This window comes from Pseudomonas sp. NFPP07, assembly GCF_900115645.1.
GTDB classification, from domain to species: Bacteria; Pseudomonadota; Gammaproteobacteria; order Pseudomonadales; family Pseudomonadaceae; genus Aquipseudomonas; species Aquipseudomonas chlororaphis.
On the sequence record NZ_FOXG01000004.1, the window covers coordinates 187772 to 245442 of the forward strand.

General features: G+C 60.9%; 49 protein-coding genes and 1 pseudogene. 34 read left to right on the plus strand and 16 right to left on the minus strand.

The features are described 5' to 3' along the window. Positions 1 to 106: 106 nt before the first annotated feature. On the minus strand, positions 107 to 1429 hold the full coding sequence (locus BM019_RS12035) for a sigma-54 interaction domain-containing protein (RefSeq protein WP_092418363.1): 1323 nt from the start codon (positions 1427 to 1429) through the stop codon (positions 107 to 109). 240 nt (positions 1430 to 1669) lie between these two features. Here BM019_RS12035 and BM019_RS12040 point away from each other — a divergent pair, with 240 nt between their 5' ends. From BM019_RS12040 to BM019_RS12090, 11 genes are all read left to right on the plus strand, one after another. Beyond that, positions 1670 to 2554: an MBL fold metallo-hydrolase gene (locus tag BM019_RS12040; protein ID WP_053260713.1), complete on the plus strand. Its 885-nt coding sequence runs from the start codon at positions 1670 to 1672 to the stop codon at positions 2552 to 2554. A gap of 34 nt (positions 2555 to 2588) precedes the next feature. Then, complete coding sequence (locus tag BM019_RS12045; RefSeq protein ID WP_092418364.1) at positions 2589 to 3866, plus strand: NAD(P)/FAD-dependent oxidoreductase; 1278 nt, start codon at positions 2589 to 2591, stop codon at positions 3864 to 3866. Continuing rightward, positions 3863 to 4687: a sulfite exporter TauE/SafE family protein gene (locus tag BM019_RS12050; RefSeq protein WP_009043357.1), complete on the plus strand. Its 825-nt coding sequence runs from the start codon at positions 3863 to 3865 to the stop codon at positions 4685 to 4687. The genes BM019_RS12045 and BM019_RS12050 overlap by 4 nt, the downstream gene beginning before the upstream one ends. Positions 4688 to 4885: 198 nt before the next feature. After that, positions 4886 to 6460, plus strand: coding sequence for a phospholipase effector Tle1 domain-containing protein (locus tag BM019_RS12055; protein ID WP_092418365.1), 1575 nt, complete (start codon positions 4886 to 4888; stop codon positions 6458 to 6460). Next, the gene (locus tag BM019_RS12060; protein ID WP_092418366.1) at positions 6460 to 7113 is read left to right on the plus strand and encodes a DUF2931 family protein; all 654 of its coding nucleotides are present in this window, start codon (positions 6460 to 6462) and stop codon (positions 7111 to 7113) included. Before BM019_RS12055 ends, BM019_RS12060 begins: the two co-directional genes overlap by 1 nt. A 76-nt stretch (positions 7114 to 7189) precedes the next feature. Beyond that, positions 7190 to 7843 (plus strand): DUF2931 family protein, encoded by a 654-nt coding sequence (locus BM019_RS12065; protein ID WP_092418367.1) that lies wholly within the window; start codon positions 7190 to 7192, stop codon positions 7841 to 7843. 75 nt (positions 7844 to 7918) lie between these two features. Further along, positions 7919 to 8575 carry a DUF2931 family protein gene (locus BM019_RS12070; RefSeq protein ID WP_092418368.1) on the plus strand — a complete coding sequence of 219 codons (657 nt, stop codon included), beginning with the start codon at positions 7919 to 7921 and terminating at the stop codon, positions 8573 to 8575. 75 nt (positions 8576 to 8650) lie between these two features. Beyond that, positions 8651 to 9304 (plus strand): DUF2931 family protein, encoded by a 654-nt coding sequence (locus BM019_RS12075; protein ID WP_092418369.1) that lies wholly within the window; start codon positions 8651 to 8653, stop codon positions 9302 to 9304. A gap of 209 nt (positions 9305 to 9513) precedes the next feature. Beyond that, positions 9514 to 9948 carry a YeeE/YedE family protein gene (locus tag BM019_RS12080; protein ID WP_092418370.1) on the plus strand — a complete coding sequence of 145 codons (435 nt, stop codon included), beginning with the start codon at positions 9514 to 9516 and terminating at the stop codon, positions 9946 to 9948. A gap of 17 nt (positions 9949 to 9965) precedes the next feature. Next, positions 9966 to 10385 (plus strand): DUF6691 family protein, encoded by a 420-nt coding sequence (locus tag BM019_RS12085; RefSeq protein WP_053260708.1) that lies wholly within the window; start codon positions 9966 to 9968, stop codon positions 10383 to 10385. A gap of 65 nt (positions 10386 to 10450) precedes the next feature. Continuing rightward, complete coding sequence (locus BM019_RS12090) at positions 10451 to 10921, plus strand: GNAT family N-acetyltransferase (RefSeq protein ID WP_092418371.1); 471 nt, start codon at positions 10451 to 10453, stop codon at positions 10919 to 10921. A gap of 120 nt (positions 10922 to 11041) precedes the next feature. On the opposite strand, the gene BM019_RS12095 is transcribed toward BM019_RS12090, so the two are convergent. Both BM019_RS12095 and BM019_RS12100 read right to left on the minus strand, forming a co-directional pair. Next, positions 11042 to 11728, minus strand: a complete 687-nt coding sequence (locus tag BM019_RS12095; protein WP_092418372.1) for a hypothetical protein — start codon at positions 11726 to 11728, stop codon at positions 11042 to 11044. Next, positions 11728 to 12702, minus strand: a complete 975-nt coding sequence (locus BM019_RS12100) for a hypothetical protein (protein ID WP_092418373.1) — start codon at positions 12700 to 12702, stop codon at positions 11728 to 11730. Before BM019_RS12100 ends, BM019_RS12095 begins: the two co-directional genes overlap by 1 nt. A gap of 391 nt (positions 12703 to 13093) precedes the next feature. Between BM019_RS12100 and BM019_RS12105 the strand changes: the two genes are divergently transcribed. The 9 genes from BM019_RS12105 to BM019_RS12145 all read left to right on the plus strand — a co-directional run bounded on the left by BM019_RS12105 (position 13094) and on the right by BM019_RS12145 (position 25510). Beyond that, entirely contained in the window at positions 13094 to 13375 is a 282-nt protein-coding gene (locus BM019_RS12105; RefSeq protein ID WP_092418374.1) for a fructose-bisphosphate aldolase, read from the plus strand. A gap of 376 nt (positions 13376 to 13751) precedes the next feature. Beyond that, complete coding sequence (locus tag BM019_RS12110; RefSeq protein ID WP_092418375.1) at positions 13752 to 13934, plus strand: methylation-associated defense system helix-turn-helix domain-containing protein MAD1; 183 nt, start codon at positions 13752 to 13754, stop codon at positions 13932 to 13934. Positions 13935 to 14027: 93 nt separating this feature from the next. Further along, on the plus strand, positions 14028 to 15554 hold the full coding sequence (locus BM019_RS12115) for a DNA cytosine methyltransferase (protein WP_092418376.1): 1527 nt from the start codon (positions 14028 to 14030) through the stop codon (positions 15552 to 15554). A 20-nt stretch (positions 15555 to 15574) separates the two neighbouring features. Beyond that, entirely contained in the window at positions 15575 to 16006 is a 432-nt protein-coding gene (locus tag BM019_RS12120; RefSeq protein ID WP_092418377.1) for a very short patch repair endonuclease, read from the plus strand. A gap of 22 nt (positions 16007 to 16028) precedes the next feature. Beyond that, positions 16029 to 17498: an ATP-binding protein gene (locus BM019_RS12125; protein ID WP_092418378.1), complete on the plus strand. Its 1470-nt coding sequence runs from the start codon at positions 16029 to 16031 to the stop codon at positions 17496 to 17498. Then, positions 17499 to 20261, plus strand: coding sequence for a Z1 domain-containing protein (locus BM019_RS12130; RefSeq protein ID WP_092418379.1), 2763 nt, complete (start codon positions 17499 to 17501; stop codon positions 20259 to 20261). Further along, positions 20254 to 21267 (plus strand): PD-(D/E)XK motif protein, encoded by a 1014-nt coding sequence (locus BM019_RS12135; RefSeq protein ID WP_175510636.1) that lies wholly within the window; start codon positions 20254 to 20256, stop codon positions 21265 to 21267. Before BM019_RS12130 ends, BM019_RS12135 begins: the two co-directional genes overlap by 8 nt. Beyond that, entirely contained in the window at positions 21267 to 23330 is a 2064-nt protein-coding gene (locus BM019_RS12140; protein ID WP_092418381.1) for an AIPR family protein, read from the plus strand. Before BM019_RS12135 ends, BM019_RS12140 begins: the two co-directional genes overlap by 1 nt. 494 nt (positions 23331 to 23824) lie before the next feature. Next, positions 23825 to 25510, plus strand: a complete 1686-nt coding sequence (locus tag BM019_RS12145) for a hypothetical protein (RefSeq protein ID WP_139217371.1) — start codon at positions 23825 to 23827, stop codon at positions 25508 to 25510. Between the two features lie 205 nt (positions 25511 to 25715). On the opposite strand, the gene sigJ is transcribed toward BM019_RS12145, so the two are convergent. Then, positions 25716 to 26603: an RNA polymerase sigma factor SigJ gene (gene sigJ, locus BM019_RS12150; RefSeq protein ID WP_092418383.1), complete on the minus strand. Its 888-nt coding sequence runs from the start codon at positions 26601 to 26603 to the stop codon at positions 25716 to 25718. A gap of 2 nt (positions 26604 to 26605) precedes the next feature. Then, positions 26606 to 27046: a carboxymuconolactone decarboxylase family protein gene (locus BM019_RS12155; RefSeq protein WP_092418384.1), complete on the minus strand. Its 441-nt coding sequence runs from the start codon at positions 27044 to 27046 to the stop codon at positions 26606 to 26608. A gap of 207 nt (positions 27047 to 27253) precedes the next feature. On the opposite strand from BM019_RS12155, the pseudogene BM019_RS12160 reads away from it, so the two are divergent. From BM019_RS12160 to BM019_RS12170, 3 genes and pseudogenes are all read left to right on the plus strand, one after another. Further along, positions 27254 to 27800: pseudogene (locus BM019_RS12160) on the plus strand (PAAR domain-containing protein). A 10-nt stretch (positions 27801 to 27810) separates the two neighbouring features. Beyond that, positions 27811 to 28593: a hypothetical protein gene (locus BM019_RS12165; protein ID WP_092418385.1), complete on the plus strand. Its 783-nt coding sequence runs from the start codon at positions 27811 to 27813 to the stop codon at positions 28591 to 28593. Next, positions 28578 to 28958 carry a DUF7079 family protein gene (locus BM019_RS12170; RefSeq protein ID WP_239691067.1) on the plus strand — a complete coding sequence of 127 codons (381 nt, stop codon included), beginning with the start codon at positions 28578 to 28580 and terminating at the stop codon, positions 28956 to 28958. The genes BM019_RS12165 and BM019_RS12170 overlap by 16 nt, the downstream gene beginning before the upstream one ends. On the opposite strand, the gene BM019_RS12175 is transcribed toward BM019_RS12170, so the two are convergent. Beyond that, positions 28955 to 30040: a PDDEXK nuclease domain-containing protein gene (locus BM019_RS12175; protein WP_092418387.1), complete on the minus strand. Its 1086-nt coding sequence runs from the start codon at positions 30038 to 30040 to the stop codon at positions 28955 to 28957. The genes BM019_RS12170 and BM019_RS12175 overlap by 4 nt on opposite strands. Positions 30041 to 30162: 122 nt before the next feature. Further along, on the minus strand, positions 30163 to 30573 hold the full coding sequence (locus tag BM019_RS12180) for a PA0061/PA0062 family lipoprotein (RefSeq protein WP_092418388.1): 411 nt from the start codon (positions 30571 to 30573) through the stop codon (positions 30163 to 30165). Between the two features lie 221 nt (positions 30574 to 30794). Between BM019_RS12180 and BM019_RS12185 the strand changes: the two genes are divergently transcribed. Genes BM019_RS12185 through BM019_RS12195 form a run of 3 tightly spaced genes read left to right on the plus strand, consistent with a single transcriptional unit; the run spans position 30795 to position 36574 of the window. Beyond that, positions 30795 to 34016: an efflux RND transporter permease subunit gene (locus BM019_RS12185; RefSeq protein ID WP_092418389.1), complete on the plus strand. Its 3222-nt coding sequence runs from the start codon at positions 30795 to 30797 to the stop codon at positions 34014 to 34016. Beyond that, positions 34006 to 35172, plus strand: a complete 1167-nt coding sequence (locus BM019_RS12190) for an efflux RND transporter periplasmic adaptor subunit (protein ID WP_092418390.1) — start codon at positions 34006 to 34008, stop codon at positions 35170 to 35172. Before BM019_RS12185 ends, BM019_RS12190 begins: the two co-directional genes overlap by 11 nt. Continuing rightward, positions 35156 to 36574 (plus strand): efflux transporter outer membrane subunit, encoded by a 1419-nt coding sequence (locus tag BM019_RS12195; protein ID WP_092418391.1) that lies wholly within the window; start codon positions 35156 to 35158, stop codon positions 36572 to 36574. The genes BM019_RS12190 and BM019_RS12195 overlap by 17 nt, the downstream gene beginning before the upstream one ends. A 998-nt stretch (positions 36575 to 37572) precedes the next feature. Here the strand turns inward: BM019_RS12195 and msrA are convergent. The 6 genes from msrA to BM019_RS12240 form a co-directional block, all read right to left on the minus strand. Then, the gene (gene msrA, locus BM019_RS12215; RefSeq protein ID WP_092418394.1) at positions 37573 to 38022 is read right to left on the minus strand and encodes a peptide-methionine (S)-S-oxide reductase MsrA; all 450 of its coding nucleotides are present in this window, start codon (positions 38020 to 38022) and stop codon (positions 37573 to 37575) included. 17 nt (positions 38023 to 38039) lie between these two features. Further along, positions 38040 to 39095: an ABC transporter substrate-binding protein gene (locus BM019_RS12220; protein ID WP_092418395.1), complete on the minus strand. Its 1056-nt coding sequence runs from the start codon at positions 39093 to 39095 to the stop codon at positions 38040 to 38042. Continuing rightward, complete coding sequence (locus BM019_RS12225; protein WP_092418396.1) at positions 39092 to 41158, minus strand: ATP-binding cassette domain-containing protein; 2067 nt, start codon at positions 41156 to 41158, stop codon at positions 39092 to 39094. The genes BM019_RS12220 and BM019_RS12225 overlap by 4 nt, the downstream gene beginning before the upstream one ends. A 125-nt stretch (positions 41159 to 41283) precedes the next feature. After that, a complete protein-coding gene (locus tag BM019_RS12230) occupies positions 41284 to 42252 on the minus strand; it encodes an aliphatic sulfonate ABC transporter substrate-binding protein (protein ID WP_092418397.1) in 969 nt (322 codons plus the stop codon). Positions 42253 to 42677: 425 nt separating this feature from the next. Continuing rightward, on the minus strand, positions 42678 to 43961 hold the full coding sequence (locus BM019_RS12235; RefSeq protein ID WP_092418398.1) for a Zn-dependent hydrolase: 1284 nt from the start codon (positions 43959 to 43961) through the stop codon (positions 42678 to 42680). 222 nt (positions 43962 to 44183) lie between these two features. Further along, the gene (locus BM019_RS12240; protein WP_092418399.1) at positions 44184 to 45671 is read right to left on the minus strand and encodes an NCS1 family nucleobase:cation symporter-1; all 1488 of its coding nucleotides are present in this window, start codon (positions 45669 to 45671) and stop codon (positions 44184 to 44186) included. Between the two features lie 624 nt (positions 45672 to 46295). Here BM019_RS12240 and hydA point away from each other — a divergent pair. The 3 genes from hydA (at position 46296) to preA (ending at position 50533) form a co-directional block, all read left to right on the plus strand. Next, positions 46296 to 47735, plus strand: a complete 1440-nt coding sequence (gene hydA / locus BM019_RS12245; protein WP_092418400.1) for a dihydropyrimidinase — start codon at positions 46296 to 46298, stop codon at positions 47733 to 47735. A 155-nt stretch (positions 47736 to 47890) separates the two neighbouring features. Further along, complete coding sequence (locus tag BM019_RS12250; protein WP_092418401.1) at positions 47891 to 49258, plus strand: NAD(P)-dependent oxidoreductase; 1368 nt, start codon at positions 47891 to 47893, stop codon at positions 49256 to 49258. Continuing rightward, positions 49259 to 50533, plus strand: a complete 1275-nt coding sequence (gene preA / locus BM019_RS12255) for an NAD-dependent dihydropyrimidine dehydrogenase subunit PreA (RefSeq protein WP_085531451.1) — start codon at positions 49259 to 49261, stop codon at positions 50531 to 50533. 222 nt (positions 50534 to 50755) lie between these two features. Here preA and BM019_RS12260 read toward each other — a convergent pair whose 3' ends face one another. Then, positions 50756 to 51376, minus strand: a complete 621-nt coding sequence (locus BM019_RS12260) for a TetR/AcrR family transcriptional regulator (protein ID WP_007922198.1) — start codon at positions 51374 to 51376, stop codon at positions 50756 to 50758. Positions 51377 to 51615: 239 nt separating this feature from the next. Here BM019_RS12260 and BM019_RS12265 point away from each other — a divergent pair, with 239 nt between their 5' ends. The 3 genes from BM019_RS12265 to copD all read left to right on the plus strand — a co-directional run bounded on the left by BM019_RS12265 (position 51616) and on the right by copD (position 53376). Next, on the plus strand, positions 51616 to 52056 hold the full coding sequence (locus BM019_RS12265; protein ID WP_092418402.1) for an acetyltransferase: 441 nt from the start codon (positions 51616 to 51618) through the stop codon (positions 52054 to 52056). Between the two features lie 93 nt (positions 52057 to 52149). Then, positions 52150 to 52512 (plus strand): copper homeostasis periplasmic binding protein CopC, encoded by a 363-nt coding sequence (copC, locus tag BM019_RS12270; RefSeq protein WP_092418403.1) that lies wholly within the window; start codon positions 52150 to 52152, stop codon positions 52510 to 52512. Between the two features lie 3 nt (positions 52513 to 52515). Then, a complete protein-coding gene (gene copD, locus BM019_RS12275) occupies positions 52516 to 53376 on the plus strand; it encodes a copper homeostasis membrane protein CopD (RefSeq protein ID WP_092418404.1) in 861 nt (286 codons plus the stop codon). Between the two features lie 122 nt (positions 53377 to 53498). Here the strand turns inward: copD and BM019_RS12280 are convergent, their stop codons facing one another. Together BM019_RS12280 and BM019_RS12285 are read right to left on the minus strand one after the other, a co-directional pair. Beyond that, the gene (locus tag BM019_RS12280) at positions 53499 to 54644 is read right to left on the minus strand and encodes an HlyD family secretion protein (RefSeq protein WP_092418405.1); all 1146 of its coding nucleotides are present in this window, start codon (positions 54642 to 54644) and stop codon (positions 53499 to 53501) included. After that, positions 54641 to 56308: an MFS transporter gene (locus tag BM019_RS12285; RefSeq protein ID WP_062825453.1), complete on the minus strand. Its 1668-nt coding sequence runs from the start codon at positions 56306 to 56308 to the stop codon at positions 54641 to 54643. Before BM019_RS12285 ends, BM019_RS12280 begins: the two co-directional genes overlap by 4 nt. A gap of 273 nt (positions 56309 to 56581) precedes the next feature. Here BM019_RS12285 and dapF point away from each other — a divergent pair, with 273 nt between their 5' ends. Both dapF and BM019_RS30475 read left to right on the plus strand, forming a co-directional pair. Beyond that, positions 56582 to 57382: a diaminopimelate epimerase gene (gene dapF / locus BM019_RS12290; RefSeq protein WP_092418406.1), complete on the plus strand. Its 801-nt coding sequence runs from the start codon at positions 56582 to 56584 to the stop codon at positions 57380 to 57382. 93 nt (positions 57383 to 57475) lie between these two features. Beyond that, the gene (locus tag BM019_RS30475; protein ID WP_256596237.1) at positions 57476 to 57661 is read left to right on the plus strand and encodes a hypothetical protein; all 186 of its coding nucleotides are present in this window, start codon (positions 57476 to 57478) and stop codon (positions 57659 to 57661) included. Positions 57662 to 57671 lie beyond the last annotated feature (10 nt).

A 57671-nucleotide genomic window follows, 5' to 3' on the forward strand; every position in this document is an offset into this window, starting at 1 on the left:
GCGCCAGCAAGATCGCCGCGAGCGTGCCGCTCGATCGCAGCCTTCGGCAGCGGCTACACAGGCATTGCGCGGGGCCGGAATATCGCGGGGGGCGATATGGCGTGGCTCAGGAAATGCCCAGGGCCTTCAGGCGTCGGTACAGGGTGCGCTCGCTCAGGCCCAAGGCCTTGGCCAGTTCGCTGCGCGAGCCTTCGAACACTTCCAGGGCGTGGGCCAGTTGTTCCAGGTCCTTGCCCGCGCGGCGCCGGCTCGGCGGCGTTGTGGCGGCGCCGCTGCCGGCGCGCAATTCCTCGGGTAGGTCCTCGACGCGGATCACCCCGTCGTCGCTGAACAGCCGCGCCCGTTCGAGGATATTGCGCAGCTCGCGGATATTGCCCGGGTAGGCATACAGGCCCAGGCGCTCCAGGGCCTCTGGCGCGACCCGCGGCACCGCGCCCGGCGCCAGGCGTTGCAGCAGGCTGTCAATCAGCAGCGGCAGGTCGTCGCCGCGCTCGCGCAGGGCCGGCAGGCGGATCGGGAAGGCGCTGATGCGGTAGTACAGGTCCTGGCGGAAGGTGCCGGCGGCGACCATTTCCTTGAGCGGCTTGTGAGTCGCCGAGACCAGGCGGAAGTCCGAATGCACGGTGCGCAGGCTGCCCACCGGGCGAAAGCTGCCGGACTCGATCAGCCGCAGCAGCTTGACCTGCATCGCCAGCGGCACTTCACCGATCTCGTCGAGAAACAGGGTGCCGCCATGGGCCGCTTCGGCCAGGCCGATCTTGCGTTGCAGGGCGCCGGTGAAGGCGCCCTTCTCGTAACCGAACAGTTCGCTCTCCAGCAGCGACTCGGTCAGGCCGGTGCAATCGACCACCACCAACGGCCCGCCGGCACGTGGGCTGCCGTCATGCAGGGCGCGGGCGAACAGCTCCTTGCCGGTGCCGGACTCGCCCTGGAGCAGCACCGGGATCTGCGACGGCGCCGCCCGCTGCAGGGCACTCAAGGCCGCATTGAAGGCCGGCGAACGCCCCACCAGGCCCTTCTGCTGCGGCTGCACCGAGGCCACCGCCACCGAACTCAGGCGCTCGACATAGGCCACCACCTGCCCCGTGTCGCCGAGGATCGGCCGCAACTCGACGTCCACATGCTCCGGCCCGCGCGGGGTGTGATGGATATGCAGCAGGCGCTCCGGCAGGCGGGTCTCGAAGGCCTTGCGCATCGGGCAATGCTCGCCGGCCTGGTCGCAAGGCACCGCGAACTGGTGGGACACCCGGTAGCACTTGGCGCCGACATGGGGCTTGCCCTCGACGCCGAACTGGCGCTGGTAGGCGGTATTGGCGGCGAGGATGTTGTAGTCGGTGTCCAGCAGGATCGTCGGCTGCGCGTCATGTTCCAGATAGGACATCAGGGCTAACATTTCAGGATTGGCGAGGGCATTCGGGGACTGGGGCATGGCAACTCCTGGGCGTTGCGCGGCAGCTTAAACCATGGGCCCGGCTTCTGCCATTTTCTGCCAGAAACTGCCAATCGACTGCCACCTACAATTGACAGTGACAGCCAGAACGCCCGTTCCAAGCCTTTGAATTCAATGAATGGGCAGTAAAAGCAGCGCGCGCCGGTTGGCACGCTTATTGACAGTCCAAGGGACGACTGCCCGCCTTGGCCGGCGTCACCCTATTGCTCGGAGAACCCCATGATCATCGGCGCATCGCTGTGCGTAGAAGCCTTTTTTGACAGCCAGACGTGGACCATCAGCTACCTGGTGATGGACCTCGACACCCGGCGCTGCGCGCTGATCGATAGCGTGCTGGACTACGACCCCAAGTCCGGCCGCACCCGCACCGAGTCCGCCGACAAACTGATTGCCCGGGTACGGGAACTGGACGCCCAGGTCGACTGGATCCTCGAGACCCACGTGCACGCCGATCACCTGTCCGCCGCGGCCTACCTCAAGGCCCAGCTCGGCGCCCGGGTGGCGATCGGCAACCAGATCACCGTGGTGCAGCAGGTGTTCGGCCGGCTGTTCAACGAAGGCCAGGGCTTTGCCCGCGACGGCAGCCAGTTCGACGTGCTGCTCGAAGACGACAGCCGCTTCGCCATCGGCAACCTCCAGGCCCGCGCCCTGCACACCCCCGGCCATACCCCGGCGTGCATGACCTACCTGGTACAGGTCGGTGAAGAGACCGTGGCCTTTGTCGGCGACACCCTGTTCATGCCCGACTACGGCACCGCCCGCTGCGACTTCCCCGGCGCCGACGCGCGCACCCTGTACCGCTCCATCGGCAAGATCCTCGCCCTGCCAGCGCAGACCCGGCTGTTCATGTGCCATGACTACCTGCCCAACGGCCGCGAGCTGCAATACATGACCACGGTCGCCGAACAGCGCGCCCACAATATCCATATCCATGAAGGGATCGACGAAGACGCCTTTGTGCGCATGCGCGAAGCCCGCGACGCCACCCTGGAAATGCCGGTGCTGATCCTGCCGTCGGTGCAGGTCAACATGCGCAGCGGCCAGTTCCCCGAGCCCGACGACAACGGCGTGAGCTACCTGAAGATCCCGCTGAACGCCCTTTAAAACCTATAACGCCACTCCACCAGGAGACGCTGCCATGCGCCCCATTTCCCCCATCCCACGAGCCGTCAACGGCAGCCACCAGGTGCTGATCGTCGGTGGCGGCGCGGCCGGCATTGCCACCGCATCCAGCCTGATCAGCCGCGAACCGCACCTGGACGTCGCCATCATCGACCCGGCCGACACCCACTATTACCAGCCCGGCTGGACCCTGGTCGGCGCCGGGGTGTTCCGCGCCGAAGACACCGCCCGCAGCATGGCCTCGCTGATCCCCAAGGGGGTGAAGTGGATCCGGGCGGCGGTGAGCAGCTTCGAGCCGGAGCACAACGCCCTGCTGCTCAACGACGGTCATGTGCTGGGTTATGACCAGTTGGTGGTCTGCCCGGGCCTCAAGCTCGACTGGAACGCCATCGACGGCCTGAACGAAACCCTGGGCAAGCACGGCGTGACCTCCAACTACCGCTACGATCTGGCGCCCTACACCTGGCAGCTGGCGCAGAACCTCAAGCAGGGCCAGGCGCTGTTCAGCCAGCCGCCGATGCCGATCAAATGCGCCGGCGCGCCGCAGAAGGCCATGTACCTGTCCTGCGATCACTGGCTGCGCAACGGCCGGCTGGGGCAGATCAACACGCGTTTCTTGAATGCCGGCGGCGTGTTGTTCGGCGTGCCGGACTATGTGCCGGCGCTGATGGAGTATGTGAAGAAATACGACATCGCCCTGGATTTCGGCCACAACCTGGTAGCGGTGGACGGCCCCGGTAAGCGGGCGACCTTCGTCCGCAACGGTGCCGATGGCCAGCAGGAACGCGTCGAGCTGCCCTTCGACATGCTGCACGTGGTGCCGCCGCAGACCGCCCCGGACTTTATCCGCAACAGCCCGCTGGCCGACGCCGCCGGCTGGATCGACGTCGACCCGCACAGCCTGCGGCACAAGCGCTACAGCAACATCCATGGCCTCGGCGACGGGACCAATACCAGCAACGCGAAAACCGCCGCGGCGGCGCGCAAGCAAGCGCCGGTGGTGGCCACCAACGTGCTGGTGAACCTCAAGCGCCTGCCGACCCGGGCGCAGTACGACGGCTACGGCTCCTGCCCGCTGACCGTGGAGCGCGGCAAGATCGTCCTCGCCGAATTCACCTACGGCGGCAAAGTCGCGCCGAGCTTTCCGGCCTGGCTGCTCGACGGTCGCCAGCCGACCCGCCGCGCCTGGTGGCTGAAGGAACGCATCCTGCCACCGCTGTACTGGCGCGGCATGCTCAAGGGCCATGAGTGGCTGGCGCGGCCGAGCCTGGTGACGGACCTGCCGGAATCATGAGTGAGTACAGCTTGCTGGGCGCCGGCCTCGGCGCACTGATCGGAGCGATCCTGGCGTTGACCGGGGCCGGCGGCGGGATTCTCGCGGTGCCGCTGCTGGTGTTCGGCCTGGGCCTGAGCATGGTCGAGGCCGCGCCCATCGGCCTGCTCGCGGTGGGCCTGGCGGCCGCCGTGGGCGCGGTGCTGGGGCTGCGCGAAGGCATCGTGCGTTACCGCGCCGCCGGCTTCGTCGCCGCCATCGGCATCCTCATGGCGCCCGTGGGGCTGTGGCTGGCCCACCGCCTGCCGAACCTGCCGCTGGCCCTGCTGTTTTCCGCGGTACTGCTGTACGCCTGCGGGCGCATCCTGCTCAAGGCCACCCGCGAACTGCGCCACGGCCAGCCAGCGCCCCGCGCGGCCTTCCAACCCTGCGTACTCAACCCCTTGCAGGGCCGGCTGCGCTGGACCCTGCCCTGCGCCCGCGCGCTGACCGTCACCGGCCTGCTCTCGGGGCTACTCTCCGGGCTGCTCGGGGTCGGCGGCGGCTTCGTGATCATCCCGGCGCTGACCCGCTACACCAACCTGGACAGCAAAAGCATCGTCGCCACCTCCCTGGCGGTGATCGCCCTGGTGTCCGCCGGCAGCGTGATCACCGCCAGCCTCAGCGGTGTGATGCACTGGGCGGTGGGCGCGCCCTTCGCCATTGGCGCGGTGCTGGGGCTGATCGCCGGCCGGCAGGTCGCCCGCTATCTGGCGGGGCCGCGGTTGCAGCAGCTGTTTGCCTTGGTGGGGATGCTGGCGGCGGTGATGCTTAGCCTCGGCGCACTCGGCGCCTGGCACTAAGCTCATGAACTCGCTCCCACTGTAGGAGCGAGCTTGCTCGCGATAGCGTCCACTCAAACGACAAAAACACCCCGGCAATAAATCGTTCCTACAACCAAATCAGCCACTGCGTCGCCGCTTGCAGAATCCTCCTAAATCCCTGCCCCAGCATTCCCGGTACGGTTTCCAGCGACCCTTTCGCTTGAACCAGGACCCGCCATGGCCAGCAACGGACCCGGGCCGATGCCCAGACTTTTACGGCCCGCCAATCCCAACCAGCGCCCCGCCGAACGCGCCGCTGAAACCGAAGAGCCCAGCTACGGCGAACAGCTCTGGGCGCAGTACGAGAAGTACGCCAAAGAGCCTGCGCCACCGCCCGACAAGGTCCAGGTGGCGCTGCGTATCGGTGTGTTCTTTGATGGCACCGGCAACAACGCCAGCAACTCGGCCATGGGCCAGATTTGCGGGGCGCAGCATGCCATTGAAGCCAGGGATATCGATGGCAGCTGCAAGCCGTATATGAGGGATCCGGAGAGTAGTTATGGAAATGATGTGAGCAATGTTAAGCGGTTGAGTGATTTGTACTATTCCACTCAGACGCCTGAGGGTGAAGGTCTGCAAAAACGTGCCTTTCACTCCATTTATATCGAAGGTATCGGAACGCGGACTGGCGAAAAGGACAGTCTGATTACCTCGGGAACAGGGCGCGGCGATACGGGAATATCAGGATGTGTGCAGAAGGCATTTATTGCGATTAAGCAACGTATTGGTCTTTCCTTCGAGCAGAACCCGGACAGCGAAATCTTATCCCTGACCTTTGACACTTTCGGCTTTAGCCGAGGCGCCGCAGCGGCTCGGCACTTTGCCAATGAAGTCGTGCGCTGGCTGGGGCCGCTTGAACTGATTCTGCACGACCACTCCAATGCCTTCAGCCCCCGTTTCAACCGGCAGTACGGCCACGATGTTGATATGGGTTTTATCGGCCTGTTCGATACGGTGCCGTCGGTTGCCGGCGTGAGTAATCTGGGTAACGTGCGCAGCGCCATTGCTCCGGGTATCAAGCTGCACCTCGACCGCCGCTACTTTCGCTCAGTCGTCCAGTTGGTCGCCCGGGATGAGCATCGATCCAACTTCGCCCTGAGCCGAGTCAAACCCGACCATATGGAGATCACCCTGCCCGGTGCGCATTCGGATATCGGCGGCGGTTATCTCGATGAAATGCAGGAATGTGTACTGGTCAGTCCGATGCAGGCGCTGGAGGTGCCACTCAATACTGACGTGACCCAGACCTCGATTTACCGGGACGCAACCCAGATCAGAAAACGCTGGTTGGCCAAAGGCTGGCCCGCACAATGGCTGGAGATCGTCACACCGGAGCCGATGGTTCTGCCGCAGAATTCACAGGATCGCCTCGGCTTACAAAAGCGGGTGTATGTCGGTGTACAGCTCAAGAGGCCCATGAGCAACAAGCTGGCGAAGGTGTATCTGCGCGTCATGTATGGACTGGCCAAGGAGAATGGCGTGCGCTTCAAAGCCATCGACGAACAGGACCCGGACTACGCCATCCCGCAAGAGCTGCAAGCCCTTTGTGACAGATTTGTCGCTGGTGACTACAGTACGACTCCAGCCGAGGAGACCCTGCTCAAGCTGCGCTATATCCATCTCTCTGCTCACTGGAACCACCCACTAGGCAAACAGGATGGCGGCAGCCTTAAAGTCGTCTATATCAATGCCCCCACGGTGGATGCCGTGCGTGTGCAACACCCTCACGTGCCTGACTGGACGCTTTGGTAATGAGAATATTCACCGCCCTGCTGGGCGCACTACTGCTAACTGGCTGCCTGGCCAGCGATCCGCTTTCCGCAAAAAATGATCCCAAAAGCCCCTGGTGGGAACTTGGCTTTACCGAACCCTATTACATGGAAGTCTGGGTTGAAGACAGCGCGGTAGAAGACATCAACGGAAAACTGTTTCGCCGCACTGGCCGTGGGACTGCAGCAGGTGGCAACCATGGTTATAAAAAGGAATGGGCCAGAGGCTGGGATGGGGTTGGTATCGATGGCAAATCCGTGGTGGGTGCCGACCTGCCCAAACGCATTTTCGTGCGTTGGCAATCGGTGGTTGAACCGCAAACCTATCGGGTATGGATCGACATCCCGGAAGAGGCCCGGCAGATCATGCGCAAGACCACCGCCCGTCGTTGCCCGGAAACGCCAAAACAAACCGCCAGCTATATGGCCTCGGTCAATCTGGGGCTCGCTCCTGGCGGAATTGTTCAGGTATGGGTAAGAGATGAATGTCATCACCCGATCAAAGTCGCCCGCGTCCAAGCCGAGGTCGAACCGCTGGGACCGCACCTGGGTAAATCAAATGGGCACTATTACCCCCAGTCCGAGAACTCCAAGCGGTACATAGAGAAATATGGCATTCCCTATGGCAGTTGGTAGGCAGAGCCCTTCTGGTATCGAAAGCGCGCTGTTCAATAATCACGTCCACTCACATACCTGACTGGACGCTTTGGTAATGAGAGCATTCATCGCCCTGCTGGGCACACTGCTGTTAAGTGGCTGCCAAGCCGCAGACCCACTTTCCGGAAAAAATGATCCCAAGGCCCCCTGGTGGGATCTCGGATTTACCGAGCCCTACTACATGAAAGTCTGGGTAGAAGAAAGCGCAGTAGAGGATATCCGAGGAAAACTAGTTCGTCGTATAGGAGGGGGGACTGCAGCAGGCGGCGATCCTGGTTTCAAAAAAGAATGGGCCAGAGGCTGGGATGGCGTGGGAGGTGATGGCTATCCCGCAGTAGGCGCCGACCTACCCAAACGCATTTTCGTGCGCTGGCAGTCGGTCGTAGAACCACAAACCTATCGGGTATGGATCGATATCCCGGAAGAGGCCCGACAGCTGATGCGCACTGCAACCAACCGACGTTGCCCGGCGACTCCAAAGCGAACCGCAAGCTATATGGCCTCAGTTAATCTGGGGCTGGCCCCGGGAGGCATTGTTCAGGTTTGGGTCAGAGACGAATGCCGTCATCCGATCAAAATCGCCCGTGCCCAGGCGGAGGTTGAGCCACTGGGGCCGCACCTGGGTAAATCAAATGGGCACTATTACCCCCTGTCCGAAAACTCCAAACGCTACATAGAGAAATATGGCATTCCCTACGGCAGTTGGTAGGCAGGTCCCTTCTGATATCGAAGCGCGCTGCTCAACAATCACGTCCCCTCACGTACCTGACTGGACGCTTTGGTAATGAGAGCATTCATCGCCCTGCTGGGCGCACTACTGTTGACTGGCTGTCAGACCGACCCACTATCCGGAAAAAACGACCCCAAAGATCCCTGGTGGGAGCTTGGCTTCATCGAGCCGTACTACATGAAGGTCTGGGTCGAGGACAGCGCCGTTGAGGACATCAACGGCAAACTATTCACTCGTACTGGTGGCGGCTCCGCTGCGGGTGGCGACATGGGTTACGACAAAGAGTGGGCCAGAGGATGGAGTGGTGGAGTTGGAGGCAACGGTAAATCGGTAGTTGGCGCAGACCTTCCCAAGCGAATTTACGTGCGCTGGCAATCCATCGTAGAGCCACAGACTTATCGCGCCTGGGTCGATATCCCGGAAGAAGCCCGAAAAATCATGTGGACCTCGACTAACCGACGCTGCCCGGAGACTCCGCATCAGACTGCACGCTATATGGCATCGGTCTATTTAGGCCTGGCCCCTGGCGGCATCGTTCAGGTGTGGGTAAGGGATGAATGCCGTCACCCTGTCAAAGTAGCCCGGGCCCAAGCAGAAGTTGAGCCATTGGGACCGGACCAAGGAAAAAACAATGGGCGTTACGCCTATAAGGTCAGCGAGAAGTCCAAACGCTACATAGAGAAATATGACATTCCCTACGGCAGTTGGTAGGCAGGTCCCTTCTGATATCGAAGCGCGCTGCTCAACAATCACGTCCCCTCACGTACCTGACTGGACGCTTTGGTAATGAGAGCATTCATCGCCCTGCTGGGCGCACTACTGCTAACTGGCTGCCTGGCCAACGATCCGCTTTCCGCAAAAAACGATCCCAAAAGCCCCTGGTGGGAACTTGGCTTTACCGAACCCTACTACATGGAAGTCTGGGTTGAAGACAGCGCGGTAGAAGACATCAACGGAAAACTGTTTCGCCGCATTGGCCGTGGGACTGCAGCAGGTGGCGACCATGGTTATAAAAAGGAATGGGCCAGAGGCTGGGATGGGGTTGGTATCGATGGCAAGTCCGTGGTGGGTGCCGACCTGCCAAAACGCATTTTCGTGCGCTGGCAATCGGTGGTTGAACCGCAAACCTATCGGGTATGGATCGACATCCCGGAAGAGGCCCGACAGATCATGCGCAAGACCACGGCCCGGCGTTGCCCGGAAACACCACAGCAAACCGCCAGCTATATGGCCTCGGTCAATCTGGGGCTCGCGCCAGGTGGAATTGTTCAGGTTTGGGTTAGAGACGAATGTCATCACCCGATCAAAGTCGCCCGCGTCCAAGCTGAGATTGAACCGCTGGGACCGCACCTCGGTAAATCAAACGGGCACTATTATCCGCTACCCGAGAACTCCAAGCGCTACATAGAGAAATACGGAATTCCCTATGGCAGTTGGTAAACAACTCCCCCTCACACACCTGACTGGACGCCTTGGTAATGAGAGTACTCATCGCCCAGTTGACGCGCTGATGCTCTGCGGCATACCGCAACTCTCACAGGCAACTCCCCAACTGACAGCCCCCCTCCTCTAACCACCTCAGACATATCGCACCACCACCCCAAAGACTAAACTCCACTCACCCTTCCCTCGCACAAGGTGCCCCTCCCATGAACATCGACTGGCTGCACTTCACGCCTTGGAGCGCCCTCGCCGGTGGCGCGCTGATTGGTCTGGCCGCCGGTCTGTTTGTCATGGCCAACGGGCGTATCGCCGGGATCAGCGGTTTGCTGGGCAGCCTGTTGCAACCGGGCAGCGAAGGCTGGAGCGAGAAGGCCCTGTTCCTGTCGGGCCTGCTGCTGGCGCCGTTGTTCTGGGGGCTGTTCCAGGTGTTGCCGACAATCGAATTCCAAAGCGGCATAGCCGGCCTGATCGGCGCCGGGCTGTTGGTGGGCCTGGGTACGCGCTACAGCGCGGGCTGCACCAGTGGTCATGGGATCTGTGGCATCTCCCGATGGTCGCCGCGCTCATTGGTCGCCACCCTGAGTTTTATGCTGACCGGCTTTATCACTGTCTGGCTGCTGCGCCACGGGATGGGGCTATGAACGGGAAGTTTGTGAAAATGCGCAAGGTCACGGCTTTTATCGCCGGCCTGGTGTTTGGCCTCGGCCTGCTGCTGTCGGGCATGGCCAACCCGACCAAGGTCCTGGGCTTTCTCGACCTGGCGGGCCAGTGGGACCCGTCCCTGGCCCTGGTGATGCTCGGCGCCATCGGCGCTGCCTGGTGGCCGTTCCACTGGGCCATCAAACAGCCCAATGCCTTGCTCGGCGCGAGCATGCAATTGCCCACCCGCCGCGACATCGACCGCCGCCTGATCGGTGGCAGCCTGCTGTTCGGCGTCGGCTGGGGCATCGCCGGCATCTGCCCGGGGCCGGGGCTGACCCTGCTGCTCACGCCCCATTGGCAGGCCTGGGTATTTGTCCTGGCCATGCTGGCGGGCATGCTGCTGTTTCAGTGGCTGGAAGCGCGCCGCACGCACTAAGCCCTTGGCGAACCAGACCCACCAAGGCTAGTGTCCAGACCTGCCCCTTCAAAGGACTCCTCCACATGGACTGTGAAATCCGCCCCGCCCACACGCAGGACGCCGACGCCATCAGCCGCCTGATCATCGCCGCCCTGCAGACCAGCAACGCCCGGGACTACCCCGCCGCGGTGATTGCCCAGGTGCAGGAAAACTTCAGCCCGCACGCCGTGCGCCAGCTATTGAGCAAACGCCAGGTCTGGGTGGCACAGATGGCCGGCGAAATCGTCGGCACCGCCAGTCTCGACGGCCATGTAGTGCGCTCGGTCTTCGTCGCCCCCGCACGGCAAGGCCAGGGCGTCGGTCGCCAGCTGATGGCCGAGCTCGAACGCCAGGCCCTGGGCGCCGGCCTTACCCAGCTGACCGTGCCCGCCTCGATCACCGCCGAAGGCTTCTACGCCAACCTGGGCTTTCGCACCCTGCGCGAACAACACCACGGCGAAGAACGCACCCTGATCATGCAACGCGAGCTGGGTCAGACAACGCACACCCTGTAGCCGCTGCCGAGCCCGCGAGGCTGCGACGACCGATCCGCGCTCGGGCAAAGCAGTCGCCAAACCTGCAAGCACGGCCTACCTGACTAAACACCAAGACCAACCTACAAAACCGAGCCCGGCTCAGGGCAAAGCCTCAAACCGCCCACTCCCCTCATTCCACTGAAACCCCGGCAACTTGCAGTCGCTCAAACTGAGCCGCAGGCTCTCCCCCTCGGCCTGCACCTGCAACATATCCACCCCTTGATACAGACAACCCGGCGCCGCCAGCGTCAGGGTCTGCAGCGGTTTGCCGCTGGCCTTGTCCACCACCTCGATCGCCGTTATCCGCTGGTCATTGCCCTGCATCGGCACCTGGAAATACCAGCGTTTGGTGGATGCGCTCTGCAACAGCGTGGTGTTCGGCTGTGGCCACGAACGGTCCGAGTCCACCAGCGCCACCAGCTTCAGGCTGATGGGCAAGGTCTTGCCGGTGCGATAACTGGTCCAACTGCCGCGCACCTGCTCGCTCTGGCGGCTGACCATCAGGTCGTTGAACTGCAAGCGCGCCACCGGCAGGCCCTGCTCGTCCAGCTCGTCCATGGCCAGCACCTTGTTGCTGAAACTGAAGGTCGACTTGAGGCGGATCGGCGTGCGATAGCGCTGGTAGGCATAGGTCCCCTGGTACAGCGCATTCTGGCTGCCCAGCGTCAGCACAATGGCCTGCTTGCCCAAGGTGCCCTGATACACCCCATGGGCCGCCTGCGCCGGCACTAGCCACGACACCAGCAACACCGCCGCCAACCCACGAAAAACATTAACCCGCCGCATCAGAAACGCCCCTCAAGAGACTGAATGAATTCCAGCCGGTCAGGGCTGATCACGCGGTAATAGTCCCTACGCTGGGTGCCCGCACTGAAGTTGATAAAGTCCTGCTTGCTGAACTCCATCTGCCCGCCGGCAAAGCGCACAGTGCCCTCGACGGCCAACTGCTCCAACTGCGGATGGCGCAGATACGCCTGGGTCTGTGGGTGGTACAGGTAATACTGGGTCGGCGCGCACAGCACACTGCCGTACGGGCCGTTCAAGCTGTAGCCCTGCACCTGGAAATCAAGGGTGGAATCGGCATCGAAATGCTCGAAGGTCAGGGTGCGGGTCCCGGTCGGAGCCAGGCACCACTGCCCGCCCACCTCCTGCACCACCTCGCCGGTGGCCCGGCTCAGCACCCGGATGTTGTCCACCCGCCCCGTGTCCTCCCCGGCATTGCGCACGGCATGCACACTGAAATAGAACTGCTGGTCGGCCGCCGGCTGCAACAACTCACCGTCAAAGGCCTCGCGCTGACTCCCGCCAAAACGCATCACCCGCTGCAACCGCAACGGCTGCTGCACCCCCGTGCGCAAATCGACCAAGGCCCCCTGCAACGCCTCGACCCCCTCGGCAAAGGGCTGCAACGACACAGCCGCCGCCGGCAAGGTCGGGTTATCCATGATATTGATCAGCAGCCCCCTGTCCGGACGATACGGCGTGAGCTCCAAAGGCATCGGCAAGCGCTCGGCCCCGCTAAACCAATAGCCGGACATCCCGCCGCCATATTGCGAGTCATACACCAGCGCCAGCTCCACCGGCGTATCGCCGAGCGTGCCGCGGTAAGTGGTGACCGGGTTGGCGCTGGCCGTGGGCACACTCAGCGCCAAACCCACCAACAGCGCCGGCGCCAACCGAAATAGAAAATGCCCCAGGCGAGACACACCACCCCGCGTCCCTGCCCCTACTCGCCTCCCGCCACCAACGGACTGGGTCATGCCTGCGCTCCTTGCAATGGGTAAAAGGCGCGCAGGATAGCAAAGTCTTACGCCCTGTAGCCGCTGCCGAGCCCGCGAGGCTGCGATGGGGCGCGCAGCGCCCCCAAACCGGCACACCCCAATTATCCAGCTACACCTCAACGACTGAATGGCGCCACGGCCTGGACCTGCGGTAACCGCTACGGAGCGTTAGCAACCATTCTGCCTGCGGCAAGGATCAACGACTCAGCCTCGCCCTACCCACAATCGAGACCTTTCCTACAGCCCTGCCGTTGTTCCTAATCCGCCCCACACCTATAGTTTTCACGTCTGCTGATTTCGATCAGCACAGGGGTTCGCAGCCTTAACGAGAGGACATCCAATCGGCATATTTTTTCGACAAGGAACAGCGATGAACACCCAAACCCCATCCGAACGCTTTATTCCCCTGACCCCAATTGCCAGCGATAGCCCAGTGCTATTTATTGACAGCCACGCGCCTCTATCAGATCTGCATGCCTGCGCTAGCGAGCGTTTGCATACCACCCTCGACTATCTGAATCTGATGGCCTGCACTAGCTTGCGCGATTCCAGCGACAAGGACATCGATACCGTGGCTAATACCGCCAGATTGTTGCTGCAGGATGTGCGGGATGTGTTGGCGGTGATTGAGACTCGGGCTTTTAGCGTTTGATTTAGAGCGATGAAAGCCGGCTACTACACCGGCTTTTCAATCTCTTCTAAATGGTGAGATTTGAAATTTGCAGCCCCATCACTTTCCATCACAGTGCTCCAAAGTCTGTAAAAAGCTTCCGAACGAGGGTCAGGCAAAACGACAGTTGTTGAGAAAACGGGAGATGAAACTGTACATAGGCATTCCGAACTGATTTTTAAAGAAAAATTAACCGAGCCGAGCGCAGGTACCTTTCGTAAAGAGCCTAGGAATAACACTCAGTCACCATGCCATAGGGAATCACCAAGCTTCGCTTTAGAAGCGGAGGCTCTGATACTCATTGGCCCTTCCTCAATTTTCCTCTATTCTCTCAAACGTCAAAATAGGGGCGCATGTGATGCCTGAAGAGATTATGACCCTTAAAGAAGTCGCCGAGTACCTTAAGCTGGCGGAGAAAACAGCTTATCGGCTGGTCGCTGAAGGGAAGATCCCAGGCTTCAAGGTAGGGGGTAGCTGGCGATTCAAGAAAGAGGCTATAGAGAGCTGGATCGACCGGCAGACTGGAAGCAGACGGGGCTGACCCAAAATGCTCATCAGGCACCCCGGTAAGACAGACGGCAAGCAGTTTGCACTAGTGATCGAATGAAATTAAAAAGATTTTTATGGAAAAAGAGTGACTAAGACTTCTTACCCAATAGTAGATCTCTTTGCAGGCCCCGGCGGTCTGGGAGAAGGCTTCTCCGCCCTGCATAACGGGAAAGGATCATCGTCCTTTCACAGTATTGTATCTATAGAGCACAATGAGTTTGCTCACAAGACGCTTACCCTCCGGCATTTTTTCCGATCTTTTGGACGCAGCAGAGCCCCAAAAGAATATTATCAATATATCAGCGGAGAAATAACCAAAGAGGAGCTAATAAAAAAACACACTGAACAATGGAAGAAGGCGGAAGCAACAGCTCTTCGAATTTCTCTGGGCACAGAGAACCATAATATTGTCAAAAATATTATTGACACCCGCCTTGGAAATACAAAAAAGTGGGCGCTCATTGGCGGGCCTCCTTGCCAAGCATACTCTCTCGTTGGGCGCTCAAGAATGAGCGGCGATCCTGACTTTGAGGATGATGAGAGACACTTCCTATACCGAGAATACTTGAAAATTATTGTCGACCACAAACCGCCTGTTTTTGTGATGGAAAATGTCAAAGGTCTGCTTTCGGCAAAAGTAAAGGGTGAGCCTGTAATTCAGAAAATCCTTCGGGACCTAAAGCATCCTAGATCAGCTGTAGGTGAAGGCGACAACGGGCTGGAGTATCGCCTTTACTCTCTCAGTGAGAAGGGTGAATTCAGCATAGGTGCCGATCCTGCGTCATTTCTTGTCAGAGCAGAAGAATACGGTATCCCTCAGGCAAGACACCGAATTTTTATCATCGGTATTCGGAGCGATATAAAGATCGAGCCCAATACACTGAGTAGGCACTCTCCCCCAAGCGTGAGAGACATTATTGGAGGTCTCCCCCGTTTGAGAAGCGGGGTTACAAAGGATGTAGACAGTTCGGAGCGCTGGCAACAAATCATTCGATCTGCGAGCGCAACACCATGGTATAGAATGGCTACCGGCTCAGACTACGCTGTATCCGAGATATTGGATAAATATGTCTCTCCGGCATATCGCCTTCCTTCTCAAAAATACTCGACACGGTATTCACTGCCAGAAACGATGGCGGGTTGGTATGGCGACAAACAACTAACGAGTCTAACTCATCATGACTCACGCGCTCATATGAAAGAGGACCTTTACCGATATCTTTTCGCTGCATCCTATGCAAAAAGGTTCGGAATATCTCCCGTTCTTGCCGATTTTCCAACTCTTCTCCTGCCCAAGCATAAGAATGTAAAAATCGGGGTTAGCGGGAAGATGTTTAGTGACCGCTTCAGGGTTCAACTGGCAGAAAAGCCATCGACAACTGTAACCTCTCACATATCAAAGGACGGACACTACTTCATACACTACGACCCTGCCCAGTGTCGCAGCTTGACCGTTCGAGAGGCCGCTCGACTGCAAACTTTTCCAGACAACTATTTCTTTGAAGGCCCCAGAACAGAGCAATACCATCAAGTTGGAAATGCTGTCCCAGCATATTTAGCATTAAAAATTGCAATTATAGTAAGAGATGTACTAAAAAAGATTAAGGAATAACAAAGCATTGAGGATCAACAATGACAGATAGGCTTACCAGCCAGAAGCGGAGCTGGAACATGTCCCGTATCAAATCACGAGACACAGTTCCTGAGCTTACGGTGCGGAAAGTTCTGTATCGAATGGGATATCGATACAGACTGCACAGCGCAACTGTACCGGGAAAGCCTGACATTGTATTAAAACGGCTCAAAGCTGCTATTTTTGTTCATGGTTGTTTCTGGCACAGACACCCCGGTTGTAAATTTGCCTATACACCGAAATCCAGAGAGGAATTCTGGATGAAAAAATTTGAAGCAAATATTCGTCGCGACGAAGCAGTAAAAAAGCAACTTTCAGATCTGGGATGGAGATTCCTCACCATCTGGGAGTGCGAAACAAGAAACAGTGAAATGATTGAGAACCTGCTGAGAGGGTTTCTGGGTGAAAATGGAACGAGCTCCCATAACTGAACTATCACCGGATGATTACGATGTGGCCCAACCTGAGCCCTCAGCTCTCATCGAGTCATTAAGGGCTTTCGGATACAGCCTGCGAACTGCTGTTGCTGATCTTGTTGATAACAGCATTTCTGCAGCAGCCAAGAATGTCTGGATCAGGTTTGAATGGGATGGGGCCCATTCCTTCATATCCATTAGAGACGATGGTAGTGGAATGACTGACACCGAGCTGGTGGCGGCCATGAGACCGGGCTCAAGAAGCCCTCTGGAGGACCGCGAGCCAGGGGACCTAGGCAGATTTGGACTGGGGCTCAAGACTGCGTCTTTCTCACAGTGCAGGCGTCTTTCTGTTATCACTAGGACGAAGGATTCTGCCTGTGTAGCCCGCTGCTGGGATCTTGATTACATCAACACTGCCGGAGAGTGGCGTCTCCTCAAAAAGGTCAATCAGAACCGACTCACAGAGGCAGGGGAAGAGATAGCCCAGCAGGGGACGATTGTCCTCTGGGAGGAAATGGATCGAGTTACCGGGTCTGCACGCACTGACGACAAGAACGCCTACAACCGTTTCCTCGAAGCCATTGAAGAGGCCAAAGAGCACCTCGCAATGGTATTTCACCGCTACCTGGAAAAGCGGGGCGGCATCAATATCTTCATCAATGGCCGCCAGATAGAGGCCTGGGACCCGTTTCTGCGGGGAGAGAGGGCAACGCAGGAGCTCCCCTCGGAAAAGCTATTCTGCAAAGGCGCTCATCTCACCGTTACGCCTTATGTGCTTCCACATCAGTCAAAACTGGACCAGGGCAGGCATCGGGCAGCGGCAGGCCCTCAGGGCTGGAATGCTCAGCAGGGTTTCTACATCTATCGGAATGAACGCCTGCTCGTTCCTGGCGACTGGCTGGGACTCGGTTTTCAGAAGGAAGAACACCACAAATTAGCAAGAATCCAGATCGACCTGCCTAACAACATGGACGATGAGTGGCAGATCGACGTAAAGAAATCCCGGGCCAGACCTCCGGGCTACCTTCGCGCTGATCTGAAAAGAATCGCCAAACTGACACGAGAGCAGGCGGTCCAGATATATCGCCACAGAGGAAAGGTCATTGCCAGAAAGTCCTCCCAGGACCATGTCTTTCTCTGGCAACAGAAAACCAGACACGGAAAGTATTTCTACGAGATAAATCGTGAACATCCTCTTATTCAGTCTTCCCTCCGCGAAATAGGGACCGACAAAATTGAGCCCATTCTGCGCCTGCTGGAAGAGACCATTCCTGCGTCTCACATCATCATCAGCAGTTCTGAAGAACCAGACAGGATGAGCAGCCCACTGGAGGGCGCAAAATACGCAGAGGTCAGGCCTCTCCTGCAAAAGATTTACAGTTCATTCCAGAAAAATGGCTTCAGCCGGGACGAAATATTTAACCGTCTCGTAACGATGGAGCCATTCAGCCAGAGTCCTGAGTTTATAGAAGCCTTTAGAGAAGAGCCCGAAGGAGATATTTAGATGGATCAGTACGGATACGATGACGTTAAGGCAATGGTCATGAAAAGGCTTCGTAAAGAAGAAACCGTCACCTCTGAAAAAATTTTGAATGAAATGAATGCACTCCTCGACGCTTTTGAAGCGGCGGAAATGGTTGAGGAAGTCGATCGTGACCTACTGTTCCGGGATATTTCCAGCCAAGTCAGCGTATGGCAGCCTGATCCATCGGTATTGCGCGACAGAAAACACAAGAACTGGCTTCCTGAACGCAAAACCGAGATCAACTGGGGATTTTGGAAGCGTTATCGCCAGTATCTGGAAGAAGAGAAGAGCTGGTCTCCTGTTGTCACCGGAAAACTGGACCAAGTCACAGATGCGATCCTGGGTGACATCGGAAATCCTGCACAGTCAGGTGCATGGGACCGGCGAGGAATGGTTGTCGGTGATGTGCAGTCAGGCAAAACAGCAAACTACACAGGACTTATCTGCAAGGCCGTAGATGCTGGGTACAAACTCGTCATTGTACTGGCCGGCATGACAAACGATCTGCGCAGTCAGACACAGTCCCGTCTTGACGCCGAGTTTCTTGGTTTCGAAAGTGAACTTGACAGACAGCATGAGAGCGGAAGCCGTATTGGCGTAGGGAAGCTTGAAGATCACGGTCAACTAATTGTTCAGCCTCTGACCTACAGCGCGCATGGTGGAGATTTCCGTGCCAGAAACGGCGCGAATGCGCAGCTTGGGGGGAACCCTCTTCTCCTAGTCGTCAAGAAAAACACCTCGGTTCTCAAGCGGATACTTGCATGGGTCGAGGGGCAGGGACAAACCAATCCTGAAACGGGTGAGAGGATCGTTAACGGTATTCCTGTTCTGCTGCTTGATGACGAAGCCGATAACGCCTCCGTAAATACAAAAGATCCTGAAGAAGATCCCACTGCCATCAACCGGGCTATCAGGAAAATACTCAAGACGTTTTCCCAGAGCTCATATATCGGGTATACAGCCACGCCTTTTGCAAACATCTTCATTCTGCCGCCTGATGAGGAGAGTGAAAAGTCAAAATATGGCGAGGACTTGTTCCCGCGAAACTTTATCTACTATATCAATCCGCCGGATAATTACATCGGGGCTACGAAGGTTTTCGGGCTTTCAGAAAGCATTGACGGCCTGGCTCCTGTAGATAAGAGTCTTCCTCTCATCAGGCACGCCGAAGATGCCGAGCAGTATTTCCCTGCCAAACATAAAAAGCATCTTCCGGTAGATCGCCTTCCTGACACGATGATCGAGGCAATCCAGACGTTTGTTCTGTCCTGCGCAGCCCGCCGCGTCAGGGGACAGAAGAATGTTCACAATACAATGCTGATTCATGTGACCAGATTCAACGATGTCCAAGAACGGGTTATTGGTCTGGTCAAAGATGAGCTTGTCAACATTCAAAGAACCCTTGAATTCAACACAGGACCGCAATGGAAGGAGCTTCTGGAAGAGCTGAAGAAGCTCTGGGAGAAAGATTTTGTTGTAAAAACCGCCTCTATTATAGAGCTGACAGGTGATCCGCTCATTACTCCGATCCAGTGGAGTGAGGTATCCCGAGAGCTGACAGAAGCTGCACTGAAAATCCAGGTAAGAGGTATTAATGGTCTGGCTGAAGGTGTTCTTGACTATGCGGAGCATCCCAAAGGACTGAATGTTATCGCGGTCGGAGGTGACAAGCTTTCCCGCGGTCTTACTCTTGACGGGTTGAGTGTAAGTTACTATACCCGCCCGTCCAAAAACTATGACACTCTGCTTCAAATGGGACGCTGGTTTGGATACAGAGCAGGGTATCTCGATCTGTGTCGCCTTTATACTACAGAAGAAATTGAAGGCTGGTATCAGCATATCGCAGTAGCAACTGAAGAGCTGAAGCGCGAATTCAAGCTTATGGAACTAAGTAATCTTGATCCTGAGGCTTATGGCCTTAAAGTCAGAACACATGCCAATGGACTGAGCATCACTGCCGCCAACAAGATCAGAAGCGGCAAAAAAATGCAGGTCACATTCGCCGACAGCCTGGCTCAGACGATAGTTTTTGATAAAAATCAAAACATACAGGAAAAAAACTTCAGACACATTGATGAATGGATTGGCGGTCTTGGTTCGTTCAGCGCTCAGAAGAAGAATAATTACCTATGGGACGAGGTCAAGCCAGATCAAGTTCACGACCTCCTAACTGGTTTTAAGATCCATCCGTTTTCGCGTGGTGCCGACCCTGAACTCATCAGCAAGTACATTGAGAAAGTCAATGATATTGGAGAGCTCACTTCATGGACGGTTGTTCTGATATCCAGCGGCACTGCCAACACCAAGCTTCCAATTGGCGGACACCAGACCGGACTGGTTGAACGTCAAGACGTCCAGCCGGATAAAGACCTGTACTGGCTGCAAAAGGCAAACATCATCAGCCCCGAGGATCAGTACATAGACCTTGACAGCTCTCAGCAGGCCTCAGCGCTTGCAGCCACGGTTGATGCCTGGGCAAACGGTGAAACACGACATAAGATGCAGCCTACTTCGCCAAGCGGCCCCTTTATTCGCCGGACAAGAAGTCCTCAGCGAGGCCTCCTGCTGATTTACCCGCTGGACTCCAGCAATGTGTTTCTGAACGGGGAGCGGTTCACAGAGATGCCCATCATTGGCATGGCCATGAGCTTCCCCGCCAGCCGTAACAAAACTACCGTCGAATATCAGGTCAATACCAAGTACTGGCTTGATCGCTATGGGGACGACGAAGACGATGTTTAAGGATCTATGGACTGACCTTGAAGCATCTGCGAGCCACAAGACCGGACTAGGCACTGCCAAGCGCCTGGTCGGCCTGGATGCCATATGCCCCATGTTTATCGGGGTGAAGGCTCCCACAATGCTGCGTACCTTCATTCTTGAAGTTCCAAGGGACAGCACACCGCTGCCCGATATCATCCCTGTATCGCGAGGGCTGCATTTCACGGTTCAGATTACGGGAGATGAAATACTTCCGGACCACGCGAGCCTGGTAATTTCCTCTTCAGCTGTCGGTTATAACGAGATATTTGCCTCTATCACAGAACACCTTTACAGCAAACTTCATCTTCTTACCAAGAGGAAAGAGGTAATTGCAGGTTTCCTCACTCGTGTCCGACTCTGGCAGGTTTTCTTTGAAAAGCAGGGAGATGACGGTCTCTCAGAGGAAGCGCAGCGCGGTCTGTACGGCGAGCTGCGATTCCTCAAAGACCATGTTCTGCCTTCTGCAGCCAGCCCGGAGAAAGCGGTGCTTGCGTGGACCGGCCCCAGAAGCAGGCAGCACGACTTTCAGTTTGGGGACGCAGCTGTAGAGGTAAAAACCAGTGCTTCAAAACAACATCAGAAGCTCCAGATTTCAAGTGAGCAGCAGCTTGACGAGACAACCGTAGGAAAGCTCTACCTTTATTATCTTTCGGTTGCTCTCATCGAAAGCGGGGCTGATACGTTACCGGCCCTTGTTGATGACATCAGAGCCAGCCTCTCACTCCAATCAGGAGCCCTCTCAGAGTTTGATAATCTGCTGATCGAAGCTGGATTTGTGGACTCGCACAGAGCGAAATATGATCCCACCGGATACTCGATCAGAGAATCTGCAGTTTTCTTGGTGGAGAACGATTTCCCGAGAATTCGTGAAAGTGATATTCGCTCGGGCGTAGGCGATGTGAAGTACTCGATCTCAGTTGCACAATGCAGAAGCCATGAAGTTCCCTTTTCAGAGCTTTCTGTAAAAATCGGGGAGGCCTACTGATGAACGAAAAGGACGGACTTAATTCATTCTGCGAAGACCTGCTACAGGAGGTTCTCGCAGGGGCCGGTGATGCGGAGGACGGTGGGTTCAAGGTTGACCAGTTCACACGAATGGTCGCGGATTATCTTATCGAAGCCGGTGAGGTCGAAGACGTAAACGTCTGCTTCTACAAGTCCCGGGGAATGCAGCTCAACGGCTACAACGTAAATCAGGACGAGGATTGCTTAGACATCTTTGTATCTGTGTTTAATCAGCAGACACCCCCTGTCACTGTCACAAAGGCTCAGTGCGAAACAGCTTTCAGGCAGGCGGAAACCTGCCTGCGCAAAGGGCTTACGGGGTTTCACAGCACACTCGAAGAGTCGTCGGAAAGCTACGATGCCTTTCAGAGAATCCACGAGCTCAAGGACAGCCTTGTCAGTTGCAGAATCTTCCTACTGACGGATGGGATCGTTAATCAGGACGCCTTCCACCCGGAAGAAGGCGGAGATATCTCGGTCACGCTGCATGTATGGGATGCTGCACGGCTATACCGCCTTGCCAGCTCCGGGAGGAAATACGAGCCGATTGAAATAAATTTCCCTGAAGAATTTGGCCAGAACATCCCCTGTCTTTCGCTGGCTGATCCCAAATCAGACTACAAAGGCTATCTTGCTGTCATTCCCGGAGAAATTCTTGCTGGAATCTACGACAAGTATGGGCCACGTTTGCTGGAGCGAAACGTAAGATCGTTCCTGCAGGCCAGAGGCAACGTTAACAAAGGGATCAGAAAGACTATTCTTGAGGAGCCTCATCGATTCTTTGCCTACAACAACGGTGTTTCGGCAACCGCTGATGCTATCGAATTCGATGAAGAGAACGGGTATTCAATTTCAAAGATTCGCAACCTACAGATTGTGAACGGCGGGCAGACCACCGCCTCTCTTTACTATACGACTAGGAAAGACAAAGCTGACCTGCAGGGGATTTTTGTTCAGGCAAAAATATCTGTAATCCCTGAAGAACATCTTGAGCATATCGTTCCACTCATCTCACGATTTGCCAACAGCCAGAACAAGGTTAACGATGCCGATTTCTACGCCAATGACCCATTCCATGTAGAAATCGAAGGTCTCTCCCGGACGGTCTGGGCCCCTGCAGTTGATGGCACCAACAGGCAGTCCAAGTGGTTTTACGAGCGGGCAAGAGGCCAGTATCTCGACGCGAAGGCCAGAGAAGGCACACCAGCCAGAAAACGGCAGTTTGATGCAATGTTCCCCACGCGTCAAAAGTTCACAAAGACCGACTTGGCGAAATACGAAAATACCTGGATACAGCTCCCGCACATTGTCAGTCTTGGAGCACAGAAAAACTTTAATGACTTCGCAATAAGGCTGAAGGAGCGCGGACGCGTTGATATCGATGCTCGATACTTCGAACACCTGATCGCCAAAGCCATTATTTTCAGCAGGGCTGACCGCATTGTGCACGATCAGAATTTTGGTGGATACAAAGCTAACATTGTTACATATACAATCGCTTGGATATCCAACCACACATCTCAGCGAATTGATCTGAACAGTATCTGGAAGAGCCAGGATATATCAGTAGCGCTCCGAAATACAATTCGTGATGTCTCAATAGCTGTTCACCGCGTCATTGTCAGCCCTCCAAACGGCAAGAACGTTACAGAATGGTGTAAGCGCAAAGAGTGCTGGGAAAAAATTAAAGACTTGGAGATCAGTATCGATCCTGCGCTGGAGCATGAGCTCATTGACATATTCCGGAGGGTAAGTCAGGCGAAGGGGAATCAGGGCATAAGTGCTCCAAACCAGCATGAGCAAAGCTTGATCGATCAGGTTACAACAGTGCCTGCGGATATATGGTTCCAAATCTCCAAATGGTCAAAAGAAACTGGCAACCTTCAGCCATGGCAACGAAGCCTCGCTTTTTCGATTGGAAAACTGGTGAGCCGATCCGACAATGTAAGTATCAAGCAAGCAAAGCATGGCGCAACCATTTTAGAAGAAGTACAACGCCTTGGATTCAGGGAATACAGAAACACTGATATTGACGGAATCTAGAGAGAGGTCGAATTGCTCAATAAGTTGGAGGGCGCTTAGCCCTCCGGTATGCACATGATCGAATCAATCGTCCCAAGGACTCTCTAAACAATTCAATACAGGCCCTCGAACCTATATTGAAATAGCCATTCCTTCCATCACAATCCCATGAACCAAGTGGGCATTTCCCATTTCGATATGCACCGCCGATAAATTCCCCAACCGGATGAAGCAAGCGGTTCGCTGGAATGCTCTCGTCGTGCTGATCGAGTTGTATTACCCAAAGGCTGTCAGAAACCGGAAGCAATATCCACAGAAAACCATGCTATATATCGATTGCAAAAAATTGATTTCGCTGAGCGGTCCGACCAAGACAGAGGTACCTCATGAGACCACCTCAATGCACCAACTCATCCGGTTCTCTGAGTGCGCAGATATTTGAAACGAGTACCCTCTCATCTAAATGATTATCCGGTTTCAGTAGGCTGCTAATTCACCGATCGCGAGACTGCTAAATGAACCATAAGTACCTAACTGACGCAGAACATGCTATTACCCAACAACTAATGGATTTCCAAGCAAAAGCAGCCAAGATGTGGTGCGGCTATGAAAAAGAAGCTGTCATTGCCTTAGTCCGTGCCCTTGATACATCTGCTGTGATGCGCCTGCAAGGAGCCGATACTCAGAAAGGGGGCGCTGCAGCGGGACAACTTGACCATCGTTTCATTTCCCTAGGCGCAGCGGCGGCATTGCGTCCATTTCTCTCAAAGCTTGAGAATCAACCAAGCGGCGTTCCGTGGGGACCGATACAGCCCAATATCTCCCAGTTTGCATATTCGTACCTTAGTTGTTGCGGACAACTTACCCACTTATCTCGAATGGCAGCACTGGAGCGCCAAGGACTGGCCACGACATCATTTGTAAACGCCAATCACATAATCATTCAGGTTCCCTATAGCGTCCCCGAGCTATCCCTGCAATATGCACTCAAGGCTAGGAGTAGCCGTGCATTGTCCAACGCTCCCGAGGACAGCCTGGACGAACTTGGGTGGCAGAAACTACACAATCGCATGAAGTCCTATGTCGATGCTCCTGATGGATGGTTCATTAGCTACAACAACGATCAGGAGATCGTGTCTGCCTACCTAGAAAGAGCCAAGCGCTATGGAAGGCGCTACCTAGAGTCAGAGGCCCTCCCGGACGACGTCAAGATCGGTGACAGGAGCTTCGGAGAGTGGATCCACGCCTGCGACCAAGCTCTGGGACGCATCCTGTGCCACATTGACTTCGTCAGCCTGCTGCAGCAGAAAAGGCCAAGAGTCGCTGCGAGCAATGTCCTGACCTTGTTCGCCAGGAGGGATGATATCGACGAGGTGTGGCGGGAAGCAGGACTACCGGCAGACCGCGCTCCTCCAACCATGCAAGCACTTACACTTGAGAGCAGCAACCTAGACGACTGGGAAAAGGCATATGAGGTCCCCTGTGCCTTCTACGTCGACCTTGGCAAAGAGCATGTACTACTTCCGTGCTTCGGCGCCTTAACCAACCCCTACTTCGCTCTCTTTCGCCATCTACGTAATACCTACAAGCCCGACTGGGACCGAGGTGTCGATCGGAGGGAGGCGATATTCCGCACCGACTTGGCGAAGGCATTCCCTGACCCCGACTTCCTAGTGCCTCCGCATGGCTTCCAATTGCGGCGCCCTAATGGATCGAAGCTGACAGACGTGGACGCCATAGTCCTCGACAGGCGCCATGGCACGCTGGTATTGGTCCAGCTGAAGTGGCACGACGTCTTCGGGTTTTCCCTGTCCGAGCGAGAAAGCCGCAGACGAAACATTGCAAAGGCTAACGAGTGGACGGAACGAGTCATCTCGTGGATCGACGGACGGACTTCCGCCGAACTAGCTAAGGCAATGGGACTAGACGCCAAGGCCGCCGATGCGCCGCCTATCCTCTATGTTGTTGCACGGTATGCGGCACGCTTTACAGGGGAGCAAAGCCAGGATCCTCGGGCCTCGTGGCTCGGATGGCCAGAGATCCAGAATGTACTCGACAAGGATCCCGCAGGAGACGTGCTGTCGCTGATCCCACAGCTAGTTCTGGACCAGCAGGCCCGATTCGCGGAGTTGGAGGAACGGCGCTTTGAGTTTCGCTTCCCGAGCCTAGCAGTCGATCTTCACATTACACAGGAGCCATGAGCAGCATCAGCCTCCCCGCTTTGAGGGCCACGCCGCCGTCCAGAACTTGCAGCCGTCGGACTACTTAGTCGCTTACTTGATCGCCTGCTTGGTCGCTTTGGCTGCTATCAAGCAGAGTCTGATGCAACGTTTGCAACATGAATTCGACAAAAGGAGTGGCCTCGGTTTGCTGATCCGCAGCACTCAGAGCTGTGCAATATAAGCATCACACCAACCCCCCACTCCCCAACAACCCCAACTTCTCCGGATTCCGCATGATAAAGACGCGGTTCACCCGTCCCCCTTCGTCATACCCAAAACTCACCACCGCCACCACCTCCCCGTCCCCCCGCAACACCACCCCACGCCCACCATTGATCTCCACCTCCTGCCACTGATACGCCCGCCAGTACTTGCTCAACGACTCCCCCACAAACCCCAACACCGCTTCCACCCCATACAAGGTCTCGCGAATGGCGCTGGCTTTGCCGCCGCCGTCGGCGCAGAGCTCGACGTCTTCGGAGAGCATGGCGGCCAGGCTTTGGGTCGAGCCGCTGGTGATGGCGCTGTGGAAGGCGCTCAGCAGTTGTTGCTGGCGTGAAGGTTCCGGCTGGTAGCGCGCCTGGGTGTTGCCCAGGCTGGCTTTGGCGCGGGACACCAGTTTGCGGCAGGTGGCTTCCTGGACGCCGAGGGTTTGTGCGACTTGGGGGTAGTCCAGGTCGAAGATGTCGTACAGCAGGTAGGCGGCGCGTTCCTTGGGGGTCAGGCGTTCGAGCAGCAGCAGGAAGGCGGTGGACAGCGACGAGGCCAGTTCATGACTCTGTTCGGGGGAGTCGTGGTGCAGGCTGTGGATCGGCTCTGGCAGCCAGGTGCCGATGTATTGCAGGCGCGAGCGCTGGGCCGAGCGCAGCAGGTCGATGCAGTGCCGGGTGCAGGCGGTGGTCAGCCAGGCGGCCGGGGTGGCGATGGAGGCCTTGTCGGCCTCCAGCCATTTGATGAACAGGTCCTGCACCACGTCCTCGGCCTCGGCGCGCGAGCCAAGGAGGCGGTAGGCCAGGCCCAGCAGGAAGCTGCGACGGCTTTCGAACACCGTCGTGTCATCGATTCGATCCATCCTCAGTGCCTCGACACCTGCAAGCGATTCCACAGGTTGATCATGCCGATATCGGCCGTCAAGGCGGCGATCTGCGCGTCGCTGAAATGTTCGCGCAGGGCCGCGCGCAACGGGCCGAAGTCGGTGTCTTCGCGCAGGATGGTGAGGGCTTCGGTCCAGGCCAGGGCGGCGCGTTCGGCGGCGTTGAAATCGCTGACATGGCGCCAGACCACAAGACGGTCCAGGCGCTCGTTGCTTTCGCCGTCTTCACGGGCTTCGCGGGTGTGCATCTTCACGCAGAAGCCGCACTGGTTGATCTGCGAGGCGCGCAACACCACCAGGTGGTGCAGCTTGCGCGCAAGGCCGTGGGCATCGATCAGGCCGTGGACCTGGCCCAGGCTTTCGAAGATTTCGGGGATGGTTTGCAGCAGGTTGACGGCTTGGGTCGGGTGGCTGGATGACATGGGGTGGCTCCGTTAATTGAGGGATACACCGACATGACGGGCCAGGTGGGTGGTTTGTGACGGGGTGGTGCAAATAAATTCGGACGCCCTCTCTCCGTCCGATAAACGCACCCCATCCAAAGCAAGCAGCGCCCACGGGTACCCAACGCCTACAAGATCTCTGTTAGGTTATTGCCCCCAACAAGGATTTATTGACAGGAGGTCATTATGGCGAAACCAGCCGCACGTCAAACCGACCCAACCAGCTGCCCGATTCCAGGGCACGGCACCAACCCAATAGCGACAGGCTCCCCAAACGTTTTCTTCGACGGGGCCTCCCAGCCGCACGCCAGGCGATACTTGTACCTGTGGTAGCGCCCTGTCGACGGGTTTGGCCTCAACGGTATTCATCAACGGCAAGAATGCCGCAACCATCGATACCGGTGGTACTCATGGCAGCATCGTAATAGGCGGCTCTGGCACGATAATTATCGGAGATTCGCATACGCCGGCACCGTTCACCTCTCCTACCCCCATGACCATTTCCGGGAATTGGATCGGATTCAAGATTCCGGCCACCGAGAGCTATGAAGGACTTTCCTGCGTTGCGCACTTCGAAGATGGATCGGTGATGCGAGGCGTGTTTAACGCACAAAACACCGTGAAATTTTCAAACCCGACAGGCAAGGCCTGCACAGCGATTGATTACGGTACTGAAGACGCTTCAGAGAGCGTCTCTATCCTCGATAGCATTCTCAGCAAGATTCAGAGATAAGGGCCCAGTCGTGACAGAACCGATGCTCATTACAGGCAGCTACATTATAAAAAGAGAGCATGATCTACATAGCTCACCTTTGGAAATGGCAATTGCCGGAATGGAGGGTGCTGCCGCACGCTTTGCTACTGATGCAATCAAAGACGCCAACACCCGCGCAAAGTACCAAAGTAAAATTAAAGAGATGTCTCGACTGGTCGAAGCCGAGGTACTGGCAGGTAAGGTTACGGCCAAAGATGGTGTCGCCTATTGCCAAGAAATGCGTAACAACATCATGAACGAGCATCGAAAGTTCACATCAGCTCAAGGTGTCGCCGTAGCGGAATATATCAAGCTCAATGGTCCCACGTTGCAAACGACCCTGGACAAGTACTCTCACTCACTTTACAAGAAAAAATTTGACCTTTTAACCGACGCAGAGAAATCCAAAGTCCATTACCTGATTCTGAAAAAGTCTGGCGTGGATAATGCGAAGGTTACTCGAGGCACCAAGACGATGAAGGTGACAGGGAAAGTTGCCTGGATCGTGACCGCAGCCTTTGCAGCTTCGGAGATTTACAAAGCTGATAACAAAGCCAAGGAAACCGGACGCCAAGGAATCATCCTGGGCAGTGGCGCCGTCGGTGGCGCCTTGGCAGGTCTGAGCGTATCGGCACTGTGTGGGCCCGCTGCCCCGGTTTGCGCCATTGCAGTGGTGATCGCTGGTAGCGTTGCCGGAGGTATCCTGGGTGAGTACGCAGCAGACAGCCTTGACGATGAGCTGGAGGAGTTTTTGACATGGGACGTGCAATGACCGACGAAGAACGATCTTATGTGTATTGGGCGTTGTCCGATGCATTTGTTGACACTGAAGTGGACTATGAAGCCATTGCACGCCAAACAGAAGCCTACGATCCAGAAGAAATCAAGAGAATCCTCTATCACGAAGTAGCACCTGTCTGCCATACAAACCTTGAAACCGTAATCCCCATTATATGGTCGGCTTTCAATCTGGAAAATCTGGAAAAGGACATAAAAAGAACTTTGAAAGCCCGCAATGAAAGTTACTTCAGACAAAAGAAAGATAAATTACTCATTCGCTGGCTTGAGTTCAGATACAAATACATCTGGCTAGAGATAGCCAAGCACTATAAAAACAGCCCCACCCTCGAAAACTAGGTTGTGCCTTTGTAGTAACTAACCCCAAACACAGCGTTAAGTTTTTCTTCGGTTGGCGCAGGCTCAAGCCCATCGTTATGTTGATGGGCATACAACTCATGCAGCTTGGCCTGCAGAAGCTTCTTATCCGGCAGTTGGGTCTGGTACTCGGCAATCAATGCGGGTGAGAGTGAGCGGTTGAGGGCGTACTCGACCACCTCGTCGTCCTTGCTGGCACAGAGCAGCACGCCCAGGGCCGGGTTCTCATGGGGTTTGCGCACCTGGCGGTCCAGCGCTTCCAGGTAGAAATCCAGCTTGCCCAGGTGTTCCGGCTCGAAGCGCCCGACCTTGAGCTCGATGGCCACCAGGCAATTCAAGCCGCGATGGAACAGCAGTAGATCCAGCACGAAATCACGCCCGCCAACCTGCAAGGGATAGCGCGAAGCGACAAAGCAGAAGTCGCGGCCCATTTCGATCAGAAAGTCTTTCAGTTGCTGCACTAACCCACTGTGCAGGTCGGCTTCGCTATGCCCCTGGGCCAGGTCGAGAAACTCCACCACATAGGCGTCCTTGAACACCCTCAACGCCTCGGGATGCAATTGTCTCAACGCTGTCGAGACTTTTGCCGGTTGGGTCAGTAAGCGCTCGAAAAGGGCCGATTTGATCTGGCGCTCCAGTTCCCGGGTTGACCATTGTTCCTGGATCGTCATGCGTAGGTAGAACTCGCGCTCTTCTGGCCGCTTGCCTTGCGCAAGAATGATCAGGTTCTGGGTCCAGGGTAATTGTGTCAGCAGTGCTGACACTTTCTCCTCGCCTCGATAAACCTCATAGAACTGCCGCATGCGGAACAGGTTACGCCGGGTAAAACCCCGCAACCCCGGCTGCTGCCGCGCAAGATAATCCGCCAGTTGCTGAACCACTCCATCGCCCCACTCCGCCGCCTCGATCTTGCGGCTGATATAGGCGCCGATCTGCCAATACAACTCCACCAGTTCGGTATTCACCGCCCGCACCGCCCGTTGGCGCGCGGCAGTGATCATCTGTGCCACTTCGCTGAAGGCCGCATCGGTGGACGTCGGTAGTGCTCCGGCAGGTTGGCTCATAAAGAAGGCTCCGCTTGAAGATTCAAATCCTCATCATCGAGCGCCCCACCATAAATTTGCTGTCAGGCGGTTCTCTTTCCATTGAGCGAAATATCTTGGTTTGGGCAGCGCGAGAAGCGCTGTCACCCCGGCATACACTCAAAATCCCGCACGCTCGCCACCTGCTTCCCCTCCCCGTCATATAACCTCGCCCGCACCTCAGTCCCCAACGTCGACTCCACCAGCTTGTAATGCTCCCCCGCCTTGAAGCTCGGGTAGCTCACCTGCCCGCGGCAATCGACCTGGTTGGAGTCGCCGCCGACTTCTTCGAACAGGGTCACGTCCAGGCGATGGGCGCCGGGTTGGACTTCGAAGTAGCGGCCGTCGTCGACGTTCTTGCCGTCGACGCGTTCGGCCATCAGGTCGCTGGAGCCCTCTTCTTCCAGGCTGATCCAGGCTTCGTTGGGATCGGCCTTGGGCATCGGGCCGGCGCAGGCGGAGAGCAGCAGCACCAGGCTCAGGGCGGGAATCAGCAGCAGCGGTTTGGTGTTCATGGCAGGTACCTCGGCAGTAAAAAAATCGACACAGGGCGGAGCGAAAAAAGCGCTCGCGCCGATTGCCATCCAGCTTGTCGAGGCAGCCGCCACAGGACAAATGAATCCCCGTGAAAGGAAATTCAGGCCCAACCTAAAACTTCCTTCACCTGGCTGAAAGCCGCGTGTTAGGTGGGTCGCGGCAGGCTGCCGAGGTTCGTTTTCCCTCGGAGGTCCACCGCATGCTCGGGCTGGTCAAGACCGCTCTGCTCAAGCCCTACACGTTTATCGTGCTGGCGATTTTTATCTGCATCATCGGGCCGCTGGCGGCCCTGCGTACGCCCACCGATGTGTTCCCCGATATCGGTATTCCGGTGGTGGCGGTGGTCTGGCAGTACACCGGCCTGTCGCCGGACGCCATGGCCGGCCGGGTGATCTACACCTACGAGCGCTCCCTGAGCACCACGGTCAACGACATCGAGCACATCGAGTCGCAGTCGTTGCCGGGCATGGGCATCGTCAAGATCTTCTTCCAGCCGGGGGTGGATATCCGCACCGCCAATGCCCAGGTCACGGCGGTGTCGCAAACCGTGCTCAAGCAGATGCCGCCGGGCATCACCCCGCCGCTGATCCTCAACTACAGCGCCTCGACGGTGCCGATCCTGCAGATGGCGTTCTCCAGCCCGACCCTGTCGGAAGCCAGAATCCGCGACCTGGTGCAGAACAATATCCGCCTGCCCCTGAGCTCGGTGCCGGGGCTGGCGATGCCGACGCCCATGGGCGGCAAGCAGCGGCAGATCACCCTCGACCTGGACCCGCAGGCGCTGGCCGCCAAGGGCCTGTCGGCGCAGGACGTGGGCAATGCCCTGGCGGCGCAGAACCAGATCATCCCGGTGGGCACCGCCAAGCTTGGCGCCAGCGAGTACACGGTGCTGCTGAACAACAGCCCGACGGCCATCGACGAGCTCAACGACCTGCCGATCAAGACCGTCGACGGTGCGCTGATCACCATCGGCCAGGTGGCCCATGTGCGCGACGGCTCGCCGCCGCAGAGCAATATCGTGCGGGTCGACGGCCACCGCGCGGTGCTGATGCCGGCGCTGAAGAACGGCAATATCTCCACCCTGTCGATCGTCGATGGCATCCGCCAGATGCTGCCGCGCATCGACGAAACCCTGCCGCCGGCGCTGAAGACTTCGCTGCTGGGTGACGCCTCGGTGTTCGTCAAGCAGTCGGTGGGCAGCGTGGCCCGGGAAGGCATCATCGCCGCGCTGCTGACCAGCGCGATGATCCTGCTGTTCCTCGGCAGCTGGCGCTCCACACTGATCATCGCCGCCTCGATCCCCCTGGCGGTGCTCGCGGCCATCGCCCTGCTCGCCGCCAGCGGCCAGACCCTGAATGTCATGACCCTCGGCGGGCTGGCGCTGGCGGTGGGGATTTTGGTGGACGACGCCACGGTGACCATCGAGAACATCAACTGGCACCTGGAACAAGGCAAGGCGGTGAAGGCCGCGATCCTCGACGGCGCGAAACAGATCGTCGGCCCGGCGTTCGTCTCGCTGCTGTGCATCTGCATTGTCTTCGTGCCGATGTTCCTGTTGCAGGGCATCGCCGGTTACCTGTTCCGCCCCATGGCCCTGGCGGTGATCTTCGCCATGGCCAGCTCGTTCATCCTCTCACGCACCCTGGTGCCCACACTGGCCATGTACCTGCTCAAGCCCCATGTGCCGGAGCCGGGCCCGGGGCATCACCCGGAAGACGCCTTCATCAACCACCACGAGGGCGAGCAGCACGCCCCGCCGCGACATGCCCTGGTGCGCGGGCTGCTGGGCTTCCAGCAGGGGTTCGAGCGGCGCTTCTCCAACGTGCGCGACACCTACCACGGCCTGCTGACCCTGGCCCTGGCCCACCGCAAGCGCTTCCTGCTGGGTTTTCTCGCCTGCGTGCTGGCCTCCTTCGCCCTGCTGCCGAGTCTGGGCCAGGACTTCTTCCCGGCCACCGACGCCGGTGCGCTGGCCCTGCATGTGCGCCTGCCCCTGGGCACGCGGATCGAGGAAAGCGCGGCGGCCTTCGACCGCATCGAGGCGCGGATTCGCGAGGTGATTCCGCCAGAGCAGCTGGACAGCGTGATCGACAATATCGGCATTCCCCTGAGCGGCATCGACATGGCCTACAGCAGCAGCGGCACCATCGGCCCGCAGGATGGCGACATCCAGGTCACCCTCAAGCCCGGCCACGCGCCGACCGCCGACTACGTGAAGCGATTGCGCGAGGCCCTGCCGGAGAGTTTTCCCGGCAGCCAGTTCGCCTTCCTGCCGGCGGACATCAGCAGCCAGATCCTCAACTTCGGCACGCCGGCGCCGCTGGACGTGAAAATCTCCGGGCCCGACAGCGCCGCCAACCGCGCCTATGCCCTGGAGCTGCAACGGCGCCTGCAACATGTGCCGGGCATCGCCGACCTGCGCATCCAGCAGTCCACCGGCTACCCGTCGCTGGCGGTCAAGGTCGACCGCCTGCGGGCCAATGGCCTGGGGATCACCGAGCGCGACGTGACCAACAGCATGGTGGCCTCCTTGGCCGGCAGTTCCCAGGTAGCACCGACCTTCTGGCTCAACCCGCAGAACGGCGTGTCCTATTCCATCGTCGCCGCCACCCCGCAGTACCGCCTGGACAGCCTGCCGTCCCTGGAGGCGCTGCCGGTGACCGGCAGCAACGGCCAGTCGCAGATCCTCGGCGGCCTGGCCAGCATCTCGCGGGTGGACAGCCCGGCGGTGGTCACCCACTACAACATCCAGCCGACCCTGGACCTCTACGCCAACGTCCAGGGCCGCGACCTGGGCGGAGTGGCCCGGGATATCCAGCACGTCCTCGACGATAGCCAAACGCTGCGGCCCAAGGGCGCGACCATCAGCCTGCACGGGCAGATCGACGCCCTGCACGAAGCCTTCAGCGGCCTGAGCCTGGGCCTGCTGGGCGCGGTGGTGCTGATCTACCTGCTGATCGTGGTCAACTTCCAGTCCTGGCTCGATCCGTTTGTGATCATCACCGCGCTACCGGCGGCCCTGGCCGGCATCGTCTGGATGCTGTTCTTGAGTGGCACCTCGCTGTCGGTGCCGGCGCTGACCGGGGCCATCCTCTGCATGGGCGTGGCCACGGCCAACTCGATCCTGGTGGTGAGCTTCTGCCGCGAACGCCTGGCGGAACACGGCGATGCCCTGAAGGCCGCGCTGGAGGCCGGCTATACGCGCTTTCGCCCGGTGTGCATGACCGCCCTGGCGATGATCATCGGCATGCTGCCCCTGGCCCTGTCCGAGGAGCAGAACGCGCCCCTGGGCCGCGCCGTGATCGGCGGCCTGATCCTCGCCACCACCGCCACCCTGTTGTTCGTTCCCGTGGTGTTCAGCCTGGTCCACGGGCGTCACCCCACTCGCGCTGTCGCTGGAGAAAGTACCCATGTCGCCTGAACACACCCCCTCGCGCAAACGCCTGCTGTGGCTCGGCATCGGTGGCCTGACCCTGGCCGCCCTGCTGGTGGCCAACGGCCTGGCCGCGCGCACCCGCCATGAACGCGCGGTGGCCGCCTGGACCGAAACCGCCGCCGTGCCCCAGGTGCTGGTGTTCCAGCCGCAGCAAAACCGCCAGGGCGACACCCTGCGCCTGCCGGCGCACCTGGAAGCCTGGAGCAAGGCGCCGATCCATGCCCGGGTCAGCGGCTACCTGAAAAGCTGGAACAGCGACATCGGCGCCAAGGTTCAGGCCGGGCAAGTCCTCGCCGAAATCGACAGCCCCGACCTCGACCAGCAACTGGCCCAGGCCCATGCCCGGTTGGTGCAGGAACAGGCCAATGCGCGGCTGGCGCAAACCACCGCCGTGCGCTGGCAGAACCTGCTGGCCAGCCACTCGGTGTCGCGCCAGGAGGCCGATGAAAAAACCTCCAACGCCGCGGCCGCCAAGGCCAATGCCGAAGCAGCCGCTGCCGATTACGCACGGCTCTCGGCCCTGGAGAACTACAAGACCATCCGCGCGCCCTTCGCCGGCACCATCACCGCGCGCCACACCGATATCGGCCAGCTGATCAAGGCCGACAACGACAGCGATCCGCAGCTGTTCGATCTGGCCGACACCCGCAAGCTGCGGCTCTACGTGCCGGTGCCGCAGAACTACGCCAGCGTGATCCGCCCCGGCCTCCGCGCCGAGCTGACGGTGCCGGAGCACCCCGGCCAGCACTTCAGCGCGCGGCTGATCGGCGACTCCACCGCCATCGATCAGCGCTCCGGCACCCTGCTCGCCCAGTTCGTCGCCGACAACCCCGACGGCGCGCTGCTGCCCGGCGACTATGCCGAGGCCGCCCTGGCCCTGCCCGCCGACACCCGGGGCGTGAGCATCCCGGCCAGCGCCTTGATCTTCCGCGCCCAGGGCACCCAGGTGGCGCTGCTCGACGAGCACAACCACGTGCACCTGCGGGACATCCATATCGGCCTCGACCTCGGCGCGCGGCTGGTGATCGACCAGGGCCTGCAAGCCGCCGACCGGGTGATCGACAACCCGCCCGATGCCCTGCGCGAAGGCGACCTGGTGCAACTGGCCGACGCCGGAGGTGAGCATGCGCCCAAGGCTTGAGCCGCTTGCGGTGTTGCTGGTGCTGGCCCTGCAAGGCTGCTCCCTGGCGCCCGGCTACCAGGTGCCAACCGTGGAGCTGCCGGCCCACTACCGCGAACAGACCAGCGACGGCCCCTGGCATCCGGCCCGACCGGCGGATCGGCTGGCCAGCCAGTGGTGGCGGCTGTACCAGGACCCACGCCTGGATGACCTGCAACAGCGCCTGCTCAAGGCCAACCCGGACCTGGCGGCGGCGCTGGCGCACTTCGACGCGGCCCAGGCCTATGCCAGCCAGCTGCATGCCGGGCTGTTCCCGCAGATCAGCGCCAGCGGCCAGTCGCTGCGCCAACGCCAGTCGGACCACCGGCCGTTGCGCGGCAGCAGCCAGCCTTCGCTGTACAACAGCAACAGCGCCGGTTTCTCGCTGAGCTTCGACCCGGACCTGTGGGGGCGGATTCGTAACCAGGTGGCCGCCGGCGACGCCCAGGCCGAAGCCTCGGCCGACGACCTGGCGGTGGCGCGCCTGAGCCTGCAACAGCAGTTGGCGAGCCTGTATGTGCAGCTCAATGGCCTGGATGCGCAGCGCGCAATCCTCAGCCAGTCCCTGGACGACTACGCCCAGGCCCTGCAACTGACCCGCAGCCGCTACCAGGGGCAAATCGCCTCGGAGCTGGACCTGACCCGCGCGCAAAACCAGCTGGCCAGCGCCGAGGCCGAGCTGGACGAAGTGCGCGGGCAACGCAACCTCACCGAACACGCGATCGGCGAACTGGTGGGCGAACCGGCCAGCCAGTTCCAGCTGCCCGCCACCCAACAGACCCTGGCCGTGCCCAGCGTGCCGCAACAACTGCCGAGCGCCCTGCTGCAACGCCGCCCGGACATCGCCGCCGCCGAACGCCGGGTGTTCGCCGCCAACGCCAACATCGGCGTGGCCCGGGCCGCCTGGTACCCGGACTTCAGCCTCACCGGCCTGCTCGGCGGGCAGACCCAGGGCAGCGGCAACCTGCTGGCGGCGGGCAATCGCTACTGGGCGCTGGGGCCTCTGGTCAACCTGCCGATCTTCGACGGCGGCCGCCTGAGCGCCAACGAACGCCAGGCCCACGCCGAATTCGAGGAAGCCGCCGCCCATTACCGCGGCCAGGTGCTGCGGGCGGTGCGAGAGGTGGAGGACAACCTGGGGCAACTGCGGGATCTGCAGCAGGAGGCGCTGGACCAGCAGGCGGCGGTGAATGCCGCCGAGCATACGCAGGCCCTGGCGATGAACAGTTATCAGGCGGGGGCGGTGAGTTATCTGGAGGTGGTGACGGCCCAGACCGCGGCGTTGCAGGCGCAACGGGGGTTGCAGGCGCTGCAGACGCGGCGGTTGCAGGCGAGTGTGGGGTTGGTGGTGGCGTTGGGTGGGGGGTGGAAAGCTGGAGCCTGATGCCAGAGGCAGGGCTATAAAAACTCGATCCTGCTGTGTACATATCCGTTTCTGTGGTTACGGCCACTTAGGGTTCCGCCCTTACGGCGGCTCACTTTTGAAGAGCGCAAAAGTAAGCAAAACGCTCTTGCCCCACCACTCGGTGCCTCGCTTAGGCTCGGCATGCCCTCACTCCGGCATTGATCCGTGGGCCGCCGCCACAGGCCATCCATGGCCTGGGGCGGCTAACCCGGCATCCCTGCCGGGTTACCCACGGCTCAATGCCTGCGTTCGGCCATCGTGGTTAACGGGGCGTTCAGATCAAAAGCAAAAGCAAGACGGCGGCCTACCGGCCGGCCTGGCTGGGAATGCGGTCTCTGTAGCCGCTGCCGAGCGCAGCGAGGCTGCGATCGAGGCCGAAGGACTCGCCAGGCGGACACCGCGTTGCCCCAGATCCTGCGAGACGTCAGGTTTAGCGGCCCTGCGGGCCGATCGCAGCCTCGCTGCGCTCGGCAGCGGCTACACAAAGCGTGTCAGACAGAAGAGTTGCAGCATGGCGAAGGCAGCAAGCTTTGGTTTGGCTTTGGCTTTGGCTTTGGCTTTGGCTTTGGCTTTGGCTTTGGCTTTGGCTTTGGCTTTTGATCTTGCTCTTGATCTACCCGCCCCTTTCTCAGAGGCCGAACGCAGGTCTTGCGCAGGGGGCACCTCGGCAGGGATGCCGAGGTAGCCGCACTGGGCCAGGGATGGCCCATTGCGGCGGCCCCCGGAGCAGGACCGGAGTGAGGGCATGCCGAGCACTAGCGAGGCACCGAATGGTGGGGCGAGACTTTTTGGTTACTTTTGGGGCGTTTGCCAAAAGTGACTCGCCGTAAGGGCGAAACCATAAGCCGCCGTTACCGCAGGAACGGATATGTCCCCCATCCAAAAAATGCAGTGCCCGACGCAAGCAATCGAACGTCGACCATCTGCTCCTACAGAAGCCGACCTGCAGCAAGAGCAAACCGCCTGCGGCCAGCGCCTCAGATATGGCAACTGCTCAAGCCATTCTTTTCCAGGTAGCGCTGGTGCCCTTCATCCGCCAACTCAAACCGCCCCAACGGCACAACCACCGTCGCCACAGGTCTACCCAGCCGTCCCGAGTCCTGCAACGCCACCTTGGCCAACCGCGCCTCCTGCGCCTGCCCACCATCCTGATAAAAAATCGCCGAACGATATTTCCCCCCACCATGCTCCCCCTGCCGATCCACCGAAGTCGGATCATGCAACCCCCAGAAGTGCTCGATCAGGCTCGGATAAGCCACTACCCGCGGATCGAAATCCACCTGCACCACCTCGATCCGCAACGACTCGTCACCCGCCTCCACGGCGTAGCCCACCCGTGTCTCCACCACCCCCGGCAACGCCCGGAACGCGGCTTCCGCACCCCAGAAACAGCCCGCGCCGAAGGTGGCCTGTTCGATCCCGCTCATGTTCCGACGCTCCTCGCTCACTGCACCGCTCCGACTTTCTCGCCGCTGGCGCCCAGCCATTGATCGACGATCGCCGGGTTGGCCTGGACCCAGGCCTTGGCCGCTTCCGCCGCCGGTTGTTGTTCCTTCTCGATCCTGAGGATCAGGTCGTTCAACACCTGGGGATCGATGCTGAAGTTTTCCAGGAAGGCGGCGATCCGTGGCGCGCGTTTCTGCAAGGCGCTGGAGGCCAGGACATAGACCCGGGCGTCCGGGTAGGCGCAGGTGATCGTGCTCTTGTTCAGCCAGTCGGCGTCCACCGTCGGGCTGATGAATTTCCAGCAGCCATCAGCCTTGTACAGCGGGTCGCCCTTCTTGTTGTCCTGGGCGTAGCCGTCGAACGCCGGTTCGTCCAGGCGGCGCAGGTCGAAGGCGGAGAAGATCCAGTCCGGGGTGTAGGCGTAGAACACCACGCCGCGCTGGGCCCTGTAGGCCGCGGCGAGCTTGGCGTAGGTCACCGAGGCTTCGGTGGACACCGATTCGAATTTGTCGGCAAAGCCGAAGTCCTTGGCCTTGATCTGGCCGATATAGGTCGACTCCCAACCCGCCGGGCCCACCAGCAATTGCGCCTTGCCGCCGCCCAGGGGTTCGAAGAGCTTGGCCACTTCGGGTTTCTGCAGGTCGTAGACCGACTTCACGCCGTATTGGTCTTGCAGGTAACCGGGGATATAGAAGCCCTGCACCCCCAGGTACGGCTGCTTGTTCGGCACCAGGGAGCGGGTGCCGCCGGTGACGTACTTGGCCCAGGCGGCGGATTGGTTAGGCAGCCAGATATCGGTCAGCACATCCACCGAGCCGTCGCCCTTGGCCGCGGCGGCGAACAGCACCGGTATGTCACCGGCCAGGTAAGACACGTCGCCGTCGAGGCGGCTTTTGATCACCTCGCCGAGGATGTTCTGGATGGCGATGGCGCCGGTCCAGTTCTGTTCGCCGATGACGATCTTGTCCTTGGCCAGGGCTGGCAGAGCCAGCCCCAGGAGCAGCGCGGCAGCGCCCAGGGGGCGGGAAAACGACTTGTTCAAGAGACACCTCATTGCTGATGGAAAGCGCGATCCCGCTGGCGCAGGGTCGCTTGAATGATGCGGTCGGGAATCAACGCGCAGAACACGATCGCCGCGCCGGCCAACATGCCCTCGCCGCCCTTGATATTGCGCAGCGCGGTCATCACGTCGTAGCCCAGGCCGCCGGCGCCGATCAGCGCCGCGACCACCACCATCGACAGGCTCATCACCAGGGTCTGGTTGATCCCCAGCAGCAGCGAGCCGGCGGCCAGGGGCAGCTCGACCTTGGTCAGGATCTGCCACGGCGTGGCGCCGTGGGCCAGGGCCGCTTCGACGGCGGTCTTGGGCACTTCCCGGATCCCCAGGGCGGTGAGGCGGATCATCGGCGCCAGGGCGAAGATCACCGTGGCGATCACCGCCGGGGTCTTGCCCACCGAGAAGAAGGCCACCGCCGGGATCAGGTACACGAAGGTCGGCAGGGTCTGCATCACGTCCAGCAAGGGCGTGATCAGGCGCCGGGCCAGGGCACGCTTGGCCAGGAGGATGCCGGCGGGCACGCCGATCAGCAGCGACAGCAGCACCGAGGAACCCACCAGGGCCAGGGTGGCGATGGTCCGTTCCCAGAAACCGAACAGGCCGATATAGAGCAAGGCCGCCGCGCTGGTCAGGGCCAGGGCCGCGCCGGCACTGCGCCAGGCCAGCAGCACCAGGGCCAGCGCCGGCACTGGCCAGGGCAGCCAGCCCAGCAGGTTTTCGATGCTTTCGATCACCGTGCGCACGGCGACTATCACCCCGACAAAGGTGCTTTCGAAGGTGACCTGGGACCAACCGATCAACTGGTCAATGGCCGCCGCGGTGCTCAGCAGCGCCTGGCGGTCGGCGGGAAACTGCAGCCAGGGGCCGCTGGCATCCACCGCCAGCACTCGCCACAACACCAGGCCCTGGCACAGCAGCAACACCAGCCACGGCAGGCGCCAGTCGGAACGGCCCTGGCGGCTCGGACGGCGGGCCAGGGTCACGCTGAGCAGGCGGCTGAGCGACAGGCCGAGCACCGCCAACCCAGCCCAACCGAGGCTGGCGCTGGCCAACCATTGGCCCAGGGCACTGGCCGCCGCCAACTCCAGGGCGAACCCCAACCAATACAGCGCACCACGGCCGCTGGCGGCCAAGGCCGCCGGCCCCAGCAACAGCGCCTGCCAGAAGGAAAACCCCGGGGCCACGGGCGCCGGAGCGGCGGTTGTCTTAGCCGAAGCGACGGGCGCCGCGGCCAGCGTGTCGCTGCGCGCGCCGTGTTCCTGAAAGAAATCCGCCACCTCGGCGTCCGCCGGCGGCTCCAGCAACTCGCCGGGCGTGCCGAGCTGGATCAGCTGGCCCTGGCGCAGCACCGCGATGCGGTCGGCCAGGCGCAGGGCTTCCGCCGGGTCGTGGGTCACCAGCAAGGTGGTGATGCCGCGCTCGCGCACCAGGCGCAGGAAGTGGCGTTGCAGGTCGCGGCGGATGGTCGGGTCCAGCGCGCTGAAGGGTTCGTCCATCAGCAGGATGTCCGGTTCGCTGACCAGCGCCCGGGCCAGGCCGACCCGCTGCTGCATGCCGCCGGACAGCTCATGGGGATAGTGCTCGCCCCAGCCCTCCAGGCCCATGGCCCGCAGCTGCACATCGGCCGCGGCCTGGCGCTGGGCCTCGGGTTCGCCGCGCAGTTCCAGGGGCAAGGCGACGTTGTCGCGCACGCTGCGATGGGGCAGCAGGCCGAAGTGCTGGAAGACCATGCCGATGCGCCGCGAACGCAGGGTGCGCAGGTCCTTGGCCGAAAGCTGGCTGATGGCCGCGCCGTCGATCAGCACCTCGCCGCTGCTGGGCTCGATCAGCCGGTTGATGTGCCGCAGCAAGGTGGACTTGCCGCTGCCGGAGGTGCCCATCAGGCACAGCACTTCGCCACGGCGCACGCTGAGGCTGACCTGCTCCACCGCCGGCGCGGACGAGCCGCGGCCGTAGCGCTTGGTCAGGTTGCGCAGCTCCAGCACCACCTCGGCGCTGGCCGGTTGTGGGGCGGACGAGGCTGGGACGGCAAACGCCTCTTGGGGGTAAACGGCAGACACGGGCACTCCTGATGCCGGACGCGCAGCCGCGTCACCGGCAGTGATAAAGAAGAAAAATGGCAGGGGCCGGCCAGCCGGCTACCCCAGGGAAATGGGCTCGCCGACACAGGCGAGCCAAGGCTCAGTTACAAATGCTTGGGGCTCCACAGCTGCACCGCGCGGGCATCCACCGGCTTGGGCAGGAGTTTTTCCTGGTAGAAGGCATCGGCGATTTTCTGCTGCTCGCCCAGGGCGTCCGGCTGCACCACTTCCACCTTGTAGGTGCGCCGACTGTTGGCCAGTTCCACCGTGCTCACGTCCAGGTTGCCCCACAGCGGGCCGAGCAGCTTTGCCGCCTCCGTCGGGTGCGCCTTGACCCAGGTGCCGGTCTTCTGCAGCTCGGCGAACACTTGGTTCAGCACCTCGGGGTGGGCCTTGGCGTAATCGTTGGAGGCCAGGTAATAACGCCGGTAGCTGGCCAGGCCCTGGCCGTCGTGCAGCACCCGCGCGCCCTGCTGGCGCTGGGCGCTGGCGACGAAGGGTTCCCAGGTGACCCAGGCATCGACCTTGGCGGTTTCCAGGGCGGCGCGACCATCGGCCGGGGTCAGGTACACCGGCTGGATATCGGCGAAACCCAGGCCGGCTTCGCGCAACGCGGCGATCAGCAGGTAATGGCTGCCGGCGGCCTTGGTCACGGCGATGCGCTTGCCCTTGAGGTCGGCCAGGGATTTGAGCGTGGAGTCCTTGGGAATGACGATGGACTGGGCGGCGGGCGACGGGGTTTCCGTGGCGAAGTAGGTCAGCTTGGCGCCGGCGGCCTGGGCGAAGACCGGCACGGTGTCGGCGACGTCGGCGCTGATGTCGACGTTGCCCACGTTCAGCGATTCCGCCAGGGGCAGGCCGCTGGTGAATTCATGCCAGGAGATCTTCACGCCCTGCCCCGCCAGTTGTTTTTCCAGGGTGCCCTGGGCCTTGAGCACCGCCAGCAGGGTCGAGGATTTCTGGTAGCCGATGCGCAGGTCGCTAGCGGCCTGGGCATTGAGCGCCATGCCCAGCGCCAGACCGGCCAGGGCGGTGATCGACAAGCTACGACGCAAAGCAAAGGGCAGGCGCATGGGGGCGGACCTTCTGGGAGACAGGAAAGTCGCTAAAAGCTAAACGATCTAAGAATTCAAATATAAATACTTTTTAAGCATTAGCTTAGGTTCGGCTGGACGATCCTAAGCTGCATGCAATGGCCGATCACACCATCGCCCCGTAGCCGCTGCCGAGCCCGCGAGGCTGCGATAAGGCCGGGTCGCGCTCGATACACAGGGCTTTGGCTCCCGATATCCCGACGGGCCTCTATCGGCCTTGAGATCGCCGCGCCCGTGCCGGGCGATCGCAGCCTGCGGCAGCGGCTACAAAAGCCCTGTTCACGACCTGTAGGAGCGAGCTTGCTCGCGATGGCCGTCAACGATAACGCGCCGCTTCCTGGAGGAATGCGGCGCCCTCTGGTTTATCGCGAGCAAGCTCGCTCCTACAAGGTGGACGCTGGTCGTCAAGCAACGCGCTGTCCTTTGGCGACGGCCTGGGACGCCGCCAGCATCGCCCGCAGCAACACCGCGCAGCCGGCGGCGAGGTCGTCGGGGTCGGCGTTTTCGATTTCGTTGTGGCTGATGCCGCCCTCGCAAGGCACGAAGATCATCCCCGCCGGGCCCAGCTCGGCGACGAAGATCGCGTCGTGCCCGGCGCCGCTGACGATGTCCATATGGCTCAGGCCCAACCCCTGCGCCGCCTCGCGTACCGCGTCGACACAGATCTTGTCGAAATACAGCGGCGGAAAGTCCGCGGTCGGCTGCATGTCGAAGGTCAGGCCATGTTCTTCGCAGGTGCTGTCGATCACCTGGCACACCTCGGCGATCATCGAGTCCAGGCGCGCCGGTTCCAGGTGCCGGAAGTCCAGGGTCATGCGCACCTCACCGGGGATCACGTTGCGCGAACCGGGATAGGCCTGCAGGCAACCCACGGTGCCGCAGGCATGGGGTTGATGGCCGAGGGCGGCGCGGTTGACCGCGGCCACCACCGCCGCCGCGCCGACCAGGGCGTCCTTGCGCAGGTGCATCGGGGTCGGGCCGGCGTGGGCTTCGACGCCGCGCAACTTCAGGTCGAACCATTTCTGGCCGAGGGCGCCGAGCACCACGCCTATGGTTTTCTTTTCGTCCTCGAGGATCGGCCCCTGCTCGATATGGGCTTCGAAGTAGGCCCCCACCGCGTGCCCGCTGACCTTGCGGCTGCCGGCATAGCCGATGGCGTTCAGCGCATCGCCGACGCTCACGCCTTCGGCATCGGTCTTGGCCAGGGTTTCCTCGAGGGTGAATTTCTCGGCGAACACCCCGGAGCCCATCATGCACGGCGGGAAGCGCGAGCCTTCTTCGTTGGTCCACACCACCACTTCCAGCGGCGCCTCGGTTTCCACCCCGAGGTCGTTGAGGGTGCGCAGCACTTCGAGCCCGGCCAGCACGCCGAAGCAGCCGTCGAACTTGCCGCCGGTGGGCTGGGTGTCGATATGGCTGCCAGTCATCACCGGCGGCAACTGCGGGTTACGCCCGGGGCGACGGGCGAAGATATTGCCGATGCCATCCACCGTGACCGTGCAGCCGGCCGCCTCGCACCACTGCACGAACAGATCGCGGGCCTGGCGGTCGAGGTCGGTCAGGGCCAGGCGACAGACCCCGCCCTTGACCGTGGCCCCGAGCCGCGCCAGCTCCATGAGCGACTGCCACAGGCGGTCGCGGTTGATGTGCCGGTGGCTGGATTGCAGAACGTCGACGGCAGCGTTCATGGTGATCTCCTCAGGCTTTTCTGGTTGTCGTTGACGAGGTTGCGCGCTCGTCTGGAGTCTTACGGTGTTCGATGGATCGCCCCCCTGTAGGAGCGAGCTTGCTCGCGATTGGCCAGTAGCCATAACGCGATTCGCCAGATAGACCGCGTTGTTTGCACGTTTTTCGCGAGCAAGCTCGCTCCTACAGGGGAACAGGCCGGCCGCCATAACGCCATTCAAAGGTCATACCGGCGTCTTGACGCTCACGCTCTGCGGGCGGCCCATGCTGCACAGGCCGTAGTAGAGCAAGCCGCCCAGGGCCGAGCCGGTGAACCAGCCGTAGCTGTAGAACCAGCTGAATACATCGCTGCCCAGGGACAGCAAGGTCAGCGCCACCGGCACGCCAAAGGCGATAAAGCCGTAGCCATTCCACGCCGGGTAGACGTCATCGCGGTACAGCCCGGCCAGGTCCAGGCGCTGTTTCTTGATGATGAAATAGTCCACCACCATGATCCCGGCGATGGGCCCCAGCAGGCTGGAGTAACCCAGCAGCCAGTTGGAATACACAGTCTCCAGGCTGACGTCCGAGACCAGCAGGCCGAGCTTTTTCAGCAGCTCGTGAGCCATCAGCGCCAGGCCGACGAGCCCGGTGAGGATCACCGCCTTGGTGCGGCCGATCAGCTTCGGTGCGATGTTCTGGAAGTCGTTGGTCGGCGAGACGATGTTCGCCGCGGTATTGGTCGAGAGCGTGGCGATGATGATCAGTGCCATGGCCAGGGCCACCCAGCCGGGGCTCTGGATATGGCCGATCAGGCTCACCGGGTCGGAGACGGTGACGCCCACCAGCTTCACCGAGGCGGCGGTCATCACTACCCCGAGCGCGGCGAACAGGAACATGGTCAGCGGCAGGCCAAAGATCTGCCCGAGGATCTGGTCCTTCTGGCTTTTCGCGTAGCGGCTGAAGTCCGGGATATTCAGCGACAGGGTGGCCCAGAACCCGACCATCGCCGTGAGCCCGGCGAAGAAGTAGCTGTAGACGCTGGCGCCTTCCGGACGCTTGGGCGGCTGCGCCAACAATTCACTCAGGGACACATTGGGCAGCGCCCACACCAGCAGCCCCGCCCCCACCAATACCAGCAGGGGCGCCGACAGGGTTTCCAGCCATTTGATCGACTCGGCGCCGCGCAGCACCACCCACAGGTTGAGGGTCCAGAAGAGCATGAAGCCGATTACCTCGCCGGTGCCGCCCAGGGCCTTCCAGCCCTCGAAGATCGAGCCGAGGAACAGGTGGATCGCCAGGCCGCCGAACATGGTCTGGATGCCGAACCAGCCGCAGGCCACCAGGGCGCGGATCAGGCACGGCACATTGGAGCCGATGACACCGAAGGACGAACGCAGCAGCACCGGGAATGGAATGCCGTACTTGGTGCCGGCGAAGGCGTTGAGGGTCAGGGGGACCAGCACCACGATATTGGCCAGCAGGATCGCCAGCAGCGCCTCGCCCACCGTCAGCCCGAAATAGGCGGTGAGCACACCGCCCAGGGTGTAGGTCGGCACACAGATCGACATGCCGACCCACAGCGCGGTGATGTGCCATTTGTTCCAGGTGCGCTCATGGACCTTGGTCGGCGCGATATCGTGGTTGTAACGGGGGCTGTCGAGCACGTCGCTGCCGGCGTCCAGCTCGTACAGGCCGGCACGCTCGGTCACTTGGGATCTGTTCTGTTGCATGGCCGCTCCACTTTTTTCTGATTATTTTTGCTCATCAGGCGGGCCGGCAGACGTGCTACCAGCCCGGCGATGGCCGGAGAACTGACGACTTTTACCGACCGGCCATCCTGTCGACGGCGGCACTCAATAAGCGTGCCGGCTTGCCCGTCGACGGTGCTCCACAGTCGGTAAAATCCATGTAAACAACTGATGTTTCTTCAGTTTTATTCTGAACAACTTCCTGTCCGAGATAACTTGCCGGTTCACTCAGGCCGAATGCCGGGCAAGTTGTCCATCGGGTCAGGACTCAATCTGGTGCACGCAAACTTTTTTCAAACTTTTGTATGGGCCACAGGCCTCCTTCAAGCGGCTGATTTCACATAGGAAATCTTGCTCATATTTCGATCCTGTCAAGTGCGTCAAAATGGTGAAAGGCTGCACCATTTTGCGGATTTACGATTTAAATCGTTATATTTCAATTACTTAACTTTGATACATGCTTATAAAAAATAATCTTGCCGATTGATTGAACACCAGCTAGTTTTTTATTCCTGACACAGCTGACAGGAATAAACATTCCGCAGCCTGCGTATTACAAAAACACTAGAACCGGCATAAGCCGGTCATGCCTGCGAGGAACTCGGAATGTCTCTGTTGATCCGTGGCGCCACCGTTATTACCCATGATGAAAGTTATAAAGCCGATGTGCTGTGCGCCGACGGCGTGATCAAGGCCATCGGCCAGAATCTGGACAAACCCGCAGTCTGCGAAGTGCTCGATGGCAGTGGCCAATACCTGATGCCCGGCGGCATCGATCCCCATACCCATATGCAACTGCCCTTCATGGGCACCGTGGCCAGCGAAGACTTCTTCAGCGGCACCGCGGCGGGCTTGGCCGGCGGCACCACCTCGATCATCGATTTCGTGATTCCCAACCCGCAGCAATCGCTGCTGGAAGCCTTTCATCAGTGGCGCGGCTGGGCCGAGAAGTCGGCTTCGGACTATGGCTTCCACGTCGCCATCACCTGGTGGAGCGAGCAGGTGCGCGAGGAAATGGCCGAGCTGGTGAACCAGCACGGGGTCAACAGCTTCAAGCATTTCATGGCCTACAAGAACGCGATCATGGCCGCCGACGACACCCTGGTGGCGAGCTTCGAGCGCTGCCTGGAACTCGGCGCGGTGCCAACGGTGCACGCGGAGAACGGCGAGCTGGTCTATCACCTGCAACGCAAGCTGCTGGCCCAGGGCATCACCGGGCCGGAAGCCCACCCGCTGTCGCGCCCTTCCCAGGTCGAAGGCGAAGCCGCCAGCCGGGCCATTCGCATCGCCGAAACCCTGGGCACGCCGCTGTACCTGGTGCATGTCTCGACCCAGGAGGCACTGGACGAAATCACCTATGCCCGCGGCAAGGGCCAGCCGGTGTACGGCGAAGTGCTGGCCGGGCACCTGCTGCTGGACGACAGCGTGTACCGCCACCCGGACTGGCAGACCGCCGCCGGCTACGTAATGAGCCCGCCCTTCCGCCCTCGCGGCCACCAGGACGCGCTGTGGCATGGCCTGCAATCGGGCAACCTGCACACCACCGCCACCGACCACTGCTGTTTCTGCGCCGAACAGAAAGCCGCCGGCCGCGACGATTTCAGCAAGATCCCCAACGGCACCGCCGGCATCGAAGACCGCATGGCCGTGCTCTGGGACGAAGGGGTGAACAGCGGGCGCCTGTCGATGCAGGACTTCGTCGCCCTGACCTCCACCAACGCGGCGAAGATCTTCAACCTCTACCCGCGCAAGGGCGCGATCCGCGTCGGCGCCGATGCCGACCTGGTGCTCTGGGACCCGCAAGGCAGCCGCACCATCTCCGCTGCGACCCACCACCAGCAGGTGGACTTCAACATCTTCGAAGGCAAGACCGTGCGCGGCGTGCCCAGCCACACCATCAGCCAGGGCAAGCTGGTCTGGGCCGACGGCGACCTGCGCGCCGAGCGCGGTGCCGGCCGCTACATCGAGCGCCCGGCCTACCCGGCGGTGTTCGACCTGCTGAGCAAGCGCGCCGAGGCGCACAAGCCAACCGCCGTCAAACGCTGAACCCGGGGGCTTTGCCCCCTATCGCGAGCAAGCTCGCTCCTACATGAAAACGCATCCCCTGTAGGAGCGAGCTTGCTCGCGATCCGGGCGCTCGCGCCCGGTAGAAAAACAATGCCCGTCAGAGGCAATCGACAAAAAACCGTGAGGCCTGAACCGTGATCAAGACCCTGAACCACTTGCCCCATCCCCAGGAGGATGGCGCCACCCTCGCCGGCCACTTCAGCGACCTGGCGCCGCCGCTCAACGACCGCCAGGCGCACCTGGAAGCCTCGCGCTGCCTGTATTGCTACGACGCGCCGTGCGTCAACGCCTGTCCCAGCGAGATCGACATTCCCTCGTTCATCCGCCATATCCACACCGACAACGTCCAGGGCGCGGCGCAGAAGATTCTCTCGGCCAATATCCTCGGCGGCAGCTGCGCCCGGGTGTGCCCGACGGAGATCCTGTGCCAGCAGGCCTGTGTGCGTAACAACGCCCAGGAATGCGCGCCGGTGCTGATCGGCCTGTTGCAGCGTTACGCGGTGGACAACGCGCACTTCAGCCAGCACCCGTTCCAGCGCGCCGCCGCCAGCGGCAAGCGCATCGCCGTGGTCGGCGCCGGGCCGGCGGGGCTGTCGTGCGCCCACCGCTGCGCCATGCACGGGCATGAGGTGGTGATTTTCGAGGCCCGGGAAAAAGCCGGCGGCCTCAACGAATACGGGATCGCCAAGTACAAGCTGGTGGACGACTTCGCCCAGAAGGAACTGGATTTCCTGCTGCAGATCGGCGGCATCGAAATCCGCCACGGGCACAGACTCGGCGACAACCTGAGCCTCACCGAACTGCACCAGCAATTCGACGCGGTGTTCCTCGGCCTCGGCCTGGCCGCCAGCAAACAGCTGGGCCTGCCCCATGAGGACGCCCCCGGCCTGCTGGCCGCCACCGACTATATCCGCGAACTGCGCCAGGCCGACGACCTCACGCAACTGCCCCTGGCCGACCGCTGCATCGTCCTCGGCGCCGGCAATACCGCGATCGACATGGCGGTGCAGATGGCCCGCCTCGGCGCCCACGATGTCAACCTGGTGTACCGCCGCGGCATCGAGGACATGGGCGCGACTCGCCATGAACAGGACATCGCCAAGGCCAATCAGGTGCGCCTGCTGACCTGGGCCGCGCCCGAAGAGGTGCTGCTCGACGCCCAGGGCCGGGTGTGCGGCATGCGCTTCGCCCGCACCCGGCTGGTGGAGGGCCGCCTGCAAACCACCGGGGAGACCTTCGAGCTGGCCGCCGATGCGATCTTCAAGGCCATCGGCCAGGCGTTCGACGGCGCCGCGCTGAGCGACCCGCTGGCCCGCGAGCTCAAGCGCGCCGGCGAGCGCATCGAAGTCGACGAACAGCTGCGCACCAGCATCCCCGGGGTGTATGCCGGCGGCGACTGCGTCAGCCTCGGCCAGGACCTCACCGTCCAGGCGGTGCAACACGGCAAGCTGGCCGCCGAAGCCATGCATGCCCAACTCATGCTCAACGTGGAGGCTGCGTAAATGGCCGATCTGTCGATTGTGTTCGCCGGTATCAAAGCCCCCAACCCGTTCTGGCTGGCCTCCGCGCCGCCGACCGACAAGGCCTACAACGTGGTCCGCGCCTTCGAGGCCGGCTGGGGTGGCGTGGTCTGGAAAACCCTGGGCGAGGACCCGGCGGCGGTCAACGTGTCGTCACGCTACTCGGCGCACTTCGGCGCCAACCGCGAAGTGCTGGGCATCAACAATATCGAACTGATCACCGACCGTTCTCTGGAGATCAACCTCAGGGAAATCACCCAGGTCAAGAAGGACTGGCCGGACCGTGCGCTGATCGTGTCGCTGATGGTGCCCTGCGTCGAGGAGTCATGGAAAAACATCCTGCCGCTGGTGGAAGCCACCGGCGCCGACGGCATCGAACTGAATTTCGGCTGCCCCCACGGCATGCCGGAACGCGGCATGGGCGCGGCGGTCGGCCAGGTGCCGGAGTACGTGGAACAGGTCACCCGCTGGTGCAAGACTTATTGCTCGCTGCCGGTGATCGTCAAGCTGACGCCGAACATCACCGATATCCGCATGGCCGCCCGCGCGGCCCATCGCGGCGGCGCCGACGCGGTGTCGCTGATCAACACCATCAACTCGATCACCAGCGTGGACCTTGAGCGCATGGTGGCCAACCCGATGGTCGGCAGCCAGAGCACCCACGGCGGCTACTGCGGTTCGGCGGTCAAGCCGATTGCCCTGAACATGGTCGCCGAGATCGCCCGTGACCCGCAGACCCACGGCCTGCCGATCTGCGGTATCGGCGGCATCGGCACCTGGCGCGACGCCGCGGAATTCGTTGCCCTGGGCTGCGGCGCGGTGCAGGTGTGCACGGCGGCGATGCTGCATGGCTTTCGCATCGTCGAAGAGATGAAGGACGGCCTGTCGCGGTGGATGGACAGCCAGGGTTATCACAGCCTGCAGGACTTCTCCGGGCGCGCGGTGGGCAACACCACCGACTGGAAGTACCTGGATATCAACTACCAGGTGATCGCCAAGATCGACCAGGACGCCTGCATCGGCTGCGGCCGCTGCCATATCGCCTGCGAAGACACCTCGCACCAGGCCATCGCCAGCCTCAAGCAGGCCGACGGCACGCATAAATACCAAGTGATCGACGCCGAATGCGTGGGCTGCAACCTGTGCCAGATCACCTGCCCGGTGCAGGACTGCATCGAGATGGTGCCCCAGGACACCGGCAAGCCGTTCCTCGACTGGCAGCACGATCCGCGCAATCCGTATCGCGAGGCGGTGTGAGGTTCGCCGGGTAAATAGCATTGGCTGGACGTAAACGTTGACGCCTGCCTGTAGCCGCTGCCGAGCCTGCGAGGCTGCGATCGGGCGCGAAGCGGCCGCAACCCGGATAACGCGCAAGACCTGACACACCGCGAATTCAGGTTTTGCGGCAACTGCGTTGCCGTTCGCAGCCTCGCTGCGCTCGGCAGCGGCTACACGCCAACGTTCAGGGGGGCTGCCGTATCAGGGCTCCAGCCCGATCCCGCGCAGGATCACGCTGGTCACCGTCTGCACGGCCTTTTCGAACTGCATGTCCGACAGCGGCTGGTGTTCGTTGATGATCATGATCTGGTGGTCGAAGTCGGCGTAGTGCTGGGTCGAGGCCCAGATCATGTACAGCAGGCTCGAGGGTTCCACCGGCAGGATGCGCTGGTCTTCGACCCACTGGCGGATCTTCGCTTCCTTCATCTTCGCCCAGTCGTACAGGCTGGCGTCCAGCGCCTCGCCCAGGGTCGGCGCGCCGTGGATGATTTCATTGGCCCAGACTTTCGAGCCATAAGGCCGGCTGCGCGAATGGTTCATCTTGGCGCGGATATAACTGCTGAGCACCACCCGCGGGTCGTCGAACATCTCGAAGCACAGCGCGTCCTGCTTCCACAGTTCCAGCAGCTCCAGCAGCACCGCGCTGTACAGCTCGCTCTTGGTGCTGAAGTAGTAATGCAGGTTGGAGCGCGGCAATTGCACCTCGGCGGCGATATCGGCCATGGCCGTGCCGCTGAAGCCTTTTTCGGCGAACACCTTTTCCGCCGCCAGGAGGATTTTTTCGACGTTGCTGCGACGGATCTCGATCTTGTGATTGCCCATAAGGGCTCCCTGAAAACAGTCTGCTGCAAGACTACCATCGGCCTTCGTACAAAAACGAAACTTCCTGCGCCCGGCTTTCCCCGGCAAAACCGATTGGTTAGGATCCCTCCCGCCTTATTCCCGGGCACCTGAAGTGTTCCGTCCAGGCGTTGATTCGCGACACGGACATGCAGGCAGGACTTTCGCCGCCGAACCCAAAGCGTTTCGGCCACCCTGCAACGCCGCTATGGAGCTTATCCATGAACATTCGCAAACGCCGGGCCGCGGACGACCCGCAGCTCGCCGCCCTGTGGGAACGCTCGGTACGGGCCACCCACGACTTTATCGCCGAAGACGACATCCAGCTGCTCTACCCCCTGGTGCGCGACACCTACCTGCCGGCCCTCGAAGCCTGGTTGCTGGAGGATACCGACGGCACCCCGGCCGGCTTTATCGCCACCGCCGGCGACAAGGTGGAAATGCTGTTTATCGAACCGACCCGCCGTGGCCAGGGCGTCGGCCGGCAACTGCTCGACCATGTACGCAGCCGGCATCCGCGGCTCAGCGTAGACGTCAACGAACAGAACCCCCAGGCCCATGGTTTTTATCGGCACTACGGTTTCGAAGACATCGGCCGTTCGGCAACCGACGGCCAGGGCCGGCCGTTCCCGATCATCCATATGCGCCTGAAAAGCGCTTGAACAATGCGCCGATGTTTCATCCAGCGACCCGACCACGGTCCTTATACTCATCGGCGCATCGACTACCCGACACTCATTGAACAGGTATTTCCCATGCTGAAAAAACTGCTGACCACCAGCGCCCTGCTGGCCTCTCTCGCCACCGCCTCCTCGGCCTTCGCCCACGCCCACCTGCAAAGCCAGGTCCCGGCCGCCGACAGCACGGTGAGCGCGCCGAGCGAGTTGCGCCTGGTGTTCTCCGAAGGCGTCGAGGCGGCCTTCACTAAAGTCAGCCTGAGCAAGGATGGCGCGGCGGTCGCCGTCAAGGCCCTGGCCACCGAAGGCGCGGACAAGAAGACCCTGGTCGTGACCCCGGCGGCGCCGCTGGCGGCGGGCGCCTACAAGGTCGAGTGGCACGCGGTGTCGGTCGATACCCACAAGAGCGCAGGCAGCTACGGCTTCAAGGTCGGCCAGTAACCGATGTCGACCCTGTTGGTGCTCTGCCGCTTCGTGCATTTCGCGGCAGTCCTGCTGCTGTTCGGGGCCTGGGTGTTCAGGCCCCTGCTGTTGGGGCACGAGCCCGTTGCCGCCTTGGATCGAAACCTGACCCGACTCGGCCGCTGGCTGGCCGGAATCGCCCTGGCCACGGGCATCTGCTGGTTGCTGCTGATCACCGCCAGCATGGCCGGCAGCGGCGCCGCGGCCCTGGACCCGGCGACCTTGCAGCGGGTGCTGGGCAACACCTTTTTTGGCCAGGTGTGGAGCTGGCATCTGCTGCTCAATGGCCTGCTGGTGGTTTTGCTGTTGACCCACCTGGGTGAGCCGCTGGCGCTGCGGCTGATCCTCGCCGCCCTGCTGCTGGCCACCCTCGCCCCCGTGGGCCATGGCGCCATGCTCGACGGCCTCAGCGGCCAGTTGCTGATCCTCAACCAGATCGTCCACCTGGGCTGCGTCAGCCTGTGGCTGGGCGGTTTGCTGGTGCTGTTGATGATTCTGCGCCAGCCGGACGGCCTGCCACTGGGCCCGCTGCTGCGGCGTTTCAGTGGGGTCGGTTACGGGCTGGTGGCCGGGTTGAGCCTCAGTGGGCTGATCAATGTGCGGGTGCTGACCGGCCAGTTGTGGCCGACACCGCTGCTGTCCGGCTTTGCCCTGATCCTGCTGATCAAGGTGCTGCTGGTGTGCGGCATGTTCGCCCTGGCCCTGTTCAACCGCCTGCGCATCGAGGACTGCCAGCAACGCCTCGGCACCCTGCGCCGCAGCGTGCTGCTGGAATGGCTGCTGGGCATCGCCGCGGTGGCGGCGGTGTCGCTGCTCGGCACCTTGCCGCCTCTCACCGCCTGACACCCCGCCCCCTTGTAGGAGCGAGCTTGCTCGCGATAGCCGCGAAGCGGCGATTGCCCTGTGTGAACGTGTCGCCGTAGAGTTTTTTTCGCGAGCAAGCTCGCTCCTACAAGGGATGCACATCACTCGATGTGGGCGTCGCCCTCCGCCGCCGTATCGATACTCACCACCACCGACATCCCCGGACGCAGGCGTTCGCTTTCTGCCTGGTCGGGGTCGACGGTGATGCGCACCGGTATCCGCTGGGCGATCTTGACGAAGTTGCCGGTGGCGTTGTCGGCCTGCAACAAGGCGAACTCCGAACCGGTGGCCGGCGAAATGCGCTGCACATGGCCGTGGAATTTGCGGTGGTTGAGCGCATCGACGGTGAAGCTCGCGGGCTGGCCGACGCGGATGTTGTCCATCTGGGTTTCCTTCATGTTGGCGATCACCCAGAGCTGGTTCGGCACCAGCGCCATCAGCTGCGCCCCGGAATTGACGTAGGCCCCCAGGCGCACGCCGATCTGCCCCAGCTGGCCATCGCGCGGCGCGGTGACCCGGGTGTTGGACAGGTCGATCCGCGCCAGTTGCACCGCCGCCTCGGCATTGGCCACCGCGGCCTCCAGCGAGCCGCGATTGACGATCACCGTCTGCAGGTCCTGGCGGGCGATGTCCAGCTGCGCCTGGGCCTGGGCCACCGCGGCGAGGGTCTGGGCGTTGGCGGCGCGGGTCACGTCGAGGTCCCGCTGGGACACCGAGCCGTCGGCGATCAGTTCCTGGTTTCGGCGCAGGTCGGCGGCGCTCTTGCGCGCCTGGGCCTGGCTGTCGGCCAGCGCCGCCTGGCGCAGCTTGATGGTGGCTTCGGCGCTGTTGCGTTGCTGCACCACATTGGCCAGCGCCGCCTTCTGCGCCGCCAGCTGGGCCAGGGACTGCTCCAGGCGTTGCTTGTAGATGCGGTCGTCGAGGCGCACCAGCAGGTCGCCGGCCTTGACGAACTGGAAGTCCTGCACCGGCACCTCGAACACATAGCCGCTGAGCTGCGGCCCGATGATCGTCACCTGGCCGCGCACCAGGGCGTTCTCGGTGCTTTCGATGGGGCTGCTGAACGGCGGCAGCTGCCAGGCATAGAGCACGATCAATACCCCGGTGATGGCGATCGCGGCGAACCCCAGGGACGAGATGATCCGCACCCGCAGCGAACGCGGCTCGGTGATCGGCATCGACGGCGGCGTGCTGCCTTCCGGGGTCGAGGCAATGGCGTTGGTGGTGGTGATGGTCGGTTCGGTCATGAAGAAATGGCACCGCTGGGTTGGACGGGAGTCGGGGCTGGGGTGGCTGGCGCGACCGCCTTGGTCGTGCTCATCAGCCACAGGCTGCGAATGAAGATCCAGATCATGGTCAGCACGGCAATCACCGCGATCAGCATGAACACATCGTTGTAGGCCAGTACGTTGGCTTCGCGGGTGGCGGCGCTGGCCAGGCTGCGGATGCCTTGCAGCTCGCGCGCCTGCGGGTCGGCGATGACCCGGCCGACGGCCGCCCCGCCGCTCTGCACCCGGCCCAGCACCCGCGGGTCCATCAGCACCAGTTGCTCGACGATATGGCTGGAATGGTATTTCTCGCGCACGATCTGGAAGGTCCCCAGCAGCGCCGAGCCGATCAGCCCGCCGAGGTTCTGGCAGATGCCGAACAACACCGAGAAGCTCACCAGGTTGCGCGGGTTGGTCAGCACGTTGCGCGTGCCCAGGACCATGGTCGGGCCAAGAAAGAAGGTGCCGCCGAAGGCCAGCAGGAACTGGCTGAAATACATGTTGGCCGGGCGCGTAAGGTTACTGGAGAAGCTGTCCATCACCGAGCCCACGGCCATCAGCGCCAGGGAGATGACCAGCGGCATCAGCAGGTGCGCCGGGTTGATGGTCAGGGCGCTGGTGGCGAGACCCGCGATGCTGCCCAGCAGCATCACGCCATACAGGAGGCGCATTTGCTGGCTGCTCATGTTCAGCGCCTGGAGAAAACCCACGGCGCCGGTGGACTGCTCGGACAGCACCATGCGGATCAGGATCACCGCCAGGGCCAGGCGGATCGCCGCCCCGCTGCCCAGCCAGCGGGTCATCAGCATCGGGTTGCTGCGGTTATGTTCAATGGCCAGGCCGGCGAGAATCAGCACGATCGAACCGGCGCTCGCGTAGCCGATCCACGGCGCCTCCAGCCACCAGTCGATGCGCCCCAGGGACAGCACCGCGCAGAGCAGCGCGACGCCGCTGGCGAGGATGGCGAAGGTCAGGAAGTCGAGCTTTTCGAAGGTGCGGAAACGGTCGCCGGGCGGCAGCTTGAGCAGGAACACGCAGCCCAGGGACGCCAGCGCCAGCCCCAGTTCGAACAGGTACAGGCCGCGCCATTCGGCGATCTGCAGCAGGTCTTCGGAAAACAGCCGGGCCAGGGGCAAGGCCAGTTGCGAGGCGCCCAGCCCGAGCACCAGGGCTTTCATCCGCCACTTGGCCGGGAATGCCTGGACCATGTAGTACAGGCCCAGGGAGCTCAGGGCCGCGCCGACCATGCCGTGGGCCGCGCGCACGGCGATGGCCGAACTCAGGTCGTTGACGAACAGGTGGCCGAAGGTCACCAGCGCATAGAGCACCAGGAACACCTCGGTAAAGGCGCGCAGGCCGAACTGCTGGCGAAACTTCACCAGCAGCAGGTTCATCGACACGTTGGTCATCACGTAGGCGGCCGGCAGCCAGGCCATTTCCGCGGTGGTCGCGCCCAGGGCGCCTTGCAGATACGGCAGGTTGGCGATCACCAGTGAGTTGCCGAGGCCGCCGGTGATCGCCACCAGCAAACCGACCAGGGCATAGGCCAGGCGCTTGTGGGTGGGGTGCAGCGGCGTCGAGGGGGAGCCGGGCAAGCTGGGCTTTTCGTGGGGTTGCCAGTTGCGCGGGGCGTAACTATCCATTCAGTGACCTTGCCATTGCGTGAGCTTGTCCCATGTCCGCCCGAGTGGCGGACGATCCAGAGTTGTTCCGGGTTGCCCGGCAGTTTGCCGGAACCTGAGGCGTCTTTGTAGGAGCGAGCGTGCTCGCGATAGCGGTGTGCCTGGCTAGCCGCGGTACCCGTATCGCCAGCAAGCTGGCTCCTACAGATCATTTCTTGCGACGTCGCGTTTACCATTGCCACCCCTGCCCCTCTAGAATCGACCTCCCCTTGCGCTCCAGCCGCGGAGACCTCCATGCCCCTGCCTTTTCAGAAGCTGCATGCCAATGGCGACGACTTCATGCTGGTCGATGCCCGCGGGCGCGACAACCCGATCACCGCCGAGCTGGCCAGGGCCCTGGGCGATCGCCATCGCGGCGTGGGTTTCAATCAACTGGTGGTGCTCGGCGATTGCCCCGAGACGGCGGCGCAACTGACTTTCTGGAATGCCGATGGTTCCAGCCTGAGCACTTGCGGCAGCGCCACCCGCGGCGCGGCCGACCTGCTGATGCGCGAAAGCGGCGCAGACTCGGTATGGGTGAAAACCGTGCGCGGCATCCAGCACTGCACGCGCCTGGACGATCAGTCGGTAGCGGTGGAGATGGGCGTGGCGCAATTTGCCTGGCAGGACATTCCGCTGGCGACGGCCCTCGACAGTCTGGCCCTGCCCCTGCCCGGCGAGCCGGCGGCGTGCAGCATGGGCAACCCGCACTGCACATTTTTCGTCGAGGATGTGCAAGCCATCGATGTGGCCACACTCGGCCCGCGGATCGAGGCGCACCCGCTGTTCCCGCAGAAAACCAATGTGCATTTCGTCCAGGTCATCGACCGCCAGACCATTCGCCTGCGCATCTGGGAACGCAACGGCGCCATCCCTCTGGGCTCCGGCTCATGCTCCTGTGGCGCGGCGGTCAACGGCATCCGCCGCGGCCTGCTGGACAGCCCGGTCCGGGTGCTGTGCGACGGCGGCCCGGTCACCGTCAGCTGGGACGGCCAGGGCAAGGTGCGGCTGGCCGGCAATGTGGTGCAGGTGTTCAGCAGGATGCTCTGCGGCTGATGGTGCCTGGACGGACCTGTCGCGATGACAGACGGTTTGCACTGGAACTTTACAAATAGTCCAGAACTGGATAATTTGTCTTAAGCCTTTAGAGTGCCAGCCACGCAAGCGGAAATGGGTGACCTGCTGACGGGGCAAGTCGAACTCATCCGCAGGGCGAATGACATCACTCTTTTCGTTATGACGGGGTTAGCGCTACAAGACCTGACAGGTGCTCAACTGCTGTTCAAGCAAGCCAATATCGAAGGTATTGGCCAGGACATTTCTTGGCCGTGGTAATTCTTTGAGG

What these genes read in the sequence shown, in the direction of transcription:
- BM019_RS12035 (WP_092418363.1), bottom strand. Translation starts at nt 1,429, where the DNA reads ATGCCCCAGTCCCCGAATGCCCTCGCCAATCCTGAAATGTTAGCCCTG.
- BM019_RS12040 (WP_053260713.1), top strand. Translation starts at nt 1,670, where the DNA reads ATGATCATCGGCGCATCGCTGTGCGTAGAAGCCTTTTTTGACAGCCAG.
- BM019_RS12045 (WP_092418364.1), top strand. Translation starts at nt 2,589, where the DNA reads ATGCGCCCCATTTCCCCCATCCCACGAGCCGTCAACGGCAGCCACCAG.
- BM019_RS12050 (WP_009043357.1), top strand. Translation starts at nt 3,863, where the DNA reads ATGAGTGAGTACAGCTTGCTGGGCGCCGGCCTCGGCGCACTGATCGGA.
- BM019_RS12055 (WP_092418365.1), top strand. Translation starts at nt 4,886, where the DNA reads ATGGCCAGCAACGGACCCGGGCCGATGCCCAGACTTTTACGGCCCGCC.
- BM019_RS12060 (WP_092418366.1), top strand. Translation starts at nt 6,460, where the DNA reads ATGAGAATATTCACCGCCCTGCTGGGCGCACTACTGCTAACTGGCTGC.
- BM019_RS12065 (WP_092418367.1), top strand. Translation starts at nt 7,190, where the DNA reads ATGAGAGCATTCATCGCCCTGCTGGGCACACTGCTGTTAAGTGGCTGC.
- BM019_RS12070 (WP_092418368.1), top strand. Translation starts at nt 7,919, where the DNA reads ATGAGAGCATTCATCGCCCTGCTGGGCGCACTACTGTTGACTGGCTGT.
- BM019_RS12075 (WP_092418369.1), top strand. Translation starts at nt 8,651, where the DNA reads ATGAGAGCATTCATCGCCCTGCTGGGCGCACTACTGCTAACTGGCTGC.
- BM019_RS12080 (WP_092418370.1), top strand. Translation starts at nt 9,514, where the DNA reads ATGAACATCGACTGGCTGCACTTCACGCCTTGGAGCGCCCTCGCCGGT.
- BM019_RS12085 (WP_053260708.1), top strand. Translation starts at nt 9,966, where the DNA reads ATGCGCAAGGTCACGGCTTTTATCGCCGGCCTGGTGTTTGGCCTCGGC.
- BM019_RS12090 (WP_092418371.1), top strand. Translation starts at nt 10,451, where the DNA reads ATGGACTGTGAAATCCGCCCCGCCCACACGCAGGACGCCGACGCCATC.
- BM019_RS12095 (WP_092418372.1), bottom strand. Translation starts at nt 11,728, where the DNA reads ATGCGGCGGGTTAATGTTTTTCGTGGGTTGGCGGCGGTGTTGCTGGTG.
- BM019_RS12100 (WP_092418373.1), bottom strand. Translation starts at nt 12,702, where the DNA reads ATGACCCAGTCCGTTGGTGGCGGGAGGCGAGTAGGGGCAGGGACGCGG.
- BM019_RS12105 (WP_092418374.1), top strand. Translation starts at nt 13,094, where the DNA reads ATGAACACCCAAACCCCATCCGAACGCTTTATTCCCCTGACCCCAATT.
- BM019_RS12110 (WP_092418375.1), top strand. Translation starts at nt 13,752, where the DNA reads ATGCCTGAAGAGATTATGACCCTTAAAGAAGTCGCCGAGTACCTTAAG.
- BM019_RS12120 (WP_092418377.1), top strand. Translation starts at nt 15,575, where the DNA reads ATGACAGATAGGCTTACCAGCCAGAAGCGGAGCTGGAACATGTCCCGT.
- BM019_RS12130 (WP_092418379.1), top strand. Translation starts at nt 17,499, where the DNA reads ATGGATCAGTACGGATACGATGACGTTAAGGCAATGGTCATGAAAAGG.
- BM019_RS12135 (WP_175510636.1), top strand. Translation starts at nt 20,254, where the DNA reads ATGTTTAAGGATCTATGGACTGACCTTGAAGCATCTGCGAGCCACAAG.
- BM019_RS12140 (WP_092418381.1), top strand. Translation starts at nt 21,267, where the DNA reads ATGAACGAAAAGGACGGACTTAATTCATTCTGCGAAGACCTGCTACAG.
- BM019_RS12145 (WP_139217371.1), top strand. Translation starts at nt 23,825, where the DNA reads ATGAACCATAAGTACCTAACTGACGCAGAACATGCTATTACCCAACAA.
- sigJ (WP_092418383.1), bottom strand. Translation starts at nt 26,603, where the DNA reads ATGGATCGAATCGATGACACGACGGTGTTCGAAAGCCGTCGCAGCTTC.
- BM019_RS12155 (WP_092418384.1), bottom strand. Translation starts at nt 27,046, where the DNA reads ATGTCATCCAGCCACCCGACCCAAGCCGTCAACCTGCTGCAAACCATC.
- BM019_RS12170 (WP_239691067.1), top strand. Translation starts at nt 28,578, where the DNA reads ATGGGACGTGCAATGACCGACGAAGAACGATCTTATGTGTATTGGGCG.
- BM019_RS12175 (WP_092418387.1), bottom strand. Translation starts at nt 30,040, where the DNA reads ATGAGCCAACCTGCCGGAGCACTACCGACGTCCACCGATGCGGCCTTC.
- BM019_RS12180 (WP_092418388.1), bottom strand. Translation starts at nt 30,573, where the DNA reads ATGAACACCAAACCGCTGCTGCTGATTCCCGCCCTGAGCCTGGTGCTG.
- BM019_RS12185 (WP_092418389.1), top strand. Translation starts at nt 30,795, where the DNA reads ATGCTCGGGCTGGTCAAGACCGCTCTGCTCAAGCCCTACACGTTTATC.
- BM019_RS12190 (WP_092418390.1), top strand. Translation starts at nt 34,006, where the DNA reads ATGTCGCCTGAACACACCCCCTCGCGCAAACGCCTGCTGTGGCTCGGC.
- BM019_RS12195 (WP_092418391.1), top strand. Translation starts at nt 35,156, where the DNA reads ATGCGCCCAAGGCTTGAGCCGCTTGCGGTGTTGCTGGTGCTGGCCCTG.
- msrA (WP_092418394.1), bottom strand. Translation starts at nt 38,022, where the DNA reads ATGAGCGGGATCGAACAGGCCACCTTCGGCGCGGGCTGTTTCTGGGGT.
- BM019_RS12220 (WP_092418395.1), bottom strand. Translation starts at nt 39,095, where the DNA reads ATGAGGTGTCTCTTGAACAAGTCGTTTTCCCGCCCCCTGGGCGCTGCC.
- BM019_RS12230 (WP_092418397.1), bottom strand. Translation starts at nt 42,252, where the DNA reads ATGCGCCTGCCCTTTGCTTTGCGTCGTAGCTTGTCGATCACCGCCCTG.
- BM019_RS12235 (WP_092418398.1), bottom strand. Translation starts at nt 43,961, where the DNA reads ATGAACGCTGCCGTCGACGTTCTGCAATCCAGCCACCGGCACATCAAC.
- BM019_RS12240 (WP_092418399.1), bottom strand. Translation starts at nt 45,671, where the DNA reads ATGCAACAGAACAGATCCCAAGTGACCGAGCGTGCCGGCCTGTACGAG.
- hydA (WP_092418400.1), top strand. Translation starts at nt 46,296, where the DNA reads ATGTCTCTGTTGATCCGTGGCGCCACCGTTATTACCCATGATGAAAGT.
- preA (WP_085531451.1), top strand. Translation starts at nt 49,259, where the DNA reads ATGGCCGATCTGTCGATTGTGTTCGCCGGTATCAAAGCCCCCAACCCG.
- BM019_RS12260 (WP_007922198.1), bottom strand. Translation starts at nt 51,376, where the DNA reads ATGGGCAATCACAAGATCGAGATCCGTCGCAGCAACGTCGAAAAAATC.
- BM019_RS12265 (WP_092418402.1), top strand. Translation starts at nt 51,616, where the DNA reads ATGAACATTCGCAAACGCCGGGCCGCGGACGACCCGCAGCTCGCCGCC.
- copC (WP_092418403.1), top strand. Translation starts at nt 52,150, where the DNA reads ATGCTGAAAAAACTGCTGACCACCAGCGCCCTGCTGGCCTCTCTCGCC.
- copD (WP_092418404.1), top strand. Translation starts at nt 52,516, where the DNA reads ATGTCGACCCTGTTGGTGCTCTGCCGCTTCGTGCATTTCGCGGCAGTC.
- BM019_RS12280 (WP_092418405.1), bottom strand. Translation starts at nt 54,644, where the DNA reads ATGACCGAACCGACCATCACCACCACCAACGCCATTGCCTCGACCCCG.
- BM019_RS12285 (WP_062825453.1), bottom strand. Translation starts at nt 56,308, where the DNA reads ATGGATAGTTACGCCCCGCGCAACTGGCAACCCCACGAAAAGCCCAGC.
- dapF (WP_092418406.1), top strand. Translation starts at nt 56,582, where the DNA reads ATGCCCCTGCCTTTTCAGAAGCTGCATGCCAATGGCGACGACTTCATG.